Below are 57,671 nucleotides of genomic sequence, written 5' to 3' on the forward strand. Positions count from 1 at the left end.
ATTGGTAGTACGTACTTTTAGGGATATCAAGTGTTTCGCACATCGTACGAATGGGATAATCATTTTTATGTTCTGTAATAAAGTCGGTTAGTTCTATATCACCTACTTTTGAGCGAATATGGCCATAGCCTTTTTTAGGATTTCAAGCTCCTGTTTCAAGCGAAGATTCTCTTTTTGAATGGCATCTACTTCTTTTGGAGTAATCTCCTTGCCGTCAGTACCCTCAACCGGTGTTAGCTCCTTAATCCATTTATAAATAGTTACATTAGACACGCCATACTCGCTGCTTAAATCTTTTACAGAACTCCCAGAATGATAAAGATCTACAACCATTTTACGAAAATCATCGTTATATCGTTTGCCGTTATTTCTTGTACTCATCGGACACATCCTCCTTGAAATTCATTGTATAAATTTAACTTAGATGTGTCCATGAAACTATACTAGCATCATAAACATACTTAAATGTTAATTGATGTTCATTATATTTTGGCAATATCTCAAAAAAAGTAACATAAACCTTATCAATTGGTTTATGTTACATTAACCACTTTTTATTTGTAGAATTTCACACCAAGATTATTGATATCCCACACGTTGGAGGAGGCATCTTTTTTGTCTACTGTTTTAATTGCAATCTTATAAGATTCGAGATTATCCTGATGTTCATAGGAAAGAGAGTAAGTCTTTAAATCCGTTCCAAGATTCACTCTTCTCGATTCATTAAACACCCTTGATTTGTTATCGTATCCCATGAAAAATACTAATAATGTCTGAGGAGTATTTGCCTTTGCATCAAAATTTAACGTTGTAAGGCGTGATTCTTTTGGCACAACTGCCTTTTCATATTTATTTAAATTTGTTGGAGTAGTAAAATTACCTTCAAAAGTATAAATATATTTATTAACTTTCGAACCTTCATTAATAAAATTATATTTTATAGCCCCATCCTCTGTAGAAATCGTACCACTCTGATCTGTATTTTTTAGTCCTAAATCACTTGGATTAAGCTCTCTATTTTCTAACAAATGAGTAGGTGGTAGCCTTATCTCTACTTCTCTAGTTCTTTCACGATTTTTCAACCAATCATTAGACGTCAATATTGAAGCCGTATAGAGATTCCACATAAACATATCAATTTCTCTATTACTAGATATTCCTGTTTCAAATAAATTCTTAACTTCTGATTGATTTATTATATTTAATATCTTTTGATTGTGGGTACTAAAAATTTCTTCATACATTGCATCTTTTAAATCTTTGAGAGTAGTTCTTCTCCAATTGAAACCTCCTTTTGACTGCATATTAGTTATGAGTGGCTCACGTTTTTTCCATTTATCTATATCTCCATCAATTGGCCCTTTTTTTTCAAAGTTCCATCTGTCAGCAAAAAATGGAATATCTACTAATTGAGGGGCAAGTCTAATGAGGATTTCATATATAACTCTGTCATTAATTAGATTTTCGGCTGGAATTTTTAATACTTCTTTTATTAATCTCGAATCAAAGAATGGCTGATATAAATAATTGTTATTCGTATAGCCACTTCGCGCCACTGATGACCACTTACCTGTTCGATAGTAAATATAGTACCTCATCATTAAATCTTTAGGTGCCTCATCATTACCCTTCTTAAGCCATATATCAAGATGCTCATCATATACTGACTGTACCTCATCATTTATAAATGAACTGAAAGGTCTTAGTACTTGAAATAACAATTGATTTAGTCCATTAATGTCATGTCTATTAACATTTTTGTTAAATCCGCCTCTCAAATGTTCCCCACCATTACCACCAAGAGCAACTATAGAAGAATTAAAAGATCTTCCTAGTGGTACATTTTCGTAAGCAGATAACATTCCATCAGTAACCAAAAGAGTATTAATAGTTCTATTTAATATGTCATGAACTAAGACATTTTGAGATTCGTTTTTTATTACTGGTCGATTTACTTCATGCTCAATTCCCATTACATTTGCGATTTCCTTCGCTAGTACTACGTCAGGATGTTCTTCAAATCCCGTAGTATGGGTTTTAAAGTCTTCGCCTAGGTAAGACAGTGCTGCCACAATTAAGCGACTATCTTTGCCACCAGTCAAACCTGAGTTCAGTTTGACACTATGCTTTTTAAGAGGTTTAAAACTATCTATAAAGATAGAAGCAAGTTGGTCATAATAACTATCATTTAATTCATTTTCATTTAACTTATTTATATTACTGGTTAATTCCTTTATTGACACTTGACCGTCTTTAAATATTATTGAAGTTCCTGGTTTAGCAACATTAACATTATTGAAAGGAGTGTTTTCATCATTAAAATATCCCGAGTTTAGGAAAGAAGCAAAAGAAAAAAGATTATAATCAGGTAAATTTTTCATAGTTGACATCATTTGAACAACAATTGCTTTATTACCGAAAACAATATACTCATTATTCTCTGAATAATACAAGGGCTCCGTTCTCGTGAGAGTATTGAAACATTGTATGATATTTTCTTTCCCATCTGCATACATAATTGAAAATTGGCCGCTTAAACTTTGAATGATATGAGAATGTTCTTGATAATTATTAAAAAATAGCTTATTCGCTAATTCATTGTCATCCACATTAGTGTAACCAGAATAAGTAAAAGCTTTATCTTCAATATTCTGGATATTAGAATTTGGCTCATTTGTCCATTGAAATAATATTATTTTATCATTCGAACTTGTCCATTTATTTATTTTCAATTTTGAGCTTGTCACCGGACTTGTTGTATTCAAAATATCTAAAAAAGTCTTCTCGAAAATCTCAGTATTAACATTATTTTTTAAACCTATTGCCAAGTAAGATTGCATTTTAAATGCCTCCCTTTAAAAAAAGTCACTAGGTACAATATTGCATAATATACCTTAGTGACATGGAATAGTTATTTGAAGATAGAGATAGCAGAGTTTAATTTTTCAGTTATATTCTCTTCACTATATTGTTCAACCAGAGTTCTATATTGCCTATCTTCTTTCTCCTCTACATTTGAAAATATTAATTCTACTGCCTCATCTACAGAAGTAACAATATTTTCTTCGGGATATAAAGTATTCGCACCTTCCCAATTAAATACAATAGGAATCGTATTACTAGCCATTCCCTCCATTGGGGCAAGATGAAAGCTTTCTATATCACTTGTACTTAAAGTGAAGTTAATTTTCTGAAACCATTCTGCTACATCTTCACCATGGGACTCAATAATAACATTGTCCTTCCACGGCGCATTCTCAATTTTTTCAAAAATCTTATCGTAGTATGATATTTCATCTGGTCTATTCTTTAACCATGCTAATTCATGCGGCAAACGTGATTTTATATACAATTTAAACCTAGAATCCCTATTCCATAATTTTTCTAAAATATCAACAGCTCTATCAAGTCTTTTTAACTGTGGCAAAATTCCAAGAATACCAATATGGTATTTAGAGAATTCTTCCGATTTTGGCTTCGAAAATTTTTTAACATTCACCATATTAGGAATAACCTTCATTTTATTTCGAGGTATTGGATGAATTCTAGCAAATTCTTCATATATGAAAGGACTAATTGCAAGTACATTCTCTACATTTTCATATTTAACATTTTGTAAGTATTCAGTGGTCAATTCCTGACGGTGCACACGAATAAACAAACGTTGTCCTGGTAATTTATTGTTTGAGTAAAAAACTGAATTACCCAAACCCCATTCACAGAAAATAATATCTGCTTGCTTTAGAAAATTCAAGCTCTTCTCTTCATCATGTTTATTATGCCCTTGCCACTTATCAATAAGAACATTGATATCTTTTTGATCTTCCATGTAATCTATATACCATTGAATAAATTTAAAATCATGACCAGCAAATAGGATAGTTTTCTTTCTGTCAGATAACTTGTATAATTCCTCTAAGATTATACTGCTAATATGAGATATCTGAAATTTTAAACTTGCATTGTAACATTTCTCTGCTGCTTTTTTGTAGAGATCTGGTTTTTCAAATGCTAATATTATTTTATCCACTAATTCATCAAAAGAATCACAGTAAAAGGGGTAGTCCTCTCCTAATAATTTTACATATTGATTTATTTTCCGCACTAACACCGGCTTACCTGCTATAGAATATTCTAAGAACTTTGTTGATAATTCAAGACTATTATTATTATCTATCTCACTTGATCTGAATGCATAACCAACATCCGAATGCTCAATTAGTTTTAGAGATTGACCTCGTGATACAGCACCTACCCAATTCAACCCACTAATGCCTTGAATATACTCAATGATTTGTTCTTTTCTCTCCGCTAATTCACCTTGAAATTTATCACCTGCTATATTTAGTGTAAGCGTGTCTACTTTCTTTTTAGCTTCAATATAAGCCTTGATTAATTCTTTCGTTTTCCAGTCTGAAGCAAATTTACCAGTGTATATTAAGGAGTAATTATTAATCTTAAATTCAGGCTTCTCTTTTGAGTCTTTTACTGTTGGTGGTAATATAATAAATTTTTCTGGACTCACCTTTAATGCGTTAGCTATAAAGTCTCTCATTTCTTCTGTCTGTACAAATAAACGTGGACATTGATTATATATTTCTCTATATAATTTTAGATCTTCTGAATCCTGATTACTATGATCGAAATCAGTGATATACGGGATTAATTTTTTAGTTACATCCTTATTTAGGCAATGCAGTGTTACTTGTTTTCCTCTCGTAATTACAATATCATAGTTGTTTTCTTGATCTAATACATTAATGAATACACTCGCTTCAGAGGGTGTTAGTCTTATCTTTTCTTCAAATTTATGCTTATGAAAGGTCGTGAATGGGTTTATAAAAGTAATTTCTCTGAGCCTATTAATGTTAGATATTACTTGTTTTCTTCTTATTGGGGTTTTGAGTAATACATGAATATCGGCTGTGTTTTCATTTGATAATATGTTAATTAATGATGTCATCCAGATAGATGAACCATCCAATATATTTAAATTTTGATCGCCGTATATTAAAATTTTCAGCCTTTTCATCAACAAATCTCCTAACAAAACTATTTAGATACCTCAGTATCTTCATTAAAGTTGAATCTATCACTACTGAATATTCTACAACCTCTTGCTCTGAATAATTTATCCATTATAGCTTCAAGTTCATTGATAAATTCATACAAACCAAAACTTTTGATTGTACTTAACTTAAATAAGGCTGTATCTACTTCTACTGATTCAACATATTCATACTCATAAGGTAAATAAGCTGCATTCTCTTTCCAAGCTTTAATATTTTTCTTACCTATCACATCTGCTTGTGAATAGCGACTAGCGTTTATCAAGTCTTCTATAAAGTATTTACCGTATTTGTTTGATAACCTCATTCTGATTACATGGGAAGTTGAAATTATTTTATCTAAAGATTCATATTTGTATGCATAATCAATCAAATATGAAGAAATTCTGCCATTGTTATAATTATTTAAGATTTCTTCAACATTATCATAATAATTAACTAAAAATATTGCCTTTGTATTTTTGTACGACTGGTTATTCATTATATCAATAGCTTGTTCTATCTCATAAGGTTCGTTTATTGTGAATACCAGAGTAACATCATATTGGTTACGACAATATTGAAAATTTAGTTTATTTAAGATCTTTTCCATCCTATCTTCATAGGTATGTTCAGAAAACACTTTACGCATTCCCCGTAATGACAACTCTCTATAGTAAGTATCGTCTGTCATTAACTTTTTCACTTCGTTCTGAAATGTAGTATCCGAATCGTCTAATAATGGAACTATATCTTGAAACAGTTTTTTGATACCTGTTGCATAACTACTAATTACTGGAGTACCACAAGCCAAACTCTCAAATACTCTTCTAGAAAACATAGTAGGGGAATGTTTAACGCTATTAACATTCATTGTTAACCTATATTCTTTATAGGCTTTTTCCATCTCCTCATATTTCAAGGTCCCTATTACATTGGATTGTAAATGCTCTGGAAATCTGAAGTGGCTGTTTTCGTTTGTTTGATTAACATAGTAATTGCGATCATAGATATGAAGTCCAAGATCGTTAGACATGTCCAAAATTTCATCCATATCTTTTTTTCGCTCTTCATGACGATTTGCATAATATGACCCAGCAAAGCATATTTTAGAGATTTTTTCTTTCTTTAAGCTTATAGGGTTATGGATAACCGGATTTGCTGCAAATTGTAAATAATCCACTCTATTATGACCTAACAAATCTCTATACTTAGGAATACTATCCGCATCTGTAGTAAAAACATAATCTACGAGTGAAGCCGCTTTTGTGAATTTTTCAAAGTGAACAGGATCCTCTTTATTCCAAAAAACTGTAGGCACTCTATTCCTTTTACACCAGGCCACAAGGTCTCTCAGCCTCGCATTATTACTGTTATTACTATAATTACCTATCTCATATTGCCATGTACCACTGTTTCCTTTCCATGCGGATTCTATGATTAGTAAATCGGGTTTATTTTTATGAAGAATCTCTTTCCAGTTAAAAGGTGAAAAAGTTATTAAATTAACGATGTCCTTAAAGGATTCATATGAAAATTCATCTAAAATACCTGCAACGTTGAGGTCTTTCATATAAGGCAATTGATTAAAATCTTCGATCTCATTAATATAATTTACTACATCCAAACTCTTTATATGTAGTTCTCCCTCACCCTCAATTCGTATAGCTATTCTAGCATACTCTGTCGCTTGAGATGACTTTATAATAGTACGTCCATTTACTGAGATTTTATTATTTTTAATTTTTTGGAATGAGGCATCATACTCAATCAAGTATATTATTACTTTTATCCTACCAGACTTTGTAGACTCGATATTAAACGTATAATCACCCTTCATAGAGATTAATCTTGTTTTATTCGAGATACTTGAGAAATTAGTATTATGTTCTAGAAAAGTAATATAGTTAACTTTTTTGCTAGTACTAGCAATAGCAAGCTGTTCATTTTCACTAATTATTTTGGTTTTTCTCTTTCTTTTTCTCTTCCAGCTTTTGTCGGTGAAAAAATCACTTTTAATATTATTTAATTTTATACTATTACTGGGTTTATTATTGCTTTCCATATTTATCACCTACGTCCGTTCAATTCAAAACCATTAACAAGCCCATAATTGCTAAAGGGATGAGAACAAGGGAGTTTTTAAGCCATTCATATTTATCCATTTCTTGCTTATTCTCATTTCTTCTAAACCCTACCACATTTTGTTCTGACAGTTGTTTTGATTTATATTCTTTCTTTTCTTCATTTGATAGATTATTAAACCATTTTGTGAATTCTTGATAATGCTTAACCACTTCATTTGATTCACCAATCTCTTTTACCTTTCCATAATGAAGCCATACTATCTTCTCGCAGAAAGTTCGCATTTGTTCTGCTGAGTGGCTGACAAAGAAGATTGTTTTTCCTTTATCCTGAAATTCCCTCATTTTTTTTAAACACTTCTGTGTAAATGTACTATCACCAACAGATAATGCTTCATCAATAATTAGAATATCTGGATCTGTATGAACAGAAATTGCAAAGCCTAATCTCGATTTCATACCGCTAGAATAATCTTTCACTGGCTGATAAATATAGTCTCCAATATCCGCAAATTCAATAATGTCATCTCTAACTTTTTCTATTTCTTCTTTAGATAATCCATGCATAATACATTTCAACTCGATGTTATCTAGTCCAGAGAGGTTATTATTTAGCCCAGCCGAAATTGCAATCAAAGAGCTTTTACCGTTAACTTCAATGCTACCATCACTAGGCTGTAGAACCCCACCAAGAATGTTAGAAAGGGTAGACTTACCTGACCCGTTTAACCCTATAAGTCCAACAGTTTCACCCTGCGAGACTTCAAAAGATACATTATTCAAGGCCATAAATTGACGATGTTCCTTATTTCTCACTCGGAATAGACTTAAAAATTTGTCCGATTTTTTTTCATATAAGTCATAGACTTTTGATATATTTTTTAGTTTAACCTTAATTGTCATAATAATAACCTCTTTATAAGTAGTCCATAAAATTATTTCTAAACCTTATGTGGAGTTTCGAGCCAAAGTATAGAATAGTAAATGTAATAATCCAAAAGTATAATGTGTAAATCATGTCATCAAAGAACCATGCTCTTCCTAGAAATGCATCTCTAAACCCTTCCACTATATAATAAAATGGATTTAGTTTTAGTATGTTCTCAATTAACTGACCTTTTTCTCCAAATGAGTTCACCAATAATGAGGTATCCCATAAAATGGGCGTCAGGTAAAATAACATTCGTATTATTGATTGAAGAAACACTTGGAAATCCCTAGCTAGAGTCGCAAGAGTAGAAGTAATTAAACCAAAAGCTATTAAGAATATAAACATACAACATATGTAATATATAATCTGAATAAGGTATAGTGATGGTTTAACACCGTACAAAAGTGTAATAACAAATAGTATTCCAAGCATTATAAAGAACTGTTGGCTATTACTTATGATACGGATTGTTGGTAATACACTGACCGGGAAGTTCATTTTTGAAACTAGACTCACTTTTTGATATACACTACTAGAAGCCTGTGTAATCGAAGGTGCTATAAAGAACCAAGGGATAATACCTAGAACGAGCCATAAAAAGAACGGTGTTCCATTAATATCTGCCCCTCCACGTAAACCTATACCAAAAACAAACCAGTAAATACCTATCTGAATAGCAGGGCTTAAGAATTGCCAAAATGAACCCAGAAAATTGTTCTGGTGTTGTCCTCTTAATTCAAACACCGCCAATTGATATATTAATTGACGGTATTCTACTTGTTCTTTTATTACTTGTCTAATTTGTTTCAACATATTATTTTTTCCTTTTCATTATAGAAATTTATATAAATTTCCATAGTTAATATAATTAACTTCATCTGTATGTTCTTTAACTACATTTTTTGTATCGAATACCTGTTTTGTATTCATTTTAGCATAGTGCTCGCTTGTTAGAGCTTTGAATTCATTATGGTCAGAAAGAATAAGAACTAAGTCAGAGCCGTTCAACGCTTTTTCTAAATCTTTCTCTACAAAATCAAGCTTAACATGTGGATCGTATGCTACCACTTCATACGCTGGTTTAGTTTTTAGCATTTCGTAAATTTCCATAGCTGGACTTTCACGTATATCGTCTACATTACCTTTGTATGTTAAACCAAATACGGTAATTTTCTTTCCATTATTCTTAGCTAAAAGTTTCTCTGCTGTTTCCACTACATACTCTGGCATTGAGTTGTTAATTTGACGTGATAGGTTAATGATTTTAGCTGTTTCTGGCGCTTTAGCAATAATGAAATATGGGTCTACTGCTAGACAGTGACCACCAACACCTGGTCCTGGAGTATGCAGGTTTACTCTCGGGTGCTTATTCGCCATTTCAATTACTTCTAATGCGTTAATACCCAGTTCGTTCGAAACTTTTGCAAGTTCATTAGCAAGGGCTATGTTCACATCACGGAACGTATTCTCCATTAATTTAGACATTTCAGCTGTTTTAGCTTCTGTCTTAATGAGCTCGCCTTTAACAAATGTTTCATAAACTTCTGCACCTTTCTCTGTACATGCGTCTGTTATACCACCGATAATACGGTTGTTGTAAATTAATTCATGCATGATTTGACCAGGTAAAACTCGTTCTGGACAATGAACTAAGTAAATGTCTTCTCCAATTGTAAACCCTGCTTCTTCTAATCGAGGTTTTACACTATCATCCATTGTACGTGGGGCTATAGTAGATTCTACAATCACCGTGTTGCCTTTTTCTAGATGTGGGATGATATTTTCTAATGCACTTAGTACAAAAGATAAATCACAAGATCTGTATTCATCCTCATGGTTCGGTGTTGGTACAGCAATAATAAACGTATCTGCCTTTTCAGGATTTAATTGTGCTTTAAACTTTCCATTTGCGACTACTTCTTCTAATGCCTCTTGTAAACCTGGCTCTTCTATATGAATTTTCACATTATTTAAAGAATCGATTACACGCTCGCTTACGTCCACACCAACAACGTCAACTCCGTGTTTTGCAAACATAATAGAAGTTGGTAACCCGATATATCCTAATCCTACAGTACATAATTTCATTACTCTTCTTCCTTCCTTAAGTTAAAATTGCTCATATACTTCTAAGAGGTTCTCTTGTTCATTTTCCCAGTTATAATTTCCTCTTGCTGGGATACAATTTTTACTAAAGCGATCTCGTTCTTCAGGATGTTCTAGCATGTAATTTACCCCTCGAGCGATATCTTCTGGATTATGTGAATCAACGGTAATTCCAATTTCATTTCCCTCGACTACTTTTTTAATCTCTGGGAAATCACAAGCGACGACAGGCACTTCTGCCATCATGTATTCAAACAATTTATTCGATGATGCCGAATAATGGTTGAAGCAAATGTTGTTTAATACTTGAAATCCAAGGTAACCATTTCGAGTATATTTTGGTAGATCTTTTAATGGAACCTTTGGTAAAAATCGAATGCCATCCTCAAGGTTATTTTCTTTCACCTTTTGTTGCAATTCCTCTTTAATCCTACCATCTCCAATAAACACGAGAGTACCTTCTTTGAATTTCGGATAAGCTTCTACTAGTTTATCTAAACCTCGACCTATTTGTATACCCCCTTGGTAGAGAAGGATCTTTTCATCGGGCGGGAGATTAAGCATCGAATGCAAATCAACTTTATCTGTACCTTCACTAATTTGCTCTGTTGGATAATTGTGAAGCACGTATGGATAAAATCCGTATAAATCTTCGTTGTACTTTGCACGTGTATCATTTTCTACCATCATGGCATCCATTCGTTTAATAAAGAAGCGTTCAAACTTTTCATACCAAGGACTGTCATACCCTGTACGACTTGTTTGTACTTCGTGAGAATCATAAATCAATGGTTTTTTCTTAAATCGCCATTTGGCACTTACGTATCCTTGTGGCATTGTATTTAAATCATTCGAATGATAAATATCGTAATTTCCACGGTGTCCCTTCCACATCATACGCAAAATTAATGCACCGCGTACCCAAATTACTCTTGCTTTTGTTTTCAACAAGATAACAGCTAGCAGAGTCAATGGAAGGATAATCCATGGCAGTAAATAAACTAAATATGCCCAAACTAAACCAAATGGGATAATCGGCCACCTTTTCCCTACTACAAAACGATATACTTTTTGTAAAAAGAGCAATGCAGATGGATATCGTTTCATTCGATGAACACGAAAATGTTCGTTTATTTCTTCATATCTTTTAATTGTCGGATCGTCTGGGTCATCGATACAAATAAGCTCTACATCATAACCATTTTGCGATAACGTCGTACATTCACGCATTACGCGAGCATCATTTGTGAAATGATTCCAAACAAACATGCCAACTCTTTTCATTTTTTTCTACCTCTTTACTTAATAATATCGACTATCTTCTCTATATTATGCTCCCATAAAAACTCGTCTTGAATCACCTTTAGACAGTTTTTTTTCATAGTGGATAATAGTTCGGGATTCTCTCGTAGTTCTAAGACTTTTTCTACGATTGGAGCAAGTTCTGTTGTTTCGATTGCATAGCCTGTTTGATGTTGATGAATAATATTTGCCGCGACCCCTTTAACACCCGCTACAATGGGAGTTTGGCAGGTCATGTAATCAAGGACTTTACCTGGGAGCACTGTAGAAAATACTTCTTCATCATTTAGGAATGCAATGCTAACATGGCTATTTCTGATTAAATTTAAACTTTTTGCCCTTGTTGTTGGTTCATGAAGGTTCACATACGTTAAGTTTTCATTTTGAATAAAGTCTTGAAATTCATTTTTCTTCATACCATAACCAAGTACGTCAAAATGTATTTCGTTTTTGTCTAGTAAGCTTGCCAATTCCTTGAGTCGATCTATGTCTTGTGCCATACCTAAATTACCTGCATAGACTACTCGAAAACCATCACGTATATCCTCGGAGATAGTAATTTCTTTTTCCCGAGGTCCATTTGGTAAATAAACGATTGGTTTCGTTTTTTTTAGTTTGGATTCAATATGACTCTTAAATCCGATACTGTTAATCACAATCGTATCTGCTTTAGCATACATTTTCTTCTCTAAAAATCGAAAGAAGCCGATAATCATTTTATTATCAAATGCACGGACGCCTGTTAAGCTGTCAGGCCACAAATCCCTTACTTCTAAAATCAATTTGTTTTTTATAAGCTTTGTCCCAAAGAATGCGGATAAGACGATAAAGATTGGTGGAGTGGATACATATATGTAATCAATATTGTCTTTTCTCCGTTTCCATAGCTCTATTAAAAACCGATACATGATTTCTAAATAAAAAAAGAGCCTACTTACTAAACGATTGGTAAATTTCCTGCTCTTTATCGGAATACGTGTGATTCTATTTGATAATTGATTAACTTCCTCATCATCCCAAAACATTCGATCCTTGTACATGTTTTTATTGGGGTAGGAAGGTTCAATTGTTAAAACTTCTATGTCAATATCGTGACGTAGTAACAATTGAAAAATATTTTTCATTCTGTTTCCTGCGCTACCGATTGCAGGATAAAAATTCTGTGTAAGCATTAGTACTTTTTTTCTTGTCATTTAACAATCTCCTACAAGAGCATAAATTCACTACCACAATACTACATTTTACGATAAATTGCATTCAATAGCAATTAGCATTTATATGATTAAAGTAATTGTAATAATTGCGACATAATGTATGGACAGATAGCCAATGATTACTTTGATAATTCTCGACAATTTATAATAGTATGTAGAATTTTGCAAGTTAAAGTAAGAGAAAACCACCGAACAGGATTCGGTGGCTGGTTAGTGTTAATTATTTGTATTTCTAGCTGAGGATTTTGCTTTTCCCCTTCGTTGTTCATCTGGGCGTTTTCCTTTGCCGTGTAATTTGTGCTTAGGTGCGTGTGAATCCTTTGTCATTGTGGGACCTCCCAAATAGAAGTGGTACAGTGTTAGTTTTACTAAGAAAGGTAGAAATATTCCTAATAAAAATTACATCATTCGTGCCTCTACCATAAATTAATCCATTTAAGTAGGCGATCTAACATTTTTTCACTAACTTTCCCGTTCGAAAATCTAGGTATTTGTCTAAATGGCATGTTCATTACAAACATAACATTATTAGCCATTAACGGTTTTCCTAACTTTTCTAATGTTTTTTTAGTAGCAAGGGTAATGAAATATAACAGTTTACCTAATCCTTTTTTATATTTCCCTTGAGCAATGGTGTCATTATACCCTAACTGTTTATTTCTATCCCATAATGGATTCGGTGGTGTAAAACCCAATAAATGATGAAACTCTTCGTCTGAGATATGGTGAATATTTTTATGATAATAATTAAATAATCGATCAGATAGTTCCTCTTCGCTCGTTTGTTTACCTTCTAATTCTATACTTTCTGTCAATCGTATATCCTCGATGGAGCTCCCAATTTGGATTTCATACACTCCTTGTTCTGTTACCCATTTGTCTTCCTTTGTATCAAAATATTGAAAAGTATGTTGATCGAGCTCTATCATTACTTCCTTTTCTTCATTTGGTTCTAAATAAACTTTTGTAAAGCCTTTAAGTTCTCTATTGGCTCGAAGAATGTTTGTTTTCTCCGGTTTTATATAGAGTTGAACAACCTCTTCTCCACCAAAATCCCCTATGTTCTTTATCGTACACCTTACTCTGGTATCATCCACGGTTAAATTCGTGTATTCAAATTTAGTGTAGGATAAGCCATGGCCAAATGGAAACAATACCGGTCTGTTAGCACTATCGAAATAACGATAGCCAACAAATATACTTTCCCGGTGCTCTGCAGTCACTTCCTTACCAGGATAATACGGTGCAGATGGGACATCTTCATATCGTAATGGATAGGTTTCTGCTAATTTACCACTAGGGTTTGTTTTACCTGTAAGTATATCTGCAATAGCTTTACCACTTCCTTGACCACCAAGATAACCATGAACCATACCCTTCACCTGGCTTACAAATGGCAACTCTATTACAGCGCCTCCGGATAGTACTACTATAATAGAGGAATGTATTTTGGCTAGCTCATTGATTAATTCAAGTTGATTATCTGGTAACTCCATCGTGTTACGATCGATACCTTCTGCTTCACTTCCTTCATCTAGTCCTAAAAACACTACCACCTTATCGGCATGTTTAGCGAGTTGTAAAGCCTCCGTTTTTAGTTTATTGCTTCTGCCACCATAACGTTTAAATCCTTGAGAGTAACCAACGATATTCACTCCTAATTCTTGCAAAGCCTCCAACGCATTGTCTAGCTTAGTCGGATTGATTAATGAACTTCCTGCTCCTTGATATCTTGGAGTTGTAGCAAAATCACCAATAATAGCCACACTTGCGTCTCCGATGGGCAATATATCTTCCTCATTTTTCAATAGTACCATCGATTTTTTTGCTGCTTCCTGGGCTTTAGTATGATGGGCTTCCAGATCAACTTCTCCTTTAGACAATTGAGGGGGCATTGTTTCAAAGACAAGTGTTAGCAATTCACTTACCCTTTGGTCTAATAACGATTCCTCAAGCTCACCAGATTGTACTGCTTCCACAATCTCTTCATCGGTAATCCCTCCAGATGAAGGCATTTCTAATTGATTACCAGCAATTAAACCTTTTACTCTATCGTTATTTCCTCCCCAATCCGTTACTACAACCCCATCATATTGCCATTCGCCATATAATATATCTTGTAGTAGGTGTGTGTTTTCATTGGCGTATTCACCATTTACCTTGTTGTAAGAGGTCATTATAGTTTTAGGCTTTCCCTCTTCTATCGCTATTCGGAAGCCTTCTAAATAAATTTCACGTAGCGCTCGCTCATCCACTACTTCATCTATCGTCATTCGTAAATGCTCTTGGCTATTAACCGCAAAATGCTTAACGCAAGCTGCCACTCCTTTTGACTGTATACCTTTTACTAATTGAGCAGCTAGCTTTCCACTCAAATACGGATCTTCCGAAAAATATTCGAAATTTCTACCACAAAGTGGATTCCTTTTAATATTTAAGCCAGGACCGAGCAAGACACTTACGTTCTCGCTCGCTGCTTCTTTTCCTAGATAGCTTCCAACTTCATATAATAATTCTTTATCCCAGCTGTTTGCTAATGTTGCTGCAGTTGGAAAACACGTTGCTGGCAAACTTTTATTAAGGCCTAAATGGTCTGCTTTGCCTCCTTGTTTTCTTAAGCCATGAGGACCATCTGTTAACATAATAGACGGGATGTTTAAGCGACTTATTTCAGCAGTATTCCAAAAGTTCTGACCAGACATTAATGTTGCTTTCTCTTCTAATGTCATCTCATTAATTATATCTTGATGTTTTAGCATTTCACTCACCAATCTATTCTCATTTTATTGTTCAAATAAATATGTTTTTGTAAGTGTATACAGAATGCGGTGTACACTCTCTCTAACGCTATTCGCTATTAAGGCTGGATTTTCCTCATAGGCTTCTTCTAATAATTTATAATTCTTACTTGGTGTCATTACATCTAGCATTAAATCGTTGCCTGTTACTATCCCTGCGGATGCGTCCATAAATCCAAAAACAGCATCACTCGTAATAAAGCCATCAAATCCCCATTCTTCTCTCAATATATGTTGCAATAGCTCTTCGTTGGCACCCGACCATTTTCCGCCAATCATTGTGAAGCTAGACATAGCTCCTAAAACATCCGCTTCTTTTACTGTAATCTCAAAAGGCTTTAAATATATTTCTCTTATTGCTTGCTCATTTGCTTGGACAATTAGTCCGGAACGCGCATTTGTTTCTTGTTCATTCATTGCGAAGTGCTTCATAAACACGATAATTCCTTGATCTTGCGCTCCTCTTGTTAAGGCTGCTGCAATCTTACCCGTTAGTAAAGGATCTTCAGAAAAGTATTCAAAATTACGGCCGCCTAATGCTGTCCTGTGAATATTCATTCCAGGTGCATACCAACCATGAATTCCGTATGCACGTGCTTCTTTTCCGATCGCTTCTCCCATGCGATATGACAATTCATCATTCCATGTAGATGCTAATACTAATTCTGAAGGATAAGCCGCCGCTTTAACCGGCTTAAAGAAGTAACTAAAGCCTGCTGGTCCGTCCATTAAGATTGCTTTTGGTATGCCTAACCTCTCTATTTCGTTCGTTTTATATGCACCTTCTGTGACGTATTGAAACATTTCCTCTAATGTCAATTGATCTAGGAAATCATCCCATTTAGAATCATTAAAAGATAACCCTTTTAAATCATCGAGCATGATTCCGTTGTCTTTACCGAAGGTAGGTAGTTCTTCTTCTGATGCAGTTTTTAATACATCTTTGTTAACTGCATTTACAATTTCATCTGTTGCAACAGTATCTATCTCTTGGTCAGAAGGATACGTTTGTTGCCAATCATTCCGCGATAAATAAGTGATATCTCCTTCTGCGTAATTAAATTGGTTTGCATAAGGTACTCCTGTATCCTGATCCTCTTTATAAACGACTTTTTCATCCACTTCATAAGTAATCTTATAGTCGATATCATGGACATTTCGTGCTACGTTAATTTCGTATACTCCTTCATCAAGGATATAAGCTTCTTCTTCAGTGTCATACGAAGCCATGTCTCTTCTATCAAATGTCATTGTTATCTTTTCTGTTTGACCAGGTTCTAATAACGACGTTTTACTATATGTGGCTAATTCAATCGCCGACTTCTCAATGCCGCCCTCTATATATGGAGGGGAGAAATACAATTGAACAACATCTTTTCCACTGACTTCCCCAACGTTCTCAACTTCTACTTGAACCTCAATCGTATCATTCATGTAATTAGCTTCGATATTCTTCCAATCAAACTCTGTATAACTCAATCCATACCCAAATGGATATTGTACCGTTTTTTGATACCCTTCTTCGTCATTTTGAAAATAGGTTTCATAAAAACGATAACCAACATAGATACCTTCTTCGTAATTAACAAAGCTATATGGAACGTTATCAAACTTGTAATCACCGAAATTCTCCATTGCTGGAGCGGAAGATACATCGTACACATACGTATCTGTTAATCGCCCAGAAGGATTAATGTTACCTGCTAGAACATTACCTAACGATTTCGCTCCATACGGTCCAGGCGTTCCTACCCATACAACCGATTGAATTGCTTCATATTCCTCGACAAACCCAAGTTCCAACGTGTTTCCAGCATTGACAACAATGGTAATATTGTCAAAGTGGTCAGAAACCTTTTCAATTAGCTCTCGATTAAAGGACGATAATTGTAGTTGTTCGACTGTCATATCTGAAGCTTCCATTCCTTGACTTGCTAGAACAATGACTGCATGGTTTGAATAATGCTTCGCTTGTTCTAAGACATCTTGGTTTAGATAATCTACAGTTGGAACCTTCTCTTCCTCTTTGCTCATCATTCCCTGAACGACTTGTAAGAGGCCTGTGTCTGCACCTTCCGTTATACCGTACTCGACCGCAAGCTCTCGATGCAATGTATATAATTCTTCATTGTATTCTATTCCTGCCTGACTAAGTCCTTCAAATAAATCAATTGCTCGTGACGTATCTACAGAACCGGATCCTCCTCCACCATAGCGAAAAGTGAGCGCATCAAAGCCAAAAACATTTACCTTCTTTTCTTTTAGAGGTAAATAATCGTTTTCATTTTTAAGTAATACAATTCCTTCATTAACGATTTCTTCAGATAATTGATCTCCATATTCCCTTGCAGCTATCGATTCCTCCGACTCTGTATCAATTGTTATATGCTTTCCTGTTACGGTTGCTAAAATATCGGATACCATTGGTCCAAATTGAATGGCTATGATAAGGAAAAAGCCTACTACTATTCCCCAGCCTGTAAAACGAATAGGACGTCTTTTTATTTTCCTGTACATTCTTCTCTCTTTTTTTATTTTTCTCTTTTCTGTTTTCGAGAGTGTTTGCCATTCTTGCTTTTGTTGTTCTTTTTGTTGTTTACGTGCTAGACGTTCTTTCGATATTTCTTCTAAGCGAGCTTCTTTAGACATCGAAGCTAGATGTTTTTTTCTTTCTTTTTTGAGAGCTTTATCTTCTTTTACTTGCTTCCTTATAGCCTTCTTCATTTCTCTCCTATTTAAGAAAAACTTCTTCATTTCTATTCCCCCTGTTTGGTTCCGGTTACATATCGCTTAATGATGCGTATGACTTAGTATATAATGTAGCTTTTTAACAGACTATTTACTTCTTGCATAAAAAAATGCTAAATCTTGCTAACTTACCAGACTAGAGGAGAAGGCAAGCGCAAGATTTAGCATTTATTCATATGTTTTTTCTAAGTCAATCATTGTAATTCCAAACATGGGTACTTGAAACTCTAATGTATATGTTCTCTTCATTTCCAACGTTTCCACTGTTCGAACCGGTCGATTGATTCCATTCCAGTATTCAATATCATCAGAGGACAATTTTTTACACTTTCTAAAATAAGCAAGCTCTGCTTTTTTATCTATATGTTCTGGGGATAATTGCTGTTTGACAAATCGATAGGTTCCAAAAAGATCCTTACATTGTAATTCTATTTGTATGAACGAGTTGTGTAACTTTTTCTTATTATGCTTATATTGATTGGACTTCACTAATAATTGACGAAGTTCTTCCTCTGGATAAACTGCTAAAATCCGATAGTTTTCCTGGTACCTAGTTACAATACAGTTTTCATTTTTAAATACGATATCTTCGTATAAGTTATTTAAAAAAGCAAGTGCATAATAATATTCCTTAATCCGCCCATCTTTCGTTAGAATTGAGAATCTTTCTGCCAGTTCCGATGGGAAATATTCAAATAAATTAGCTCCATCTAATGATAGAGGAGATAATCGGTTAGGCGCTGTCTCTATATCATTAAGCGCATTCCACAAAAGTCCGTTTGCATGCTTCAAGTTAGCGTAGTGCGCTTGATGTGTGTCATTCTCTATCGTTATCGTTCGTTCCAAGGCGTGGTTTAATTGATCATGGTGCATGTCCTGACTAATTTCCTTTACATAATGGGAGTCATTTAAGTATTCATACACTTGTTCTAACTCCATTTTTGTTACCTTGGTGAAATCATCAATACAGTACACTCCTCTATCTGAATCACTAGTACTTAGATTCTCTTCTGGTACAACAGGTAAGTGAATAAATAAGAAATTATAGCCTTGAAAGATAGAAATAGCATTTACTAATGGTCGTATGACTTCCATATAATTGTTAGTTTCATGAAAACAGCGAAATTCAATATACCAATCTTGTGTATTAGCAAAATTCTGTTGTATATGATAATGAAGTTGTCTTAATAGTTTTAGAAACATGCCGTCATTGCCCGCACCGTTTTTTTTCCATTCAAAATAATCGATGGATTGAAACTGAATGTATGGCTTCATACCGGCATCTATTATTTGACGGAGTAAAACATCTAATGATTGAAAATTGTATATAAATTCACCGTTCTCCACGACATAATCTATCTTCTTTACGATATTCGTTACAGAAACTAATTGGACACGCAGTTTTTGATTTATTTCTTTTAATCGATTGATTGGCGGTATTGTTGTACATTTTAAAAAACGATTTAATGGGTGGAATTTTCCGATTGTATCATAAGGATTAATAGGTACAGTTGTTTTAGTTCCATGTAGTGATGGGTTGGAAAATTCATGTAATGGTACAAAGCTATCTAGTAAGTCTAAAACTTCGTCACTTTGAATGGGTATTTCCGTTATCTTTTTGTTTTTTTCATGACGTTCTCTTAATTCCTGAGGAGTTACTTGATATTTATCCTTCACTGCTTCAATGAAGGAACGTAGATTAGGAAATCCATTCGCTAATGCAATATCGATGACTTTCCTATCTGTTTCTTCCAACATTTTAACCCCATGTAATAACCTTACTTCTTTTATATAATTGCCAATTGTAGTTCCTAATTGTTTTTTAAAGAGACGTGCTAAATAATATTTGCTACTATAAAACTTCTCTGCAAGATGGTCTAGCGTTAGCTTCTCATCATAATGTTGGTCGATATAAGAAACTACATTTTTTATTTTTTCAGAATAGGATGGATCATGTTCTAATTCTCTTTTTTCAGTTTCCAGGTAACGATACAAAAGTCCAATGAGACGGGTAGATTGTCCTTCTATAATATATGCTGATCCTTTATCTTTTCTAAGCTGTTCATAATATATATTCGCAAGACATTGCTTCATATAATTGTAGGCTTCACTCTTATATACTTCTGAAATTGGTAAGCTCAATTTAAAGTTTGGAAAAGGACGTTCATATCTTGATACTCCAATTTTTACACTAAGAGTATGATTGTCTTTACTTTCATTCACACTTACTAAGTCACCACGATTGAATATGTAAATATCGCCTGTACGTAGGGATAACATCGAGCCGTTTCGATTCATTTCTACATAGCCTGATAATACAAACCAAATAGTTAAATCTGACATCATTGTTACTTCACTTTTATATTTTTTTTCGAGTTTTGTTTTTACTTTATAGTTTCCTATTTCATTCATTGATATCATCCTTATTCTACTATTACTTCCTATTTTAACACATGTAATTAAATGTAGTTTTGCAATTTCAGGGAAGGTTATTTGGTTTATGGAGAGTCATTAGTTAGTAGGAATTAAATATTGAATGGAGTTATCTGATGTTCGGAGAGTGGAATCTAATGTTCGGCTGAGTTATCTGATATTCGACAAGGAGAATCAAATGTTGAAAGAAGATATCTAATATTAGGAGCATGAAATCTAATGTTGAGCAGAGTTATCGAATATTCGACGATAAAAAAATCCCGAGACTCAGCTCGGGATTTTGTCATTATGCTTCTTTTTCTTTTTTACGTGTGAATAGTCGTTTAATTCGTTCTGATAATCCATCAAATAACGTGTAGACTACCGGGATAAGTAATAAGGTGAATAAGCTGGAAACACCTAGTCCGAATATGACAGTGATTGCCATCGGTTGTTGCATCTCTGCACCTTCACCAATTCCTAAACCTAACGGAACCATAGCTAGTATAGTCGTTAGTGTTGTCATCAGAATTGGACGGAGTCGAGATTTTCCTGCTTCTACGATCGCTTCTAATCTCACCATACCACGTCGTCTAAGAATATTGATGTAATCGACCAGTATAATCGCATTATTCACCACAATACCGGCCAGCATGATGATACCGATAAATGCTGTGATGGACAATGGCTGTCCTGTAACAAACAGTCCTACGATAACCCCAATTACAGTAGTAGGTAGTGAGAACATAATGATGAATGGGTGTAGGAAGTTCTCAAATTGTACAGCCATGACTGCATACACCAAGAAGATGGAAAGAATTAGAGCTAAGCTTAAATCGAAAAATGCTGTTTCCATTTCTTCTGTTTGCCCACCAAAAGAAAATTCATAATCCTCTGGGAAGCTCATGTCTGCTAATACGTTCTCTACATCTGTCGCCACATTTCCTAATGGACGGTCAATAATTTGAGCGGACACATTCACTTGTCGTTGCTGATTCTGACGTGTAATCGTTGCTGCGCTCTGAACCTGTTCAAAATCGGCAACGGTTAATAATGGAATTTGTGTTCCTTGTTGATTTTGAATCAGAACATTTTCTAAATCGTTAATCGTGCTTCGTTCTTCTTCTGGATAAACAAGCTTCACATTAATTTCATCACCGCTCTCACGATACTGCATAATCGTTTGACCGGTAAACGTCATTTGTACTTGCTGCATGATTTCTTGATACGTAAGCCCATATTGCGCTGCTAATTCACGATTTACCTTAATATTCATTTCTGGTTGTGTATCCGATAACGATGAAGTTGGATTATGAATACCATCCACTGTTGCAATCGCATTAATGACCTCATCCGATAATTGTTCTAATACTTCTGATTCTGGCCCGGATATTTGAATTTGAATAGGATCTCCTAAGCTCATCGCACCAGAGCTAAGTGACTGTACCGTAATTTCAGCACCAGCAATGGACGAAAATTCCTCATCAAGCTGGGATACAACTTGATCGGTCGTCAAATCTCTTTCTGAAGCAGGGACTAATTCGATTTGGTAACTAGCCGCTGCACCACCAGTCATCACGGCATCTTGGGAGTTCCCAGAACTCACCGTAACGTAGTTAACATCGATAATATCATTATATTTTTCTAAATGTTCGTTTACATCCATCGCATATTGATGGTTCTTTTCACTTGTCGTTCCTGTTGGTGTTTCCACCGTAATTGTTAACTGACCTTGGTCCCCTTCAGGTATAAAGGCCGTTCCAATAAATGGTGTAAGACCAATACTTCCTATTATTAATACAATCGTTAATGTGATGGTAGTTTTTCTGAAATGTAACGCTTTTCTTAGGATTTTGCCATACCCATTTGTAACCTTTTTCAGCACTCGATTAAACCAGTACGGCTTCTCTTTTTCTTTTGTTAATAACTTAGATGAAAGCATTGGCACTAATGTTACCGCAACAACTAAAGAAGCAAGTAACGAGAAGGCAATTGTAAGTGCTAATGGTGTAAATAATTCAGAAGCTATTCCATCAACGAAAACAATTGGTAAAAATACTACGAGTGTTGTTGTAGTTGACGCAATAACTGCTGGAGCTAGTTCTGATGCTCCTTTTTTGGCTGCTTCAATTAAAGATGCACCCTTCTGTCTATAGGAAACAATGTTTTCGAGTATAACAATCGAACTGTCCACCATCATCCCTATCCCAAGTGCTAATCCACCCATAGTTAGAATGTTTAATGTTTCTCCAGTGAAATATAGGAGGATAAAGGTAGAAACAATCGCGATTGGTATTGATACTCCAATTACAATCGTTGCACGTACGCTTCGTAAAAACAGAAGCAGAATAAGCAATGCAAACAGACCACCGTAAATCATATTATCCATTACGGAATTGATTGATTCCTTAATATAATCAGATGTATCTACTACTACTTCTAGCTGTATGTCTTCAGGTAGATCTTTATTTAAAGTTTCTATAGAAGATAGGATATTATCCGATACTTCGACTGTATTACCATCTGATTGCTTCATAACACTAAACACAAGAGCTGTATTTCCATTTACTAACGAATTACCGCTGTCTTGAGTAATATCATTCAATGTTGCAACGTCTGCTACCGTTAATTGAGCTCCTTGTGGTGAAAAGATAATAGATTGTTCGATATCTTCTACAGATGTGTAATCTCCTGCAATTCTTACTTGAAGATTCTGATCTCCTTTTTGAACGGAACCAGCCGAGGCAGACTGATTAGCACCTGCTAAAGATTGCTGAATGAGCTGAGGTGTAATGCCGTATTGATTCATCTTGGCTCGATCTAACTCTAGCTCGATAATACGTTCTTGACCACCTTCGATTGAAACAGATGCTACTCCACTTTGTCTCTCAAAGTATGGTTGAATTGTATCTTCTGCAATCGATTGTAATCTTGCTTTATCATCTGTTCCTGTTAAACCTACCCACATAATTGGCATCTGGTTCGGGTTAAATCTAAGAACACTTGGATCATTTGCACCTTCTGGAAGGAACGTTTTGACCCCATCTACACTTTCTCTAACTTCTAGTAATGCATTATCTAAATTGGTCCCATTCTCGAACATAATGATAACGAGTGAAGAACCAGACTGTGACTGAGATTGAATCGTATTGACACCTTGAATTGTACTTAATGAACCTTCCATAGGCTCGGTTACTAATTTTTCAACTTCTTGAGGTGACGCATCAGGATAACTTGTAGCGACAACTGCGATAGGTAAATCGATCTCTGGAAATAGGTCTATCGCCAAGTTTCGGAGCGATATAACTCCTAGCGCAATAATGGCAAGGACAATCATGATAACGCCAACCGGCCGTTTTACCGCTGTTTCTATTAGCTTCATGATTATTCCTCCCCTACTGTTTTAATCTTCGTGCCATCATTCAAGGTAAACTGACCTGATGTAATGACAGGATCTCCTTCGTTAAGTTCCCCAGTTATTGCTGTCAATTCTGATTGTGTTGCTTGTACCGTAACAGGTACCTTTTTCGCTGTATTTTCTGAAACGGTATACACAAAGGTTTCGTTATTTTCTTCCACTAACGCTGCTGTTGGGATAAGTAGTGAATCTTCAACAACGGTTTCTTCCATTGTTACGGTAGCTACTACCCCTGCGCGATAATGTGTTGTTTCATTATCAAAAGACAATTCGACAGGGAATAGCCCCGCTTCATTCGCTGTTTTGGAGACATGTTCAATTGTTGCTTTATATGTCTCTTCAGCTGCACTCTCTAGCTTTAATGTTACTTCTTTGTCTTCTTCAAAAAGATCAAGTTGTACGTCTGGAACCTGCAGTTGTACCGTTAACGTGTTTAAATCAACGATAACTGCCATCGGCTCCTGATTGCTCACTAGTGATTCTTCACTCGCATTTAATTCAATAATATAACCAGAAGCTGGTGCTTCCACTTTTATATTGCCTTGTACGCTTTTAATCGTAGCAATATCATCGTCTTTTTCTACTTCTTCTCCATTCTCGACATTTAGCTCATCAACCTCACCGGCTACTTGCGGAATGACAGGTGTTGTTTCGTTTGGTGTTGTTCTACCGTAAAATGTACGTTGCATATCGAGATTACCTTTTGTTACTTCTTCAACTTCTACTGGTACTTCTCTTTCCTCTTGTTCGCTTGTATCTTCTGTATCATTCTCTGTACAAGCGACAAGTGTAAGCATCACAATGGCTAGTAAAAAGATTAACTTTTTCATTTTTCAGTTTGTCCCCTTTCTTTTCTCTAAACAAATATCTCTTAGTTTCTTGCTATCCTCTTTCAATTCTTCATGCTGTTCTAGATGTTCTAACATTGTAGATATAATAATTGGACGTGGTGTTTCTTGTATCCACTCTTCTTTTAACACTTCTAAAGCTTGTAAGGCGTCTTTTTGAAGAGAGGGGTGTTCATTTATTTTCTTTTTTATTTCCTCGAACAACAGCTCTACTTGTAGTTGTCGTTGCTCAATATCGGCACCAAACACTTGATCAACGGTAAAGTTTGGTTTTGTTCTTTCCTTTGTAACATGTCTCACGATTAAATCTAATTTTGTAACGATGGATTCTGCAATATCTCTTGATTGATAAGAAAGCTTATGTAGAAAAATCCATTTTAAGTAACTGCCAATCAATCCATCTAGCTCAATCGCTATATCAACAGCATATTCCTTCACATTTTCCCCATACATATTCAGTAGATGCTGCTCCGTCCATTCGAATGATTTTTGTTGTAAATCATCAAAATATTCATTTTTGTTAAAACCTAATTGAAGATTGTCATGGAAAAGCATCACGATAAACTCGTAATGGTCTTTAAATAGATCAAAGAAGGAAGTAATTTGCTCTGTTAGCTGTTCTGTAGCTGGTTTTTCAGGGTCTGTTGCTTTGATTAGCTTATCCAATATATGCTCCGCATAGTAACGGAAGATTTCTTCTAACAACTCATTTTTTGAGGCGAAGTGTAAGTAGAATGCTCCCTTGGAGATATTGGATTGTTCTGCGATTTCTTGAATAGAGGTGGCATGGAATCCTTTTTCTGAGAATAACTTCAAGCTAGTTTCGATTAGTTTTACCTTTTTTTCATCCATTCATATACCTCATTTACACTATGTTTTTCTTGAATGACCAGTCAGTCACTTTATGAATGTACCATTTTTATGGCTCTAGTTCAACCGTTTTATAAAAATTTTACACTTAGTAGGATAATTATTTGTTGTTAAGGAAAAACTAGTGAGGAAAATACAGAAGGAGGCATTCTATATGTTCAAATTGAAATGGAAAATTCTTGGCGCATTTTTAGTATCTTTTGCGCTATTAACTGGTTGTGCCAACAATGAAGAGGATCAGCAAGAAGAGGATACACCTCAAGAACAAAATGATCAGCAAGAAAGCCCAGATGATGGGGATGTAGCACCTGGTGAGGAGCCAGCAGGTGAGGAAATTGGTGAAGAAATGGAAGAAGGCGTAGACAACGTTGAAGAAGGCGTCGATGAAGGTATGGATAACGTCGAAGAAGGCGTGGATGAAACAGAAGACGCTCTAGACAACGATGGAGCCAACACTGACGACCAGAATACTGAAGAAGATGAACAATAATATTTAAGAAAATAAAGTGGCTTTTGTTAACGGAAGTTCGGTTAGCAAGAGCCATTTTTATTAGACGTAATTAAGCCTCATTATTGAATTTTTAGAGCTGTTTGTTGATTATTGGATGAGGTTTCTTTCTTTTTACTTATCGCTTCTAAATAAAACATCAAAACTAAGCCACTAAGCATACCGATAGTCATTTTAGCTATAAACAATATAGTAACAACCACTACTAATATTCCTAGACTACCTACAATTAGCATTTTATTGCTGTAACCTTTTCTAAAAACTAATTCCCCGTACACAAAAGTTACTATTAAACCAAGTGCTAATTTAATATCAAACATACTGGGATCCCGATAAACAAATAACGCTAATAACAAGGACACAAGAATACCGAGTATATAATGTATTATGCTTTTCATCGTAACACCACCAAAGGAAGGATCAATGTTTGGTTTATTGTACCATTCTCTACTTAACCTGTGAACCCATTATTGGAATTCTTTAACTATTTGTCTTACGTGCTATATCCGGAGTGGAGTTGGTCTATTGCGTGTCGTGGGGTTCTATCAAGAGTGGATTTGGCCTATCGCGAGTCGTGAGCTTTCTATCAAGAGTGGATTGGGTCTATCGCGAGTCGTGGGGGTTCTATCTCGAGTCGATCGTGCTCTATCTCGAGTCCGGGGGGTTCTATCAAGAGTGAAGTCGGTCTATCGAGAGTCATGGGTGCTCTATCCAGAGTGGATTGGGTCTATCGAGAGTCGTGAGGGTTCTATCAAGAGTGGATTTGCTCTATCACGAGTCGTGTCCTCCTATCTACCGTCGGGGGTGCTCTATGGACTGTCGTTCTGTTCTATCTACCGTCGGGGGTGCTCTATGGACTGTCGTTCTGTTCTATCTACCGTCGGGGGTGCTCTATGGACTGTCGTTTTGCTCTATCTACCGTCGTGGATAATAAACGAACGAATGTATATACATCGATAGGAGGTTTCTAGTAAAATAGAATCAGAAAGGGTGGTTCTATTGGGTCTCATCGGACGTAATGAAACGTGCTATTGTGGTTCAGGGAAAAAATATAAAAAATGTTGCTTGAAATATGATGAAAAACAACTGAATAAAGGAATTATACCTAAGCCAGCTAATGAAGCTTTCGATATTGCTAGAACATCGCATAACATTCAGGCTGGTATAAGAGAACTAGCTTTAGCACAATTGGAGCAGATCATAATCTGGCTCTCCAAAAAACATGTTCAACCACATCTTATTCAAGTGAATTCCAAGGATTTATATGAGTTATCTCAAACAGACGATATGGTGGAGCATTATTTACATATCAATAGAGAAGTACTACTTGCTCAAGGAAGTCCAAACATGCATTTGGAACTTCAATTAATAAGAGAAAGAGCAGAAACTTTTCCATCTCTAACAAAAAATGAGCGTACCCTTATACGAACAATAGCAGAGGCGAATATTGGTGAGTTTCTATTATTAGGAGATGCACATACGGCGGATTATAGTGCAATGAAGATATTAACTGAATTTTGTTATGAGGCGATCAAGGAAGGAATACCAGATAGAGAAAACCTGATTAGCGCAATTCTGTATGTTGATTCCGATGGAGAAAATAATGAGAAGCTTGTTAATTGGGAATTAGGTTATGTGGACGATGATGAACCTGTCGATACAATTTGGATAGAGTGGGAGGCACTTGACGAACTAAATGATGAATATCGAAAATACGCTCACTCTTTACATGGTTTGGAGGAAGACTCAAAGGATGAATTGGCTACAGCGATGTATTTAGAAAAAACATTGCCTTACAAATCTAAAAATCATATCTCCTATCGTGGCTTAATTATGACCTATACGAGTATTTTGGAAAGGGAACTTAAGAAGCTCATTGAATCAAAGGAAGGGTCTATCCCTGAAGACTGGATGATGAAAAAAATAAATGACTATATATTGAAACATCCTCTAACTTACTTAGAAAATGTAAATAACTTGTATGAACAGCTCGAAAATATTCGCCGGATTCGCAATAAAGCCGCTCACGGTGAGAAGATTGATTACGAAGACTTTGAGATTGTTAAAGACTTGCTCATTGACCAACAGCTGATGGAGTTTATATCATGGGCAAAAGTGGAGCTTGAGGATTTAGAAGTAGACTCCAAATTAACTGATTGAAGAGCAAAGACCTTGGAATTTGAAATGATTCCAAGGTCTTTTTTATGTTAATTAACCAAAAATATTCATCAAGTTTATGACTACTATTATTTGTGCGATTGGTTAAAAAAATACATTAAAAAGATGGCGGAGAAAGCGTATATGCTACATTATATTATTCGAAAGAAATGGAGACTGGATAGTCCAATGAAAAGTCAAAGTCATCCCAGTCAAATACATTTAGAGTGAGCTCTAAGTCTTGTTCTAGAGCAGGGAAATCATGTCCCTCAAACTCCATGAAGGATAATTTAGCATCTGCTATTTTACCTGGTGCTACTTCTTGGCTCATACTTAAAATAGTTTCATCTACCATTTTACCGTCAGCTGATACTGAATCTGCTTGAACCTCAAGCGTTCTATCCGTCTTGTTTTCTACTTCAAATACAACCTCAATAGAATTTCCGAAAATGTCATCTTCTATCTTTTCAATACGAAGTAAGGTAATGCTAACATTTTCATCATCTGCAATTGATTGGTTAATGTCTTGTGTCTCTGTGCCAGAATCTTCTTCCACTTCATTTGTTTCTTCAGTAGTAGTTTCTTCTTGGTCATTATTAACAACTTCACCTTCAACACTTTCTGATTCTGAACAAGCTACTAATGTTACTGCGAATACAATTGTTATAAATAAAAATAATATCTTTTTCATTATAAATTTCCCCCTATGTTTTTGTTTCTTTTTTTCTTTCTCCTATTTCGCACAAATCTAATAAGGGAAAGCTACATAAAATAGCCTTCCCCAGAATTATTATAGTATTATTTTACTACTATTTAAAACTTAATTGCTTATAACTTTTTAACTACTTACAAAAGGTAAAAATGCTGCAATAATTATTATCGCAGCATTTTTGCTCTATGAGGTAAGTTACTTAACCCCAAATTTTTATCATGTTCTTGCCTGCTTTTAAGTTTGCAATTGGGCCTAGGACACTTTTACCTTCTTTTTGAGTTCCTAATAGATCTGTATTTAGAATAACGTCACTTCCATCAGGATTTTCAAATTCTGCATCTGACAGTCGTGTTCTTTCTAATGTATCTGTCTCATGAATATCGCCTAAGAAGCTCTCGAAATTCTCTGGAAGCTCGATAGAAAGATAAACTTCTTTTCCTTTATCAATTATCTCGACTTCAGGATTGAATTGCTTATCCTCTAATTTCACTTCTTCCCTTTCAAAGGCTTCAGCGCCATGGAAATAAGCGTTTTGGTTAATATAAACCGGCTGCTCAACTTTGTTAAAGACTTCATGGTCTCCCTCTTCTTCATGGACCTTTTCGATATATTCATCAAGGGAAGTTGTATACCCATTGAATTGAGCTGTACCTACTCTGTCGATGCCTTCTTTCCCAACAAATATATTGTTAAAGAAACGATCATCTCCACCATAAACAGGTGCAAATCCTGCTATTTCCGTACTATGTGGTACATGGTATGGTGTTGAGCGATCCAACATCTTAAAGTGAGCCATTTTACCAGCAATTAAGTTATTAATATATGCTCCACCTTGCGCGTGATTATCTAACGCATAGTCTGCTGTGAAAATGTTATGGTCGAAAATAAATGGTCCGCTTGTTACTTCTACAAATAAATCTCGACTGTTGCGATAGTAAATATTTTTACTTACTCTTGTTCCTTGGATTTGCCAATCTAGCCACGTACCTAAGGAACAATCATGAATTCGGTTATTATGGATTTGTACATCAATCGCTGCATGTAATTTAATACCGGCGATTTCATGTCCGTAAAATTCACGTTTAATACCAATGTTGTAAATATGGTTATTATAAATTTCACTGAATATACAACCTAAATGACCAACGATTGCGTTTTGACCACAATCATAAATAACGTTGTTGCGAATAATATGAGACCCAACTCTTTCTTTCGTCCATCCCGCATGCTGTGCAGCAAAGACAGTTTCAATCTGATAGTGGTAGCCAGGCTTATCTTTTCTGACCGTACGGAAATTTTGTCCTGTCGAAGCTTCTTTTCCGATACTAATTGCACTACATTTCGAATCGTGAATAATATTATCTTCAATAATCCAGCCTTTACTCCAATGTGGACCAATTAATCCTGGTTGGTCTGCAGTTGGTGGTGTCCAAGGTGTTGCAGCTTGGGCCATTTCAAAGCCTCTTACTGTAATGTAGTCGAGACCTGTTTCTTCCGGATAAAAGCATGCTTTCCGAACATTAATTTCAACTAATTCTTCGTTAGGATTAGAGTCGTGAAAATTAGCATAAATGGTTGTATTCTTTTCGTCCACTTCTGCATACCAGAGATATTTTGTTTGCTCTGGATTGACAACAGATACAGTTGTTCTTGTCCAATGATCGTATGTTTCTGTTTTTACTTCAGGATTCTTTAGTTGTTCTAGTTCCTCTGCTTCATAAAAAGACATGCCATTTAGATAAACATCACCAAGATGTCTGCCTGGGTTATAAACGACCCAATCGCCGAAAAGCTCCTCTTTATATGGATTATAGTCTCCGAAAAATTCATTTGGTAATACGACTTTCCAAATGGAGCCTTCTACTAATTCCCAATCTTTTATTTGCTCAGAACCTTTAATAACAACTTTTTCACCTTCTGCAGCTTGGTACGTAATCCTTCTGCGATCACTTAGTCCGCCGTGCTTTGGTTTCACCCATTCACGATATTCTCCTTCATGGACAATAATCGTATCTCCTGCAACTGCCACTGAAGCCGCTCTATTAATCGTTAAAAATGGATCTTGCTTTGTTCCTTGTCCGTTATCTGAACCATTTTTCGCTACATGATATTCTAGTCCCATTATACTTCCTCCTTTACAATTTCCAACTATCTTCATTATAGTTAAGAGAAAGAACTATTACTATTCAAATAATCGTATATGATTGGACAATATTCGTGTTTTAATAAGGAGGATTTGCAGCGATGGCGTTTTTTGAACATCATGGAATAGACGATAAAGAAGTGTTTCACGTATCTCATCTACAAAATTTTGACTTTCCCCTCCACTTTCATCATGCGTATGAATTAATTATTGTCAATGAAGGCCAGCTAACCGTTACAATTGACCAACGAAAGTATACAATGAATCAAAATGACGTTGCTTTTGTGTTTAATAATCAAATGCATGGATTTCAGACGGTGAAGCAATCGGATATATCGATTGTTATTTTCTCTCCAGAGATTATTGGTCACTTTTTCATGAACTATAAAGGAGTAATTCCAGAAAATAATGTGATGCATATTGACCATCTCCCAAATTTGTCTGAGCTCGATTCGATTTATCAACAGAAGGGATTTCTCTATCAACTTTGTGGACAATTAGTAAATCAGACGGAATTCATTCCTGTTGAATATTCAACTAAAACGAAAGTGTTACATAAAATCCTTTTCTATGTGGGTAAACATTTCAGTACGGATTGCACGCTAAAAAAAATTGCGAAAGAACTCCAATACGACTACGCCTATATTTCCAAGTTATTTGTGCAAATGATGAACATGACGTTCACTGAATATCTGAACCATTACCGAATATCCCAGGCGTGTTATTTATTGAGAAACAGTCCACAATCGATTACGGAAATTGCCTTTAATTGCGGCTATGATAATTTAAGGACATTTAATCGAAACTTTAAAAAGGTAACCAATCAATCGCCGACTACCTATCGTGAATTGTCGTGAAAAATTTTTGCTTGAATTAACACTTCCAATAAATTTTCTTTTTGAGTACCTGGTTATCGTGGATAGATACCGGGTACTTTTATGTATAAGGCATTTATCGCTTTGTTACACTTTTTTTGGATTAAAATTCAAACTTTTTATGAATTGTTACATTGTTCACAATAACTTCATAGAGTTTTACCAATATTGACATGTCTTTTTTTCATAATTCGTTCTAAAATTGATAATAACTAACACTATATGTGTGGACACCAAGATAATTCACCATGATTGGTGTTAAGGAGGTTTTATAGATGATGTTATTTGATGATCCGGTATTTGCTAGTAGATTTTTAACATTACTCACTCTTTCGTTCCATATCATCTATGCAACCATTGGAGTAGGGGTTCCCCTCTTCATTATGATTGCTCAATGGATTGGGATTAAGAAAAATGATGATCATTATATATTAATGGCTAGAAGATGGGCGAGAGGTTTCGTTGTTACCGTTGCAGTTGGTGTCGTAACTGGTACAATTATTGGCCTTCAATTGTCCTTATTATGGCCACGTTTTATGGAATTAGCTGGGCAAATTATTGCACTTCCTTTATTTATGGAAGTATTTGCGTTTTTCTTTGAAGCAATATTTTTAGGGATTTATTTATATACTTGGGATAGATTTGAGGATCAACGTAAACACCTCTTACTCTTAATCCCAGTAGCAATCGGAGCACTTATGTCCGCGTTCTTTATTACAATTGTGAACTCGTTTATGAACGCTCCACAAGGATTTGACCTTATTAATGGTGAGCTTGTGAACGCAAATCCAATTATGGCGATGTTTAACGCAGCAATGCCAACGAAAGTTGCCCATGTGGCGGTTACCGCTTATATGACGGTTGCTTTCCTACTTGCAGCGATTGCGGCGTTCCAATTAATCAGAGGCTCCAACCATGCCTATCATAAAAAGGCGCTGAACTTAACAATGAAGGTTGGATTAATCTTTGCAATTGCAGCAGCTGTTATTGGTGACTTCTCAGGTAAATATTTAGCTGAGTACCAGCCTGAAAAATTAGCTGCAGCAGAGTGGCACTTTGAAACAGAAGAAGGAGCACCTTTAGTTCTCTATGGATACTTGGATGATGACAATGAAATCAAAGCTGCTATTCGTATTCCATTTGCACTAAGTGTACTAGCATTTGGTGATCCATTTGCAGAAGTAATTGGATTAGAGGAATTTCTACCAGAGGAATCTCCACCTCTTATCATTCATTACTACTTTGACACGATGATTACTATTGGAATGTTTATGATATTCCTTTCATTGTTGTATTGGATAGGTAAGACAAGAAACTGGGCGTTTATCCAGTCTACTTGGTATCGTTGGCTCATCGTTCTAGGAGCACCACTATCCTTCTTAGCAATACAAGCTGGTTGGTGGATGGCAGAGGTTGGACGACAACCTTGGATTCTCCGTGGAATAATGACGGTAGAAGAAGCTGCTACAACAAGTGATTATGTTGGTTTAATGTCGATATTCTTCCTACTGCTATATATCATTTTAGGAGTTGGTACAGTCGTTGTTCTTCGTAAAATCTTTAAAAATAACCCGGTTGAGAATGAATTGGCTTCAACTCAAGGCGGTGATAGCAAATGACACTTGAAATTGTAGGTATGACGGTTCTATGGACATTTTTATTTGGATATATCATTGTCGGTGCGATTGATTTCGGTGCTGGGTTCTTTAATGCTTTTAGTATCATTACAAAGAAACAGCATATCTTGTCGAATGTTATTCAGCGTTACCTGTCACCTGTCTGGGAAGTCACCAACGTATTCTTTGTGTTTTTCTTCGTAGGTATTGTTGGTTTCTTTCCGCAAACTGCATACTATTTCGGTACTATTTTTCTTATACCGGGTAGTATTGCATTGATTCTTTTAGCAATTCGAGGCTCTTATTATGCGTTTGAAACGTATGGTAATAGAGGGCACAAAGGGTACGCATTTATGTACGGATTATCGGGGCTTCTTATTCCAGCTTCTCTCTCCATCGTTTTGACAATTGCACAAGGTGGATTTGTTTCGATGGAGAATGGTAATCCTACTCTCGATTACTATGCTTTATTTACGAGTCCATTATCTTGGTCCATTGTTGTACTGAGTATCATTGCCGTGCTTTACATTTCTGCGGTGTTTTTAACTTGGTATGCGAATAAAACTGGTGATGAAAAAGCTACCGGTCTAATGAGGAAATATGCGTTAATATGGGCGCTGCCGTTAATTATCGCAGCTAGTGGGATTATTTATGAACTAAGATTCCATAACCCAGCGTTTTATAATCAAATTCTAGATTTATGGTGGATGTTCGGCTTGTCATTCCTACTGTGGATAGCAACCGTATTGCTTATCTGGAAGCGAAAAAAATATGGTCTTGCGGTATGGCTATTGATTATACAGTTTGCGCTTGCGTTTTATGGATATGGAATTTCTCATTTCCCATATCTCCTATATCCTGAATTGACTGTATACGAAGGATTTACGAATCAGGCGATGGCCATCTCATTGATCGTGACATTTGTTCTTGGTTTTGCATTACTAATTCCTTCACTCTATCTTTTATTTAGACTGTTCTTATTCGATAAGAGATATGTGCAGGGAAAGAAGCCAAAGGAGGGAGATAATTAATGAATGATTTCCTCATGTTTGTTGCTCCCTTTCTCGTTCTCTTTGGTGCATTAGGATTAGCTTTTTGGATCGCCTTTAGGAACAAAGAAGATTAAAACAAAGACACTGAATCGGTTTATATCGATTCAGTGTCTTTTTAAGTTATATGCATTTCTTGTTTCGTTTTTATGGATGAACATGGGATTGTGGGTGCCGAATATCAGATTCCTACCTCTGAAAATGGGATTGTTACATTTAACATTAGATTCTTACATTTGAAAATTTGATTGTTACATCTAACATTAGATTCTTATACTTGAACATGGGATTCTCACATGTATTGTAAAATGTTCATACCATTTGTTTCGCTAACTGAGCTCTCCCGTGATACTCGTGGCACAGGAAATTATACTAAATCGACTTATCCAATTTTAACGATGTGTTATCCCATTTTAGATTGACTTATCTGATTTTAGCACCGAGTTATCCCACTTTAACACTAACTTATCCGATTTTAGCGGACTCTTTCATGCGTTTAGAAAAACACTTTGTTCAATTTGCTTCATTTTATAAAAGTATCCTTCTTTTTTCATGAGTTCGTCATACGTTCCTACTTCTACAATTTTTCCTGCTTCCATTACAATAATTTGATCCATCTTCTCTAACCCTGTTAATCGATGACTGATGAGTAGCACTGTATCTTCTCTTGCTACGTCTAATACATAATCCAATATATCCTTTTCCGTTAAAGCATCCATGGAAGATGTCGGCTCATCTAAAAACCAAATAGGTGATTTCTTTAGTAATGCTCTTGCAATTGCCAAACGCTGTCTCTCCCCACCTGAGAGGTTTTCTCCTTTTTCTAAAACAGCATCATCTAGTGAAAAATGAGCTAACTTAACCTTTTCTAGAACCCGCTCCATCTCTTTATCCGTCACATCTTCTTTAGCGATCATGAGGTTATCGCGAATCGTACCATAGAAAAAGTGATTGTGCTGTAACACAACATTCGTATGATCCCAAATACTTTCCTGTGAAAGGTGTTCGATCGATTGATGATTCAGCTGAATATCACCTTGCTGGAATCCATATAGCTTTAAAATTAATTGCATGATGGTCGATTTACCTGAACCACTTGGTCCAACGATAGTTGTTTTTGATTTTGCTGGTAACGTAAAGGAAAGATTTGATAATGTATCTCTGGCTTCATTCGGAAAACGAAACGAAACATTTTCTACTGTAATATCCGGTGCAGTCGTAACCGATAGGCTTTCTTCTCCTTCACGTAATCTTTCCTGCTCCGAATCCGTTTGAACAACGTGGTGAAGTCTAACTGATGCTTGCCTGCTATCCTCCAAATGACTTGGAAATACCGACATAGCTGCTGTATTTTCAAAAGCAGTTAAAGATACCATTACTAACATCGCAAGAAAGATACCATCTAACTGTCCAACCGAAACGAAATAGGCTCCTACACCTAAAACAGCAAATGAAACAAATAAAGATAAGAATGTGTTCGTTGCCTCGGTAGACAAGTTATGAACACTTTCACGTTCTTGCTCTTGCAAATAAATATCCGCTGCACCTCGTAATGTATCTTCTTTGTCATCAAGCTTTTGATAGACCTTTAAGTCACGAAAGCCATATAGAAACTCCGATAATTCTGTCGATAGTTCACCACGACTTTTACGAACTCGTCTATCAACTTTACGCTGTGTCCAAGCAACAATTGCCGGAAAGATAAAGGTTGTAATTAGAAAACCAACTAGCAAAATCAATGCGATTCCTATCGAGAAAAACATCGTAAAGAATACCGTACATAGAAAAACTAACAGAAGGACGATAGGTGGATAAAACACTCTTAAAAAGAAATTTTGTAACGTTTCCACATCGCCTACTATCCTTGAAAGCAAATCTCCACTTCTAAATTTTTGGAACAGTGAAGGAGCTAATGGCTCTATTTTTTTATAAAGAGTAACTCGTAAATTACTTAACATCGTAAAGGTTCCTCGGTGGGAAAAATACCTCTCCCCAAACCTTGTTAAAGCCGAAGTGATACCTAATAATTTCACCGATGCAACAAGAATCATTAATGTATAGATTGGAGGCGCGAACGCAGATTTTGAAATTAAGTATCCACTTAAAGCGAATAATCCAATCGCTGTGATACCGGAAAGAAATCCAAAAAGAACGGATAAAAAGATGTCTCTTTTTTCAACAAACATCCATTTCACGATTGAAGTCAATTCTCTCATGCTTCATCCCTCCCCTGCTGTACAGAAACCATGTCGCGGTATATGGTTGATGTTTTTAAAAGCTCCTCATGCGTTCCAGTTGCTATAATTTTACCTTCATCCATCAGAAGAATTCTATCCGCATTTTTTATCGTGTGAAGACGATGTGCAACCGTGATGACTGTGGATTTCTGAGCTAGTTCCTCCATAGAAGACTGCAATATTCGCTCCGTTGCTAAATCTAAGCCAGTTGTTGGTTCATCGAATAAAATGATGGATGGTTGCTTTAAGAAGGCTCTCGCAAGCGCAACTCGCTGTTTTTCGCCACCAGATAACCCTCTTCCGCCTTCACCAACGTGTGTATCATATCCATCAGGGAGTGATTGAATCAGCTCTGCGATGCCTGCTTTTTCCCCTGCTTTGCTAATCTCATCTCTTGTCGCACCTTCATTTCCTCCGATTACAATGTTGTCTGCTATCGTGCCGGAAAATAGGTACGGATTTTGGGAGATGTAGCTGATTCGTTGAAACCAATCTTTCTCATCATAAGTGCTTCTTAGTTGATTGTTCCAGCGTAATTCCCCTTTTGATAGAGGGAGTAATCCTGCTATAACGTGTAACAGGGTTGATTTCCCAGACCCTGTTCTTCCGATAACTGCAATTTGCTCTAACGGCTGAATTGAAAAATTCAGTTCTTTTAATGAAAAACTGCCTGCTTCTTCTCCATAGCTAAACTCTCCATTTCTGATTTCAATTGTAGGAGGTGCTAAGCTTTCCAATTTAGATTCGCCCCATTCCATTTCTTGCATAGGCGCCGTTAATTCCTTCTCTAGGATTTTTGCTGCTCCCATACTTCCTCTTCCGGTATGGAAGGCACTACCTAAGTCTTTCAATTTCGTGAAAAATTCGGGTGCCAATACGAGCATAAGGAAACCTGTATAGAAAGAAAGGTCTTGAAAAACAATCATTCGTAAAGCTATTTCTAGAGCGATTAATCCAATGCTGAGCATCGTAATAAACTCTAATGCTAACGAATTTTGAAAGGCGATCTTTAATACATTCATTGTCGCTTCTCTAAATCCTAAACTACTTTTCTCGATTTCATCTTGCTGTTTTTTCGATTGACGATAGAGTTTAATCGTTGTGAGTCCTTGTAATGTATCTAAAAACTTACCAGAAAAACCTGCCATCTTATCTAACTGTTCTTCCGACTTATCTTTTGTTTTAAAACCAATAACCATCATAAATACAGGGATAAAAGGTGCAGTAATTAAAATAATAAATCCTGTTGCAAGATGCTCTGTGAAAATTACAACTAGAATCATAATTGGTATAATGCTCGCTTGGAACAACTGAGGAATGTAACTACTATAGTAACTGTCCACTTCATCCACTGCGTCCATCATAACACTAACTTTTTGACCTGATTGACCTTGGATAGATGATTGAATCGGATTTCTAGAAAATCGGTGAAGCAGCTGATTTCGGAGAGTACGTTTTACGGTAGAGGCCATTTGAATACCTGTTCTTCCACTTAAATAACTAAATAAAGTTCTAGCAAGAAGAACCAACAATAATCCAATTAAGAACGGGATTACTTCAGAAAATGGTGTAGCTTTAACAAATATATGATCAATGATTGTGACGAGTAAATAACTTTGTCCAATAATTGAAGCGCCTACTAATATCGCAAAAATTGCTAGGAAGACTAATCTGCTTTTCTGATTTTTTGCCATGTCTTTGAGCACAATCATAATTTTCCTCCTAATACTATTACTGTGGGTGTCTTGATTATATCGAACGTGTATCAATACTGTAAAACAGGAAGCAATGAGTTACGACAATTGTCATAATTGAGGATTTAAATAGAACGACCAGTACTCTCATTAGCATTTAACAATCCGGATAAAATAAACCATTTTCGTTGTCGATTATTGGTCCTTATTTATGCAAATATCTCTATTTTGGAAACCAATGGTAACAGGACAACTGTGTAGGTTAATACTCTATATAAACAACAAAATATGGAAGGGATGAGGAAGTTGTCCATTAAAGTGCTGCTTTTTGGGGATATTGGAATTGATGATATTATGGCACTTATTTATGCATATTTAACGGACGAAATCGAAGTGGTTGGTATTGTTACCGAATATGGGAATATATCAAGAGATAATGCACTACGAACGGTACAATATTTGGGCGAAGAAGTGCTAGTGACAGATGAACCTGAGCAAGCGGTAACTATTGCTGGCGCTGAAAAATCAATGACTGCTGTGGAAGTTGATGTAGTCCCTGAGATACACGGTGAATTTGGATTAGGTCCTATAATTCCTCCCGCTAATCAAGATGAGGTTACATTGGAAAACTTTTTTACTATTGTTGATATCATAGAGGAGTATGGAGAGGATCTGCATATCGTGAACGTCGGTAGACTAACATCTCTAGCAACCATGTATTTACTTTATCCGAGGACAATGGAACAAATAAAACATATTTATGTGATGGGAGGAGCGTTTTGGATTCCGGGAAATGTTACAGCAGTTTCCGAAGCTAATTTTCATGGGGACCCAGTTGCAGCGCAAATTGTCTTAACCTATGCGGAAAAAGTCACCATCATCCCATTGAATGTTACGCAACATGCGATTGTTACGCCAAATATGGTTGATTATATTGATCAAGTTGGTTCCATCGATATTATAAAGCCAATGATGGACTATTATTATAACTTTTATAAACAACGAGATCCAAGTCTACAAGGAAGCCCCTTGCATGATGTACTAACCATGATGGCTGTACCCATGAACGAAATGTTTACTTTTGAAGAATATCCTGTTCAAATTGTTCAAGCTACAAGAGGGACAGAACGTGGACAAAGCATTGCAGACATTCGAACTTTGGGACATCTCGAACCAGGGGAGGCTATGGATATTAAACGGCATCGTATTGCGTTTGACTTCAATTACAGAGATTTTTTCATGAAATTTATGACCGTTATGTCTGGAGAACGGTTTGATTTAAAAAATTGAATAGATAACTTAATTACATGAACGCCCTCGTGTGGGCTTTTGAATGAGTACTAAAAAAATAAAACCCTCGAAAGTGAATTTTATCACTCTACAGAGGGTTTTAGTTTTAATGAAAAGGTTCTGTTTTTTTATCTTTTAAGGATTTACTCTAATGTAAAGGAAGCTAGACTCGCTCTTCCACCACCTGTATAGGTAATATAGATGGATTGAACGCCATCTGGAATTTCGATATCAGAGGAATAATCTGTCCATACGTTTGTAAAGTTAACTGGTATGCGTGCAAGTGCTTCGCCATCCCACGATGTTTTAATCTCGAAAGCGCCGTTACAATAGCCTCTTACGCTAAGGGTTATTTTTTTAACACCTTGGCAATCAAAATATTTAAAGCCTGCTGTCGCAGAATCTGTCATATTTTCGATATACCCTATTTCTTGATCACCATCTTTGCCATCCTGCGTAATTCTAGGGAACTGTGTATCCATCCAGAGGTCCCCTGTGTACATAGCTTCTTCCTTCGTAAACAAATGACAAGCTAAGTATGCTGGATATTCTCCTTTACCTATAAGAGGCTTACCATTTGGACCAGATGTGGTCATTTCTACTTGTGGAATCGTTCCATCCTCTAATATTTCGATTGGTTCTATCATTCCTTGTCGGCTGAAATTGGAGCCGTTCGTATGACGGTGGTAAAATACATACCACTGATTATTAATTTCCACAATACTGCCGTGATTATTTCCACCAAAGTACATTGGCTTATTCGCTGGTTTGTACGTATCAATATGAAGGTCATTATTACTTACAACTACACCTTGGTATTCAAATCCTTTTGTCGGATGTTTACTCGTTGCATAGCATAATTCATGCATCGCAATTGACGAATAAATTAAATAATACGTATCTCCATGTTTTCTCATGGACGGCGCTTCAAAAAATTCGTGTCCTTCAAAGCTGCTCCCTTTACTATACGGTTCACTTGGAGCAATAAATACTGGCTCTTCCAAGATTGTTAGCATGTCTGGTCCCAAAACAGTTGCCATTGCACCACTTCTAGATTTGTCTCCAATCGCACAGAATCCGGTATAAAGATAGGTTTTATCTCCTTCCGTTAATAAGCCTGGGTCAAATTGTGGTTCATCACCTTCTCTTTCTCCTAGGCGTGTTCCATCCTCATAATGTACATACCCATAAAATTCATATTTTCCAGCTGGTGTATCACTTACAGCAACAGACACGACAGGAACCTTATCTAAAACATAATACAAGTAATAGCGACCGTCTGGACCTACCGTTACATCTGGCGCATAAAGACACATGCTTTCGTCTGGATTTAGAGGGTCGTCTGACTTTTTGTAAATAACACCTTCATAACGCCAGTCTCCCAGGTCATCTACTGGAGCTGACCAGCAAACATAATCATTCAAGCAATAGACATGACCATTAAATCGATCGTGTGAACCGTAAATATAAACTCTGTCACCAAATACGTGTGGCTCCGCATCTGGAATGTACTCCCATGATGGTAAATAAGGGTTCAATCCTTGTTTTTTCATAATTAAGCACCTCAATTTTCTGTGATATATATTTTAAAATTCTAAAGGATACGTCTGACCCGCTTCTGTTTCTAACTCGATTAGCTGGTTATGATAGAAGACGGAACAGGCTTCTCCTTTAAGTGAATGAATCACTGCATGTTTTAATTTTCCGTTTTCCCATGTAAGGTCGACTTCAAAGCCACCTCTTGCTTTTAATCCACTTACACTTCCTTTATCCCACTCTTTAGGTAAGGCTGGGAGCAAATGAATCGTTTCCTGATGACTCTGTATTAGTAATTCAGCAATTCCCGCAGTTCCTCCAAAGTTTCCATCAATTTGGAATGGAGGGTGATTATCGAATAAGTTAGGTAACGTTGAAGACTTTAGTAACGCCAAAATATGCTGATACGCTTCCTCACCATCCTCTAAACGCGCCCACATATTAATAATCCAAGCACGACTCCAACCAGTATGACCGCCACCAGATTGTAGCCTTCGTTGCAGTGTTACTTTCGCTGCTTCCGCAAGGTCTGGTGTTGTGTTTGGTGAGATTTGTCTACCTGGATATAGAGCAAACAAATGAGATATATGGCGATGACCTGGCTCTTCTTCCTCATAGTCTTCTAGCCATTCTTGAATTTGTCCATGCTTTCCTATTGTTGGTTGTGGGAGTTTATCTTTCAATCCTTGAAGTTGCTTTCTAAATTCTTCATCTATATTTAAAATTTCACTAGCACTGGTACAGCTCGTAAATAAAGCATGGATTATTTGACTATCCATTGATGGACTTTCACATAATGTTCCTCTCTCACCGTTTGGTAAAATATATGTGTTCTCAGGCGAGACAGAAGGTGACGTGATAAGGAGTCCATCTTTATTTTCAATAAGGAAATCAACAAAGAATAATGCTGCTTCTTTTAACGTGTCGTATGATTTCTCTAAAAATTGTTTATCACGCGTAAATTCATAATGCTCCCACAAGTGTAGACTTAACCAAGCTGCTCCCATCGGCCAAATCGTGGCTGGCATATAAATGTCTTGTGGAGCTGTATCACCCCAGATATCGGTATTGTGATGTGCCGTAAAACCTCGGCATCCATACATTACTTGAGCCGTTTTTCTTCCGTTTTCCTTTATCCTCTCAATATGATCAAATAAAGGCTCATGACACTCAGATAAGTTCCCTAATTCAGCTGGCCAATAATTCATTTGGGCATTAATATTAATCGTAAACTTACTATCCCATGGTGGTAGCATTTCTTTATTCCATATACCTTGTAAATTCGCTGGTAAGGAATCAGGACGACTAGATGAGATTAATAAATAGCGTCCAAAATTAAAGTACGTAGTGATAAGAGCTAAATCTTGCTTACCTTCTTTCAATCGTTCTAATCGCTGATCCGTTCCTAAGTCTAAAATTCTGTCATCCTGAGTTCCTATGTCCAGCTGAACTCTATTAAATAATTCTTGATAGTCTTCGATATGGGCTTGTCGTAGCTCTTCGTACGTTTTGTTAGCGGCGAGCTGAATGGTTTCTAGACATTGTTGCTCTGGGTTTTCATATCGGAATGAAGTAGCAGCTGTTAAAATTAATGTAACAGCGTCCGCATTTTCGACAATAAGATGATTGCCAAGAGTTTTTACCGCACCATTTTCAGCTATTGCCTTCACTGCACTACGGAACATAATCCCGTTACTTCCACCAGTCTCTCCTCGCATCACTAAGGTGTCTTCTGTGACCGCTTCAAGCTCATCAAAGTTTCTCCCATTTCCGCGATCTAATCTAACTTTGAAAGAGATAGAATGTGCCTCTGAAGCAGTAAGTCGCATTACCATAACCTTGTCTGGATAACTAGTAAATAACTCTCTTTTGTAGGTCACTTTGTCTAATGTATAATGTACACTTGCAATGGCAGTTTCCAAATCTAGTTCTCTCTCATAATGAAACACACCTGTTTCTGTATGAGCAAAACGAATCATCAGGTCTCCTAACGGCTCATAATGACGTTGTGTTTCCGGTGTTCCTGTCATCGTAAGTGCTGCTAATTCTTCCGCTTCCTTTAATCTTCCGTCTGACAAAAGTTTTCTAATTTGAGGTAGGTTTTCTAAAACGTCTGGATTATGACGATCCCTCGGTCCTCCATACCAAACAGAGTCTTCATTCAATTGGACTCGTTCTCTATGTACATGGCCAAAAACCATTCCGCCTATTCTGCCATTTCCAATTGGTAGTGCTTCGTTCCAATCCTTCGCAGGCTGTTTATACCAAAGTCGTTTATTATAATTTTTCACTTGAGTAGCTCCTTTCTATGTGGTGCTAAGTTTGTGTTTCAGACATAGGACTTCCTATTTCCATTCTTCTGTTCCACTGGCCCAGGTTTTATTATGAATGGGCTCGAGAATTTGAAGTACTTCTTTTAGCAATTCTTGATTGATTGGTTCTTCCATCCATTTTAGATTTTTAAGGATATTATGACTGCTAGCTGTACTGACAAGCGTTGTTGGTATCGATGGATTTGCTGTAGAAAATTGTATCGCTAATTTAGCAAGGTCCTCTCCCTGACTTTCACAATATTGTGCGGCTTGTTTGCACACTTTCTTGATTTCATCACTTGCTGGATGCCAACTAGCTAATTCGCGCGAGCTTAATAATCCCATCGATAATGGCGATGCATTGATTAATCCTACCTTTTTATCCTCGAGTAAAGGAAGTCGCGATAGTAGAGATGTATCGTTTAAAGAATAGTGACAATACGATAGAACAACATCTAAATCGCTTACATTTAAAACTTTATCAAAAATAGTCAGTGGTAATCCCGATACACCATAGTAACGAATTTTACCCTGCTCTTTTAAATGCTGTAATGCAGGAAGTCCTTCTTCGATAACTTGGTGATAGGAACCAAACTCGATATCATGCAACAATAAAATATCAACATAATCCGTTCCAAGCCTTTGTAAACTTTCATCCAAACTTTTAAAAATTCTTTCTTTTGAAAAATCAAATTCGTTTTCGCCTAATCTACCCGCCTTTGTAGAAAGGATATATTGATCACGTGGTATACTTTTTAATGCCTTCCCGAGAACTGCTTCAGCTTTCGTAAGGCCATAATAAGGAGAAACATCTATATAATTGATTCCTTCATCGATGGCTGTGTGTACCGTTTTTATACCTTCCTTTTCATTGATCTCTCTAAAGACAGATCCTAATGAAGAAGCTCCATAGCTTAATGCGGATACGTTAATCCTGTTTTACCTAGTTTTCTGTATTGCATGATGAACCCCCTTTACTCGAACAATCAATCATAGCTTTCACTACACTAGAGTTAGGTTGTATCCATGTGCCAAATACGTCAACTGCCTGATTAAAGTCTGTTCGGTGTGTTATAAAGCCTTCTGCGTCAATGACACCACTTTGTAGAACCTGTAATACCCATTCAAAATCTTCTTTTGTCGCATTCCTGCTTGCCATTAAAGTCAGTTCTTTGCCATGGAATAGAGGATCAGAAAAAGTTATATCTGATTTAACTAATCCAACAAAGACGATTTTCCCACCGTTTTCCGGGTAATTGAATGCCTGCATCATCGATTGACTATTCCCAGTTGCGTCAAAAACAACAGTCGGCAGTTCTTCATTTGTTACTTTTTGTAATTGTTGAAGAGGGTCTTCGGTTGCATGAATAATTTTATCAACGTTTGCCCATTGTTTGGCGAAAGCTAATCGTTCTTCGTTCATATCCATCGAGATAACTTTTGCACCTTTTTGTTTAGCAAATTGCATGACTCCTAATCCGATTGGACCGGCACCGATAACAAGAACACTTTCTCCTTGTTGTATATCGGATCGCCTCACCGCATGTGCTCCAATACTTAATGGTTCGAGTATCGCACTTTCGTCTAGTGTTAATTCATTGGTCTGTATTAAATGTTGAATTGGAACAGAGAGTTGTTCAACCATGCCGCCATCTTGATGTACTCCCATCACTGCCATATTTGGACAACAATTCGTCAGTCCCTTTTTACAGGTCGCACATGTTCCACACTCCAAGTACGGGATAACAGCAACTTGATCGCCTTTCTTTAACCCTAAGGAGTTTTCCTCTATCGAATCAATAACTCCTGCAAGTTCGTGTCCTAAAATTCTTGGATAGTCAAAATAAGGTTGATTACCCAAGTATGCATGTATATCTGTTCCACAAATTCCAATTCGCTTAATGTTAACTATTGCTTTTCCGATTTCTGGTTTCGGATTTTGCATATCCATATAGCGGAACTTCTTTGGTTTCTCACATACAATTGCTCTCACATTGGCTCCCCACCCTTCATTTGTATTCACCTATCTAGAGTAACAGAGTTAAAAAGAAATAAAAATTGCATTTCTTGCTATGTTTATACTGTTTTTTGATATAGAATACTTATAGGTGATGAAAATGAAAGCGATTAAAGATAACAATTCTCTGTTTCCTTTCTCTTTTGTTTACAAAAGTACAAAACAGCCACAACATGAATTACCTACTCACTTGCATGACTTTCATGAAATTGTGTATATCCATAAAGGAAAGGGATCCTTTTTCATCGATAACACACTTTATGAAATGAATAAGGGTGATCTTTTTTTAATACCAAATGACACGATTCATCATGCAATACCGAATAAAGACGACTTAGTTACGTCCTCCGTTATCTTTTTCAGTCCGGCATTTATTCAAACACTTTCTATAGAAGAAGACTTTTCGTATTTGTTTATCGTAGAAAAGATAAAAAAGTATAAGCATTATAAAATAACGTTACGTGAGTCTCAACAACTTACAATGGAAGAGTATCTCTACGATATAGAAAAAGAATTATGTGAACAACAATCTGGTGCGTTTCATGCCGCAATTTTAATTACTCATCACATATTACTTTCGCTTACGCGTTGGAGTGGTGAGTTTTTTAAAGAAATATATGTAGACGATCGATATCGCCGCTATTGGTTAAATGAAATTTTTGCTTATATAGAACATAATATCCATGGGAATCTGTCCCAAGAGCTTTTAGCTAAAAAGGCTCATGTTAGTACAGCTCATTTTAGCAGGGTTTTTAAAGAAGTAACAGGTATGAAATTTACTATTTACTTAAATAAAAAAAGAACTTTCAAAGCAAAAGAATTATTAACTACTACGGATTATCCTGTTGCCTATGTCGCGGAGCTTAGTGGCTTTGAAAGTACTCCACACTTTTATCGGACGTTTAAACAATATATCGGGACAACACCGGCACAATACCGACGTAATAAGAACAAGTAAATGAGTTTATGAAACTAAATAAAGCGTTAGAGCCCGAAAAAGTGGGTTCTAACGCTTTTGTTATGTACATTATTTTACTGCAAATGTTATTTCCGCTTCGCAAGCTAATTCGCCATCAACCGTTGCTTTAGCTTTTCCTTTTCCAATTGGTCCTTTTACACGAGTAATTTCAACCTCGAGTTGAAGCTGATCTCCTGGTTTTACTTGACGCTTGAAGCGACATTTATCAATACCAGCTAGGAAGCCAATTTTACCTTTGTTTTCTTCTTTATTTAGGATAGCTACTGCTCCCACTTGTGCAAGTGCCTCTACTATTAGCACACCAGGCATAACAGGATAATCCGGGAAATGTCCTTGGAAAAATGGTTCATTAATTGTTACATTTTTCTTCCCTGTAATTTTTGTTTCGGATTGCTCGAGAATCTGGTCTACTAATAAAAAAGGATAGCGATGTGGAATAATAGATTTAATTTGTTCGATGTCCATCATAGTCTACTTTTCCCCTTTCTTTTCTTATATCCATTAAAGTATACCAAAAGGTTTCTCTAATTCCTATTTGTATTATTTTTTTAAATGTACCGTGTAGTTGAAAGGCGTGTTAGATTGTTAGGATTGGGGAAAGAGTTAGGATGTTAATTAGGTGCAAATTTGTGGCTATCGCGAGTCGAGCGTGCTCTATCTGGAGTGAGAAGAGTCTATCGAGAGTCGAGCGTGCTCTATCCAGAGTGAGAAGAATCTATCGCGAGTCGTGCGGGTCTATCTGGAGTGGGAAGGGTCTATCGCGAGTCGTGCGGGCTCTATCTGGAGTGAGAGTCGTCTATCGAGAATCGTGCGGGGTCTATCTGGAGTGAGAAGGGTCTATCGCGAGTCGAGCGTGCTCTATCTGGAGTGAGAATGGTCTATCGCGAGTCGAAGGCTGGAGCGATCATCGGAAACAAAAAAACTTGGCTTTCATAGCCAAGTTTTTATTCACCCCATACGAGATCGTATATGTGTTTCCATGTTTCCATTTTTAGAATATCTAGTGGTTCGCCACCATCACCTATAAAGGTGAAGCCGATTATAAGGCCGATGGCTAATGCAAACAAGCTTAAGACAAGAACAAGTAACACCTTTAGCCAGACTGGCACGATTCTTCTCACATATTTTTTATTTTCTTTTTTTTGACGTTTTCTCTCTGCACGTCTCGATGCCTTTTGTTCTTTGTTTGACTTAGGCTGTTCTGTCACTTTGCCTTTTTCCTGTGACCTTGTCTGCTTTGTCATTTGGTATTTCTCCTTACCATTGAGGAACTATATTGACGGTGCTTTCCCCATTTTCATATATAAAATTATTATCGCAATGAGTTAATTAATCCGCTCATTTGATCTGCCATGGAAATTGTACGTGCATTAAACTGGTAAGCACGTTGTGTTTCCATCATATCTGCCATTTGCTTCGCCATATCCACGTTCGAAGCTTCTAAAGCACCACCCTTTATCTGAGTGTTTGCTGCAGCTACATCGTTTATAATGCCACCCAATCCATACGTATCTAGTGTTTCTTGAGAGATACGGAATAAGTTCTCTCCAGCAGCTTCCATTGAACGTGGTCGGATTGATTCTACTACTGCGATTCTACCTTCAATTTGTTGGTTGCCGTTACGCATCGTAACAAGCTCACCATTTTCATTTATAAATAGTTCATCCATATTTTCTTGGATAATAATTTGTCCATTATCCCCAACTACAGGATGACCGTTGCTATTTACTAGCATAAGCATGCCATTGCCTACTTCATTTAAATAGAAGTTACCTGAACGAGTATAGCGTACTTCGTTGACGCCATTTTCGTTTACCATAACTTGAAAAAACTGATTTGCATTTTGTAAAGCTACATCTAATGCTCGGCCAGTTTCTTGAATCGACCCTTGACGTAAGTTGATATTCGTATGGCCTAAACGAGCACCAGTTCCAACACGAACACCGTCTGGAGTATGTCGAGGGAGATTCACTTGATTTTCGTCATGATTGAATTGTTGTTTTAACAAGGATGAGAATTGTGTATCTTTTGTTTTAAACCCATGGGTATTCACATTCGCTATGTTATTTCCAATCGTGTCCAATCGGTGCTGTAGTTGATTCATCGTAGATGCTGCTTGTAAGCTCATTCTCGACATTTTAATTACTCCTTTGCATGAGTCTGTTATCCCATTTTTTTCATAGATTCATTGATATGGTCAGATTTTTATACTTAACCGAGTCTCGCGATATCATTTACTGCTTTGTCCATATTTCGGTCATATGCTTGTAAAACTTTTTGATTCATTTCAAATGTACGGTACGCGCTCATCATCTCTGTCATTGTTTGACCTGTATCAACGTTAGAGTTTTCTAAGAATCCTTGCTGAACATTAAACTGAAGGCCTGCGACTGTTCTAGCGTCTGCTGGAGCAGCGGCTTCTTCTTCTAATTCAAATAGGTCGTTACCGTTTTTAATTAATTGGTTAGGATTTGCGACATACGCCAAATTCAGCTCAGCCTGTCCACCTGGAAACTGGATTAATCCTTCTGGTGTAAGTTCGAAATCAAGTCCATTCGTTTGAATTCTGTTTCCAGCTGCATCTAATACATAGTGACCATGATTTGTCGTTAAAAATCCGGCACCGTCTACCGTAAAGTTCCCGTTACGCATATATCTTGTTTCGCCTTCTTCATTCTCTACTGTGAAGAATAGCATACCATTTTCATCTGGTGTTTCGCCTTGAACTAGAGCAAAGTCTGTAGAGACACCTGTTTCTCTCAGCGAGGATTGTACAAAGTTCGGAATCGCTTCTTGTACATAAACCCCAGTGTTAATCGATCCAATCGTAGTCGATGTTCCTACCCGTCTATCCGATGTAACAGGTAGCTGGTGATTCTCCATACGTTGAATAAGTAATTCTGGGAATGCACGCAATGAAGCTTGATCGCCTTTGTATCCTGGTGTCATCGCATTGGTCATATTATTGGATAGTACATCCATTCTTTTTTGCTGTGCTAGCATACCATTAGTTGCTGTATAAAAACCTCGAAGCATACGTGAAACCTCCCTTTTTCATATTATAGTCGTCTATATTTTTTCGATTAATTGTCGGTATTAGACAATGGAACGTTCTAACTTATCAATGTTATCTAACATTAGTCCAGTACCTTTCGCAACACAATTCATTGGCTCTTCTGCTAATAAAACTGGCACCTTAAGTTCTTCTGCTAATAACTGATCTACACCGTGAAGTAATGCGCCTCCACCCGTTAAAATTACTCCACGATCAATAATATCAGCAGATAATTCTGGTGGTGTTTTTTCTAGCACAGATTTTGCGGACTGAACGATAAGTGAAATAGGTTCTCTTAACGCTTCTTCCACTTCATCTGAGTGAATCGTAATGGTACGTGGCAAACCAGATACCATATCACGACCACGGATATCAATTTCTTCTTTACGCGCTCCTGGAAATACAGTAGCTACATTAATTTTAATATCTTCAGCTGTTCTTTCACCGATCAACAGCTTATATTTTCGCTTTACATATTGTAGAATTTCTTCGTCAAATTTATCTCCGGCCATTTTAATCGATTCAGCAGTAACGATATCGCCCATGGATAGTACCGCAACATCTGTAGTACCACCACCGATATCCACTACCATGTTTCCGCTAGGTTGAAAGATTTCCATTCCTGCACCAATCGCAGCTACTTTTGGCTCTTCTTCTAGGTATATTTTCTTACCACCTGATTTTTCAGCAGCTTCTTTGATTGCTTTTTGCTCAACTTTTGTTATATTAGTTGGACAGCAAATAAGCATTCTTGGCTTGGACATAAATCCTTTTACATTTATTTTATTAATAAAATATTTAAGCATGGCTTCTGTCACATCAAAATCGGCAATTACCCCATCTTTTAGTGGGCGAATTGCTTCAATATTGCCTGGTGTTCGTCCAACCATACGACGTGCCTCTTCACCGACTTCTAATACTTTTCCTGTGTTGCGATCCATTGCAACAACAGATGGTTCATCCAATACAATTCCTTTACCTTTTACGTGAATTAACACGTTAGCCGTACCTAAATCTATTCCAATATCTCTAGAAAACATGCTTGGTCCTCCTAAACTCATTCAATTTTACATTTTTAAAAGTTTGGTTTATAGTTCATTTTTACTATTTATTTTAGTTGATCTACAGTTGATTTTATGTAATGGGAAACAGAAAATCAGGCTTACCATCCTTAACGCGATGGAAGCCATAAGGTATCATCCATTTTAAAAAGAATTGCTATCCTTCTGAATCCATATGCATACAAATATATAATAGCACAAAACAGGCTGTAACGTTACATCTTTCTTAAAAATTTTCTATTTTCTTGTCGATAAGGGAATCTTTTTACTTATTTTTATGATGACCCAAAGTAGGATATGTATGTGAAGTTTTATTTTGATACTACATGTTCCTTATTAGAAGGTTCGGAAGAGGTTGAATGTAATTTGTATTTCATTCTAGTTGCTTCGCCACCACGTATATGTCGAATGGCTTTATGGTGGTTTAATATCTCTTTTACTTCGATAGCAAGCTCTGGATGTAATTCCGGTAATCTCTCTGTTAGATCTTTATGGACCGTACTTTTCGATACACCGAATTCTTTTGCGATTACACGAACCGTTTTTCTCGTTTCGACAATATACCTACCAATCTTTAATGTTCTCTCTTTGATGTAGTCATGCAACACACTCGCCTCCCTAAGTTGTCAGTCCAAGGTGTGGGCAGAGACAAGATTTTTTATATGTAGTTTTATATCAAAAATAGGATGCTTTCATTTTCCATTTGGATTTCACCCTAGACAATAAATTGGTTGTGGTTGATACATTCTATTATGGAAAAAGCATTGATATGACAACAATTTTTGCTGGACAAGTCTCGAAGCTTTTAGATTACGAAACATTTTGTCAGCATTATTCAAACTAGTAAAAAGAAAAGATGACAAGTAAGTACCTGTCATCTAACCGATATCTCCATAATCTGGATCATGCCTGCGTATTTGTGTCATTCGCTTCCTCCATTCCCTACTTAATTACATAGTTTCCAATGCCATCATCGGTAATTTTGCAAAAAAGTGATCTTTCCTTGTATGGATGAAATTTCTATAGGATTGAAAATGATAATCCTGTTGTTGTGTCGCTAATCCTAAATAGTACTGTGAAAATGGTGTAGGCTCCGGTAGCTTTTGTAACAAGCTTACCGCTTTTTGCATGTTTCCTTTTACAATTTCCAGATGAGCCTTCTCCAATTTATCTTCTGTCGATACCCCATGGATAATCCCAAAATGCGCACAAATAAAAGGATACGCCTTATTCATAAGGATATCTAATAGCATTTTATCCTCCAGGGAAGTAGCAATCTTTTCCGCTTCCTGTAGGTGATACAAAGATGAGTCTACATCTTCATATATATAAGTATATGCTAACTGCAGATGAATTTGTGCTTTTTGTTTAATATGGTATGGCATCTGCAAATAATGATACGCATATTTTCTGGCTAAAATCAGTTCATTCTGTTTCCAATAGTAATAAAAGTTTAAAATCTGGATTCGCACTTGAAGAAAACTAACTAATAATGGATGGTCTAGTTGATTGAGAAGTTGTTGAATCTTATCTATGTAGGTTCCAATGCGGTGATAGTGATGGATACTTAAATCTACCTCAATAAAAACTAAATATTTCAAGCAAGTTAATTCTGGATTGTCACATTGAATACTTCTTACACACGATCGAATCTTTTGTGGTGACGCGCCTTTTTGTATATCCAACATTAGTTGATAAAACATAGCATACTTGCGATTTAATGGATAAAGACTTTTCTCGTTTTTCTCTATAAAATATGCTAAGTCATCGTAACAGTAGTTGATATAACAAAATTCTAAGGCGAGTCTCAAATCTGTTTCCGAAGTTGTCTGTCTTAAAAATTGTAGTGCGAGAGGCAAGTTTGATACTTCATCATTCTCTATCTGTATCATGGTCAAAAATTGGTGAAACTTTAACTGTGTATCATGATGCAAATAATGCGAAATTAAATCTTGTTCATTTGCAATTTGTAACATCTTTCCTTCTCCTTTCCCCCGTCACTAATTATTTCACATTTGAGATTATTTTCAATAGGTTTATGTCTAAAATCGTTCGTCAAAACGCGTAGTGAATCGACATATTAACATACTACTCAAATTATTTGGCTGCAAATCTTAATATTTTTTTAAGAATAAGCTCGATCGTTTGTTACTTGCTATCAGATTAATAGTTAATGATATTTGCAAATAGTAATATTAAGTGAGAATCGTGTCGGAATGATAAAATCCCCCACAAAAATGGTGGAGGGATTTTGTAAACTTAAAATATTAACGGTGTGGAATTTGTACTATAGAGTAAAATGTTTGGAGAAGTTTTCCATGTTATCCAGAGAGAGCGAGATACTTGCTTGACTTCATTTTTTGAATGCGATTAATACACAATATGAGGAAATGTTTTGTCCTTACGTTATGAATATATTGCCGGTAAATATTACTTTTGTAATTCATTTAACCAAGCATTTAAGTTATTTAAGGTATTATCTATTCGAGATGTATTTGTTAGGTAGTTCATATCTAATCCCCATTCAACTTATCTAGCTAGGATCTCGCATATTCAATCGAACTCATAATACCACTTCCGTTCTGTGATATATCTCACTTTCCCATCTTCCTCGGCTTTTTTCCAGCGCTTTATACATAGTATATCTAATACTTTCTGTTCATCGATGTCTCGCTCGCGCATACGAACGACCCTTGCACTTTTTCTATCTCGAGCAATGATTCGTTCTACATTTGACTTCTGACTTTCAATAAAATTGTTAAGATCCTTTATGTTTAGCTTTTCCATTTAAAGCACCTCAAATGTAAATGTTACTTTCAGTATAACATGTTCAATGTATAAACGAACAGGCTAGAAAATATTCTAGCAAGCGCAGAAATTAAACAAACTCTATTTAAATCCTCTACTACTTTATTACATAAAGAAAAAAACACTACGGGATTTCCGCAGTGTTAGCATACATTCGAAAATTTATGCATTTTCTTCTTCTTGCTCTTCAGTCTCATCAGCTTCTTCATGCTGTTGATCTTCTTGCTCTGAAGTGTTTTCGTCACTATCCTCGTCTTGATCCAAGTCAGTGTTCTCTTCCTCTGCTTCATCTACTTGCTCGCTGTCATCTTCTTCACCTGTTTGTGGATTGACAATTTTATTGATTGGTTGATTGATGAAATTCTCAGGGTTTACGGGTGTTCCGTCTTTTCTAACCTGAAAATGAACGTGGATACCGTTATCTTCACCAAGCGCGTTTACACCTGCTGTACCAATTGTCTGTCCCTGAGCAATATTTGAACCTTCCTCAATCATGATGTCGTCTAGACTTGCATAATACGTACTAATGCCTTCTTCATGTTCGAGCTTTACGATATTGCCTAGAAGTGGATCTTGATCGATTTCTACTACTTTACCAGAGAGGGCCGCTTTTACCTCAAAGGTTTCATTACTAGTAGATACAATGTCGATACCTTTGCTTTGTGAGAATTTGTTCTGATAGAAAATCAGGCCTTGTTCTTGCTCTTCTTCTGAAGCATTATAGTCGTAGAATTTTGTTACTACTTCTACTTGTAGATCTTCTGCTACAGGCATTTTCAAAACTTCTTGTTGTTGCATGACTGGTGTTGCTTCTTCATCGTCTGGTGCCGTTTTATTATGCTCTGTAAACTGTTCCTGCATATCTTCTGCAAAATCATTTGTTTGGTTTACAATATTTTGATACCATAAGACACCAGTTAGCAATAATGCCGCAACACCCAAGTATACTGCAGGGAAGAACCATTTTTTCTTAATTAGACGTTTCCACCTATTTTTTGAAACGTTATTTTTTTCCTCCATTACCATCACCTCAGCAACCATTGTGAACAAATGGAGAAGAAATTATACATAAAAATTAATTTTTTTCACAAAATAGGTGATTATTGATTGTTTTAATCCGTTTTTGCTAGTAAAGTAGGTGCCGCTTCTTCTAAAGAACGTACTTCTGTTCCTTTATAGTAGTAGGCAACTATTTCGGATGATGTTTTACCTTCAATGGCCATTCCATTAGCTCCGTATTGACTCATCCCTATACCATGTCCGTATCCTCTCGTCGTAAAGACGTAGTGGTCATTCTTTTTTGTTATCGTAAAGTCATTGGATGGAAGATCTAGCATTGTTCGTACCTCTCTACCTGTGAAACTCTTTTCACCAACCTTCATCGTTTCCACTCGTTGGCTTTCTGTTCTCGTTAAATGAAACTTCTCTTCTGAATTTACTGGAACTCCAAGTAATTCTTCAAGTTGTGGTTTCGTAAATGTTTTCTGGTTAAAGAACTTTGGAGAGATTTCCTCATCCCACGGACTCTCTACTATTCGTAAATACGGCAGTTCATTTGGCCAATAATTTTCTGAGTTCTCTGTATATCCGTTACTAGTTGAGAAAAATGCCGGGGTGATTGGTTGGTTGTCATACGTGATAATCTTGCCCTGTGTTTCATAGACAGCTTGTGTGATTTTATCTATTTTCCAGTGATAGTCAGACCCCCACAGTTCACGGAGTTCATCCTCGTTTTTATATACTTGGTGTTCTACCGTATCTGTGACATCTGCTCCTCCTGGGATATTTTGATCTACGCCTTGAACTAAAAATCGAACAACATACGTTCTTGCTGCTAATGCCTGGGCTTTTAATGCCTCCAATTCAAAATCGGCTGGCATTTCCGATGCAACTACGTGAACGACATATTCTTCTAATGGTACTTGCTCTACTTCTTCATTAGTCGTGCGAAATACATTGACATGAAATGGAGAGGTTAGTTCTCTTTCTCTATTCTTTTCCTCGTTTTTTGTTGGTGAATTTGTCGAAGCATCTGTTTCGGTCTGATCTCCTGAAAAAGGTAACACAATTATGCTTGGTAGCAGAAACATTACCGATAGTAATACACCAACTGCAATCATACTAGATATTTTCCAATTTATATTGTTTTGTTGTTTCTTCCATTTCTTCATGTCCTACCTCCTCTTCTACTTGTCTACTTTATTTATATTCAGTAGCGAGAGGAATAGAACGGTTAATAGAACTTTAATAGAGCTTGTTCATTTCTATCTATTAAATAATAGCAAAACTAGTATTTTCATTATATGAGAATTATCCACAGGAGGGTGGAATGAGACTGAGTAAATTGTGCACATCTTATGTGAGGACAAAGTTATACCTTGTTGATTGTGTATATCTTTTAGAAGAAGGGAGTTATCCCCAAATGCGGGTGTGTATATCTCTTGGAATTGTCTAGAATAGTTTGTGGTGGCGAACAACTTGTGCCTTTGATGTGTATAACGTAAATAGCACCCAATCGTTATTAACTAACAGTCAGGTGCTATATCCACATTAAGGTGTGTGTATTTTATTGTATTTCCATACTTTTATCTGGGTTCTCTGTCAAAATTACTCTACCAACGCTGTCGTCTACTCGTTCTATGTCTGCACCTAAGGCAGCTAATTTTTCAGTAATATTTACATAGCCTCGATCAATATGCTTTAGTTCCGTAACACGTGTGTATCCCTCTGCGCAAAGTCCTGCTAAAATAAGTGCAGCTCCTGCCCTTAAATCTGTTGCAGCAACTTCAGCACCTTGTAATGCGGAAGGGCCTTCCACGATTACACTTCTTCCTTCGATTTTCAACTTAGCATTCATGCGACGAAATTCTTCTACGTGCATAAAGCGATTTTCAAAAACCGTTTCTGTAATCATGCTAGTACCTTCAGCAATTAACATTAATGCCATCATTTGGGATTGCATATCAGTAGGAAAGCCAGGGTGTGGTAAAGTTTTAATGTCGGTAGGTTTTAACCTTTTTGGCCCAATCACTCGTATACCGTTCTCTTCTTCCATAATACGAATACCCATCTCTTCCATTTTGGAGACAATCGAACGCATATGGTCGATTTCAGCATTTTCAATTAAAATGTTACCGCCTGTAATTGCAGCAGCAGCCATAAATGTGCCAGCTTCAATCCGATCGGGAATAATTGTGTGCTCGACACCATATAATTTATCAACGCCTATTATTTTTATTGTTTCTGTTCCAGCGCCTACAATTTTAGCTCCCATTTTATTTAGATAGTTAGCCAAATCGACTATTTCAGGTTCCTTCGCTGCGTTTTCGATTACTGTTTTTCCTTTTGCTAGTGCAGCAGCCATCATGATATTTTCTGTTGCGCCAACACTCGGCATATCTAGATAAATCTTAGCGCCAACGAGACGGTCCTCAGCTATTACTTCAACATAGCCATTTCCAACTGTTACATTTGCTCCCATTGCTTCAAAGCCTTTTAAGTGTAAATCAATTGGTCGTGAGCCTATTGCACAACCTCCAGGCAAAGCCACTTTCGCATGACCGAATCTTGCAAGTAATGGGCCTAAAACTAAAACGGAAGCTCTCATTTTACGAACATACTCAAAAGGAGCTTCCGTAAATAATGGGTTAGAAGCATCTATTGTTACTGTTTTATTCGTATATGTTACATTTGCATTTAGATTAATTAATACTTGATTGATTGTTTCTACATCTGCTAATGGTGGTACATCATGTATTACGCTTTTTCCTTCACTGGCAATGATGCTGGCGGCAAGTACAGGCAGTACAGCGTTTTTAGCACCTTCTACACGCACTGTGCCGT

42 protein-coding genes and 1 pseudogene (1 of these 43 running past the window's edge) are annotated in these 57,671 nt (G+C 36.3%); 8 read left to right on the forward strand and 35 right to left on the reverse strand.

Annotated features, from left to right (window positions below):
* Positions 1-102: 102 nt before the first annotated feature.
* The 15 genes from GGQ92_RS11840 to GGQ92_RS11910 all read right to left on the reverse strand — a co-directional run bounded on the left by GGQ92_RS11840 (position 103) and on the right by GGQ92_RS11910 (position 25,761).
* Positions 103-381: a transposase gene (locus GGQ92_RS11840; protein ID WP_184249042.1), complete on the reverse strand. Its 279-nt coding sequence runs from the start codon at positions 379-381 to the stop codon at positions 103-105.
* Between the two features lie 173 nt (positions 382-554).
* Complete coding sequence (locus tag GGQ92_RS11845) at positions 555-2,840, reverse strand: asparagine synthase-related protein (RefSeq protein WP_184249045.1); 2,286 nt, start codon at positions 2,838-2,840, stop codon at positions 555-557.
* Between the two features lie 71 nt (positions 2,841-2,911).
* The gene (locus GGQ92_RS11850; protein WP_184249048.1) at positions 2,912-5,032 is read right to left on the reverse strand and encodes a glycosyltransferase; all 2,121 of its coding nucleotides are present in this window, start codon (positions 5,030-5,032) and stop codon (positions 2,912-2,914) included.
* Positions 5,033-5,052: 20 nt separating this feature from the next.
* A complete protein-coding gene (locus GGQ92_RS11855; protein WP_184249051.1) occupies positions 5,053-7,113 on the reverse strand; it encodes a CgeB family protein in 2,061 nt (686 codons plus the stop codon).
* A 19-nt stretch (positions 7,114-7,132) separates the two neighbouring features.
* Positions 7,133-8,035 (reverse strand): ABC transporter ATP-binding protein, encoded by a 903-nt coding sequence (locus GGQ92_RS11860; protein WP_184249053.1) that lies wholly within the window; start codon positions 8,033-8,035, stop codon positions 7,133-7,135.
* 13 nt (positions 8,036-8,048) lie between these two features.
* The gene (locus tag GGQ92_RS11865) at positions 8,049-8,876 is read right to left on the reverse strand and encodes an ABC transporter permease (RefSeq protein WP_246384410.1); all 828 of its coding nucleotides are present in this window, start codon (positions 8,874-8,876) and stop codon (positions 8,049-8,051) included.
* Positions 8,877-8,894: 18 nt separating this feature from the next.
* Positions 8,895-10,151, reverse strand: coding sequence for a nucleotide sugar dehydrogenase (locus GGQ92_RS11870; protein WP_184249056.1), 1,257 nt, complete (start codon positions 10,149-10,151; stop codon positions 8,895-8,897).
* A gap of 21 nt (positions 10,152-10,172) precedes the next feature.
* Entirely contained in the window at positions 10,173-11,453 is a 1,281-nt protein-coding gene (locus GGQ92_RS11875; protein WP_246384412.1) for a glycosyltransferase, read from the reverse strand.
* 14 nt (positions 11,454-11,467) lie between these two features.
* A complete protein-coding gene (locus tag GGQ92_RS11880; RefSeq protein ID WP_184249059.1) occupies positions 11,468-12,664 on the reverse strand; it encodes a glycosyltransferase family 4 protein in 1,197 nt (398 codons plus the stop codon).
* Positions 12,665-13,101: 437 nt separating this feature from the next.
* On the reverse strand, positions 13,102-15,444 hold the full coding sequence (locus GGQ92_RS11885; RefSeq protein WP_184249062.1) for a beta-glucosidase family protein: 2,343 nt from the start codon (positions 15,442-15,444) through the stop codon (positions 13,102-13,104).
* Between the two features lie 24 nt (positions 15,445-15,468).
* Entirely contained in the window at positions 15,469-18,237 is a 2,769-nt protein-coding gene (locus tag GGQ92_RS11890; RefSeq protein WP_184249065.1) for a glycoside hydrolase family 3 protein, read from the reverse strand.
* A 162-nt stretch (positions 18,238-18,399) separates the two neighbouring features.
* A complete protein-coding gene (locus GGQ92_RS11895) occupies positions 18,400-20,643 on the reverse strand; it encodes a helix-turn-helix transcriptional regulator (protein ID WP_184249067.1) in 2,244 nt (747 codons plus the stop codon).
* Between the two features lie 307 nt (positions 20,644-20,950).
* Entirely contained in the window at positions 20,951-24,025 is a 3,075-nt protein-coding gene (locus GGQ92_RS11900; protein WP_184249070.1) for an efflux RND transporter permease subunit, read from the reverse strand.
* Positions 24,026-24,027: 2 nt separating this feature from the next.
* Positions 24,028-24,891 (reverse strand): efflux RND transporter periplasmic adaptor subunit, encoded by an 864-nt coding sequence (locus GGQ92_RS11905; RefSeq protein ID WP_184249073.1) that lies wholly within the window; start codon positions 24,889-24,891, stop codon positions 24,028-24,030.
* A 3-nt stretch (positions 24,892-24,894) separates the two neighbouring features.
* Entirely contained in the window at positions 24,895-25,761 is an 867-nt protein-coding gene (locus GGQ92_RS11910; RefSeq protein WP_184249076.1) for a TetR/AcrR family transcriptional regulator, read from the reverse strand.
* A 172-nt stretch (positions 25,762-25,933) separates the two neighbouring features.
* Between GGQ92_RS11910 and GGQ92_RS11915 the strand changes: the two genes are divergently transcribed.
* Entirely contained in the window at positions 25,934-26,269 is a 336-nt protein-coding gene (locus GGQ92_RS11915) for a hypothetical protein (protein ID WP_184249079.1), read from the forward strand.
* Positions 26,270-26,349: 80 nt separating this feature from the next.
* Here GGQ92_RS11915 and GGQ92_RS11920 read toward each other — a convergent pair whose 3' ends face one another.
* Complete coding sequence (locus tag GGQ92_RS11920; RefSeq protein WP_184249082.1) at positions 26,350-26,685, reverse strand: hypothetical protein; 336 nt, start codon at positions 26,683-26,685, stop codon at positions 26,350-26,352.
* 601 nt (positions 26,686-27,286) lie between these two features.
* On the opposite strand from GGQ92_RS11920, the gene GGQ92_RS11925 reads away from it, so the two are divergent.
* Positions 27,287-28,447, forward strand: coding sequence for an SEC-C metal-binding domain-containing protein (locus GGQ92_RS11925; RefSeq protein WP_184249085.1), 1,161 nt, complete (start codon positions 27,287-27,289; stop codon positions 28,445-28,447).
* 154 nt (positions 28,448-28,601) lie between these two features.
* Here GGQ92_RS11925 and GGQ92_RS11930 read toward each other — a convergent pair whose 3' ends face one another.
* Positions 28,602-29,135: a hypothetical protein gene (locus GGQ92_RS11930; RefSeq protein ID WP_184249087.1), complete on the reverse strand. Its 534-nt coding sequence runs from the start codon at positions 29,133-29,135 to the stop codon at positions 28,602-28,604.
* A gap of 220 nt (positions 29,136-29,355) precedes the next feature.
* The gene (locus tag GGQ92_RS11935; protein WP_184249090.1) at positions 29,356-31,278 is read right to left on the reverse strand and encodes a right-handed parallel beta-helix repeat-containing protein; all 1,923 of its coding nucleotides are present in this window, start codon (positions 31,276-31,278) and stop codon (positions 29,356-29,358) included.
* A 122-nt stretch (positions 31,279-31,400) separates the two neighbouring features.
* Here GGQ92_RS11935 and GGQ92_RS11940 point away from each other — a divergent pair, with 122 nt between their 5' ends.
* The 4 genes from GGQ92_RS11940 (at position 31,401) to cydS (ending at position 34,916) form a co-directional block, all read left to right on the forward strand.
* On the forward strand, positions 31,401-32,156 hold the full coding sequence (locus tag GGQ92_RS11940; RefSeq protein ID WP_184249093.1) for a helix-turn-helix transcriptional regulator: 756 nt from the start codon (positions 31,401-31,403) through the stop codon (positions 32,154-32,156).
* Positions 32,157-32,452: 296 nt separating this feature from the next.
* On the forward strand, positions 32,453-33,793 hold the full coding sequence (locus GGQ92_RS11945) for a cytochrome ubiquinol oxidase subunit I (RefSeq protein WP_184249205.1): 1,341 nt from the start codon (positions 32,453-32,455) through the stop codon (positions 33,791-33,793).
* Positions 33,790-34,821: a cytochrome d ubiquinol oxidase subunit II gene (locus GGQ92_RS11950; RefSeq protein ID WP_184249096.1), complete on the forward strand. Its 1,032-nt coding sequence runs from the start codon at positions 33,790-33,792 to the stop codon at positions 34,819-34,821. Before GGQ92_RS11945 ends, GGQ92_RS11950 begins: the two co-directional genes overlap by 4 nt.
* The gene (gene cydS / locus GGQ92_RS16710) at positions 34,821-34,916 is read left to right on the forward strand and encodes a cytochrome bd oxidase small subunit CydS family protein (RefSeq protein ID WP_425486408.1); all 96 of its coding nucleotides are present in this window, start codon (positions 34,821-34,823) and stop codon (positions 34,914-34,916) included. Before GGQ92_RS11950 ends, cydS begins: the two co-directional genes overlap by 1 nt.
* 411 nt (positions 34,917-35,327) lie before the next feature.
* Here the strand turns inward: cydS and cydC are convergent, their stop codons facing one another.
* Both cydC and cydD read right to left on the reverse strand, forming a co-directional pair.
* On the reverse strand, positions 35,328-37,055 hold the full coding sequence (cydC, locus tag GGQ92_RS11955) for a thiol reductant ABC exporter subunit CydC (protein ID WP_184249099.1): 1,728 nt from the start codon (positions 37,053-37,055) through the stop codon (positions 35,328-35,330).
* Complete coding sequence (gene cydD, locus GGQ92_RS11960; RefSeq protein ID WP_184249101.1) at positions 37,052-38,788, reverse strand: thiol reductant ABC exporter subunit CydD; 1,737 nt, start codon at positions 38,786-38,788, stop codon at positions 37,052-37,054. The genes cydC and cydD overlap by 4 nt, the downstream gene beginning before the upstream one ends.
* A 288-nt stretch (positions 38,789-39,076) precedes the next feature.
* On the opposite strand from cydD, the gene GGQ92_RS11965 reads away from it, so the two are divergent.
* A complete protein-coding gene (locus GGQ92_RS11965; RefSeq protein ID WP_184249104.1) occupies positions 39,077-40,060 on the forward strand; it encodes a nucleoside hydrolase in 984 nt (327 codons plus the stop codon).
* Positions 40,061-40,203: 143 nt separating this feature from the next.
* On the opposite strand, the gene GGQ92_RS11970 is transcribed toward GGQ92_RS11965, so the two are convergent.
* The 4 genes and pseudogenes from GGQ92_RS11970 to GGQ92_RS11985 all read right to left on the reverse strand — a co-directional run bounded on the left by GGQ92_RS11970 (position 40,204) and on the right by GGQ92_RS11985 (position 45,901).
* A complete protein-coding gene (locus tag GGQ92_RS11970) occupies positions 40,204-41,613 on the reverse strand; it encodes a family 43 glycosylhydrolase (protein WP_184249107.1) in 1,410 nt (469 codons plus the stop codon).
* A gap of 33 nt (positions 41,614-41,646) precedes the next feature.
* Positions 41,647-43,887 carry a glycosyl hydrolase family 95 catalytic domain-containing protein gene (locus GGQ92_RS11975; protein ID WP_184249110.1) on the reverse strand — a complete coding sequence of 747 codons (2,241 nt, stop codon included), beginning with the start codon at positions 43,885-43,887 and terminating at the stop codon, positions 41,647-41,649.
* A 54-nt stretch (positions 43,888-43,941) separates the two neighbouring features.
* Positions 43,942-44,870: pseudogene (locus GGQ92_RS11980) on the reverse strand (aldo/keto reductase).
* Complete coding sequence (locus GGQ92_RS11985; protein ID WP_184249113.1) at positions 44,852-45,901, reverse strand: zinc-binding dehydrogenase; 1,050 nt, start codon at positions 45,899-45,901, stop codon at positions 44,852-44,854. The pseudogene GGQ92_RS11980 and the gene GGQ92_RS11985 overlap by 19 nt, the downstream one beginning before the upstream one ends.
* Positions 45,902-46,025: 124 nt before the next feature.
* Here GGQ92_RS11985 and GGQ92_RS11990 point away from each other — a divergent pair, with 124 nt between their 5' ends.
* Complete coding sequence (locus GGQ92_RS11990; RefSeq protein WP_184249115.1) at positions 46,026-46,883, forward strand: AraC family transcriptional regulator; 858 nt, start codon at positions 46,026-46,028, stop codon at positions 46,881-46,883.
* A 69-nt stretch (positions 46,884-46,952) separates the two neighbouring features.
* On the opposite strand, the gene fabZ is transcribed toward GGQ92_RS11990, so the two are convergent.
* The 11 genes from fabZ to murA all read right to left on the reverse strand — a co-directional run.
* Positions 46,953-47,372, reverse strand: coding sequence for a 3-hydroxyacyl-ACP dehydratase FabZ (gene fabZ, locus GGQ92_RS11995; RefSeq protein ID WP_184249118.1), 420 nt, complete (start codon positions 47,370-47,372; stop codon positions 46,953-46,955).
* Positions 47,373-47,848: 476 nt separating this feature from the next.
* Positions 47,849-48,148, reverse strand: a complete 300-nt coding sequence (locus GGQ92_RS12000) for a DNA-directed RNA polymerase subunit beta (protein WP_184249121.1) — start codon at positions 48,146-48,148, stop codon at positions 47,849-47,851.
* Between the two features lie 68 nt (positions 48,149-48,216).
* The gene (locus GGQ92_RS12005; protein WP_184249124.1) at positions 48,217-49,041 is read right to left on the reverse strand and encodes a flagellar hook-basal body protein; all 825 of its coding nucleotides are present in this window, start codon (positions 49,039-49,041) and stop codon (positions 48,217-48,219) included.
* Positions 49,042-49,115: 74 nt separating this feature from the next.
* Positions 49,116-49,940, reverse strand: coding sequence for a flagellar hook-basal body protein (locus tag GGQ92_RS12010; RefSeq protein ID WP_184249126.1), 825 nt, complete (start codon positions 49,938-49,940; stop codon positions 49,116-49,118).
* A gap of 60 nt (positions 49,941-50,000) precedes the next feature.
* Entirely contained in the window at positions 50,001-50,999 is a 999-nt protein-coding gene (mreB, locus tag GGQ92_RS12015; RefSeq protein ID WP_184249129.1) for a rod shape-determining protein, read from the reverse strand.
* Between the two features lie 332 nt (positions 51,000-51,331).
* Positions 51,332-51,625: a sporulation transcriptional regulator SpoIIID gene (spoIIID, locus tag GGQ92_RS12020; RefSeq protein WP_184249132.1), complete on the reverse strand. Its 294-nt coding sequence runs from the start codon at positions 51,623-51,625 to the stop codon at positions 51,332-51,334.
* 345 nt (positions 51,626-51,970) lie between these two features.
* Positions 51,971-52,996: an AimR family lysis-lysogeny pheromone receptor gene (locus GGQ92_RS12025; protein WP_184249135.1), complete on the reverse strand. Its 1,026-nt coding sequence runs from the start codon at positions 52,994-52,996 to the stop codon at positions 51,971-51,973.
* A 577-nt stretch (positions 52,997-53,573) separates the two neighbouring features.
* Entirely contained in the window at positions 53,574-53,807 is a 234-nt protein-coding gene (locus GGQ92_RS12030; protein WP_184249139.1) for a hypothetical protein, read from the reverse strand.
* 183 nt (positions 53,808-53,990) lie between these two features.
* A complete protein-coding gene (spoIIQ, locus tag GGQ92_RS12035; protein ID WP_184249142.1) occupies positions 53,991-54,848 on the reverse strand; it encodes a stage II sporulation protein SpoIIQ in 858 nt (285 codons plus the stop codon).
* A gap of 92 nt (positions 54,849-54,940) precedes the next feature.
* The gene (gene spoIID, locus GGQ92_RS12040; RefSeq protein WP_184249145.1) at positions 54,941-55,999 is read right to left on the reverse strand and encodes a stage II sporulation protein D; all 1,059 of its coding nucleotides are present in this window, start codon (positions 55,997-55,999) and stop codon (positions 54,941-54,943) included.
* Between the two features lie 395 nt (positions 56,000-56,394).
* Positions 56,395-57,671: the 3' portion of a UDP-N-acetylglucosamine 1-carboxyvinyltransferase gene (gene murA, locus GGQ92_RS12045; protein ID WP_184249148.1), read on the reverse strand. The gene runs 37 nt beyond the window's last position; 1,277 of the gene's 1,314 nt are visible here — the last part of the coding sequence; the start codon falls outside the window, past its right edge; its stop codon occupies positions 56,395-56,397.

The sequence above is a fragment of the Gracilibacillus halotolerans genome (assembly GCF_014206945.1).
Classification (GTDB): Bacteria; Bacillota; Bacilli; order Bacillales; family Amphibacillaceae; genus Gracilibacillus; species Gracilibacillus halotolerans.

Coding starts and splice junctions, on each gene's coding strand:
- GGQ92_RS11840 (WP_184249042.1), bottom strand. CDS start 381: ATGAGTACAAGAAATAACGGCAAACGATATAACGATGATTTTCGTAAA.
- GGQ92_RS11845 (WP_184249045.1), bottom strand. CDS start 2,840: ATGCAATCTTACTTGGCAATAGGTTTAAAAAATAATGTTAATACTGAG.
- GGQ92_RS11850 (WP_184249048.1), bottom strand. CDS start 5,032: ATGAAAAGGCTGAAAATTTTAATATACGGCGATCAAAATTTAAATATA.
- GGQ92_RS11855 (WP_184249051.1), bottom strand. CDS start 7,113: ATGGAAAGCAATAATAAACCCAGTAATAGTATAAAATTAAATAATATT.
- GGQ92_RS11860 (WP_184249053.1), bottom strand. CDS start 8,035: ATGACAATTAAGGTTAAACTAAAAAATATATCAAAAGTCTATGACTTA.
- GGQ92_RS11865 (WP_246384410.1), bottom strand. CDS start 8,876: ATGTTGAAACAAATTAGACAAGTAATAAAAGAACAAGTAGAATACCGT.
- GGQ92_RS11870 (WP_184249056.1), bottom strand. CDS start 10,151: ATGAAATTATGTACTGTAGGATTAGGATATATCGGGTTACCAACTTCT.
- GGQ92_RS11875 (WP_246384412.1), bottom strand. CDS start 11,453: ATGAAAAGAGTTGGCATGTTTGTTTGGAATCATTTCACAAATGATGCT.
- GGQ92_RS11880 (WP_184249059.1), bottom strand. CDS start 12,664: ATGACAAGAAAAAAAGTACTAATGCTTACACAGAATTTTTATCCTGCA.
- GGQ92_RS11885 (WP_184249062.1), bottom strand. CDS start 15,444: ATGCTAAAACATCAAGATATAATTAATGAGATGACATTAGAAGAGAAA.
- GGQ92_RS11890 (WP_184249065.1), bottom strand. CDS start 18,237: ATGAAGAAGTTTTTCTTAAATAGGAGAGAAATGAAGAAGGCTATAAGG.
- GGQ92_RS11895 (WP_184249067.1), bottom strand. CDS start 20,643: ATGAATGAAATAGGAAACTATAAAGTAAAAACAAAACTCGAAAAAAAA.
- GGQ92_RS11900 (WP_184249070.1), bottom strand. CDS start 24,025: ATGAAGCTAATAGAAACAGCGGTAAAACGGCCGGTTGGCGTTATCATG.
- GGQ92_RS11905 (WP_184249073.1), bottom strand. CDS start 24,891: ATGAAAAAGTTAATCTTTTTACTAGCCATTGTGATGCTTACACTTGTC.
- GGQ92_RS11910 (WP_184249076.1), bottom strand. CDS start 25,761: ATGGATGAAAAAAAGGTAAAACTAATCGAAACTAGCTTGAAGTTATTC.
- GGQ92_RS11915 (WP_184249079.1), top strand. CDS start 25,934: ATGTTCAAATTGAAATGGAAAATTCTTGGCGCATTTTTAGTATCTTTT.
- GGQ92_RS11920 (WP_184249082.1), bottom strand. CDS start 26,685: ATGAAAAGCATAATACATTATATACTCGGTATTCTTGTGTCCTTGTTA.
- GGQ92_RS11930 (WP_184249087.1), bottom strand. CDS start 29,135: ATGAAAAAGATATTATTTTTATTTATAACAATTGTATTCGCAGTAACA.
- GGQ92_RS11935 (WP_184249090.1), bottom strand. CDS start 31,278: ATGGGACTAGAATATCATGTAGCGAAAAATGGTTCAGATAACGGACAA.
- GGQ92_RS11940 (WP_184249093.1), top strand. CDS start 31,401: ATGGCGTTTTTTGAACATCATGGAATAGACGATAAAGAAGTGTTTCAC.
- GGQ92_RS11945 (WP_184249205.1), top strand. CDS start 32,453: ATGTTATTTGATGATCCGGTATTTGCTAGTAGATTTTTAACATTACTC.
- GGQ92_RS11950 (WP_184249096.1), top strand. CDS start 33,790: ATGACACTTGAAATTGTAGGTATGACGGTTCTATGGACATTTTTATTT.
- cydS (WP_425486408.1), top strand. CDS start 34,821: ATGAATGATTTCCTCATGTTTGTTGCTCCCTTTCTCGTTCTCTTTGGT.
- cydC (WP_184249099.1), bottom strand. CDS start 37,055: ATGAGAGAATTGACTTCAATCGTGAAATGGATGTTTGTTGAAAAAAGA.
- cydD (WP_184249101.1), bottom strand. CDS start 38,788: ATGATTGTGCTCAAAGACATGGCAAAAAATCAGAAAAGCAGATTAGTC.
- GGQ92_RS11970 (WP_184249107.1), bottom strand. CDS start 41,613: ATGAAAAAACAAGGATTGAACCCTTATTTACCATCATGGGAGTACATT.
- GGQ92_RS11990 (WP_184249115.1), top strand. CDS start 46,026: ATGAAAGCGATTAAAGATAACAATTCTCTGTTTCCTTTCTCTTTTGTT.
- fabZ (WP_184249118.1), bottom strand. CDS start 47,372: ATGATGGACATCGAACAAATTAAATCTATTATTCCACATCGCTATCCT.
- GGQ92_RS12000 (WP_184249121.1), bottom strand. CDS start 48,148: ATGACAAAGCAGACAAGGTCACAGGAAAAAGGCAAAGTGACAGAACAG.
- GGQ92_RS12005 (WP_184249124.1), bottom strand. CDS start 49,041: ATGTCGAGAATGAGCTTACAAGCAGCATCTACGATGAATCAACTACAG.
- GGQ92_RS12010 (WP_184249126.1), bottom strand. CDS start 49,940: ATGCTTCGAGGTTTTTATACAGCAACTAATGGTATGCTAGCACAGCAA.
- mreB (WP_184249129.1), bottom strand. CDS start 50,999: ATGTTTTCTAGAGATATTGGAATAGATTTAGGTACGGCTAACGTGTTA.
- GGQ92_RS12025 (WP_184249135.1), bottom strand. CDS start 52,996: ATGTTACAAATTGCAAATGAACAAGATTTAATTTCGCATTATTTGCAT.
- GGQ92_RS12030 (WP_184249139.1), bottom strand. CDS start 53,807: ATGGAAAAGCTAAACATAAAGGATCTTAACAATTTTATTGAAAGTCAG.
- spoIIQ (WP_184249142.1), bottom strand. CDS start 54,848: ATGGAGGAAAAAAATAACGTTTCAAAAAATAGGTGGAAACGTCTAATT.
- spoIID (WP_184249145.1), bottom strand. CDS start 55,999: ATGAAGAAATGGAAGAAACAACAAAACAATATAAATTGGAAAATATCT.